This window comes from Hymenobacter sp. BRD128 (assembly GCF_013256625.1).
Taxonomy (GTDB): Bacteria; Bacteroidota; Bacteroidia; order Cytophagales; family Hymenobacteraceae; genus Hymenobacter.
The window spans coordinates 3,313,811-3,371,481 of sequence record NZ_CP053908.1 but is presented as its reverse complement, the minus strand read 5'-3'; the positions used below and the strand labels follow the sequence as shown (position 1 = coordinate 3,371,481).

Genomic DNA, 57,671 nt, shown 5'->3' with positions numbered 1-57,671 from the left:
AGTTCAAAGTGGTAGCAACGCGAGTCTATCAAAAGAACGGCCCTGCCCTGCTACTTGGTAGCACGACAGGGCCGCCACTGCAGGCTGTGCAGCCTACTGCTTCGTCCAGATGTCCCAGGCGGCTTCCGCCTGCAGTTCCAGCATCTCGAAACCGTTTTGGATGTGCGCCCCGGCGGCTAAGCCTTGTTGCAAAAACGAAGTTTCGCGCGGGTTATAAACCAGGTCAAATAAGTAGTGCCGGGGCGTAAGCGCCGCATAGGGCAGGGGCGGGCGCTCGGCTACTGCCGGAAAGGTGCCGAGTGGCGTAGTATTTACGATGAGCGAATGGCTAGCCAGCAAGCTCGGCGTTACTTCTTCATAGGTCAAACCAGCCCCGTGCGGGCCGCGCGAAACGAGCTGGTACGGAATGGCCAGCTCGTGCAGGGCTACGGCCACGGCTTTGGCCGCCCCGCCCGTGCCCAGCACCAGCGCCCGGCGGTTAGAAGCATCGGGCGGATAAAACCGGCGCAAAGACTCCCGAAAGCCTACGTAATCAGTATTATGGCCCGCCAGGCCGCCGTCGGGTAGAAACTCAATGACGTTGACGGCCCCCACCAGCGCGGCCGAGGGGGCAACCCGCATGAGATAGGGCCAGATTTTTTCCTTGTAGGGGATAGTCACGTTCAGCCCAGCCAAGCCGGGGTAGCGAGCGAGTAGCTGCGGCAGTTCGCTGGCTTCGGCCAGCTCAAACAGCTCATAGCGACAATCAGTAAGGCCCAGCTGGTTGAACTTCTGGCGGAAATACTGTTGCGAAAAAGAGTGGGCCAGCGAGCGGCCCAACAACCCGAAAGTGCGCATAATAAACGTAGGAATCAGTGCCCGTCTGCCTGCCGCTAGGCTGGGTCTCCCTGTAGCTTACCTTTCAGAAACTGCACGAGAGGCGGCACAATCGAAACCAGCACAATACCGTAAATAACTAAGTTATAGTGTGCTTTAACCCATTCGTTGGAGCCTAGCAGGTAGCCTAGCAGCGAAAGCGAAACTACCCACAGCACCGCGCCCACGATGCTGAACGAGGCAAAGTGGCGATACGTCATGGTGCCCACCCCGGCCACAAACGGCGCAAACGTGCGTACAATCGGCACGAAGCGCGCCATGATAATGGTTTTTCCACCGTGCTTGGCGTAGTACTCCTGGGTTTGCTCCAGATACTTGCGCTTCAGAAAGCGAAAATCTTCCCGGAAAACCCGGGGACCCAGGTAATCGCCGATTGCGTAGTTGACATTGTCGCCGATAAATGCTGCCGCTATCAGCATGGGCACCAGGTAAAAGATATTGAGCAGCGGGTGGCCGGTCTGGGGCTGGGCTGCGCCGCCAGGGTGCCAGCCACGAATAAGAGCGAGTCGCCGGGCAAAAAGGGGAATACAATAACCCCGGTTTCGGTGAAAATTATCAGAAACAGAATGAGATAGGTAAGGTTGCCATAATCGTGCACCACATTCACGAGGGTCTTGTCGAGGTGTAGGATGAGGTCGAGAAAATGTTTGAGCAGCTCCATGAGAAAGACAATAAGGCAGTAAAGTAAAGCAAGGCTGGTACGAAGATTGCCAGAGGCACCCCAACGCGAACCCTACTGCTCACGTTAAAAGAGTCGGAAAAAAATCTACTTGCCATGATTGTGTACAAAGGAGGTGACTGGTGGCAGGCGCTCCGGCACTTTCACACGTCCATCGTTATTCGCCAGCTTCTGGTGCGGGTCAGTCTGGTCGGTATTTATGGCGCGGCTATTGCAGTTTGGGGGCTCGAATACCACCATCATATGCTGAATATCAGCCGCGAATACTTTTCCTTTCTCGGTATTCTACTTAGCCTGCTGTTGGTGTTTCGTACCAATACCGCATACGACCGCTACTACGAAGGCCGGCGGGTGTGGGGCGAATTAGTATCGCAGTGCCGGGGCTTGGCTATCGAGTTCAATGCGGTGTTGCCCCGCGATGCGGTGGCTAGCCGCCGCTACTTCGCGGCACTCATCTCCAATTTCCCTTTTGCGCTCAAAGGCTCATTGCGCGGCGAGATGAAGTTCGAGCAAATGGAATCAACGCCTGACATCATGGAGCGCCTGCGCACGGCCGAAAACGTGGCTACCACGCTCATTGCGGTGCTGCAGGAAAGCGTGGAGCAATTGCGGCAGGTAGAGATAATCCGCGATACGCACCTACTCACCTTTAAGCCGCATTTTCTGAATATGATGTCGGTGAGTGGTACGTGCGAGCGCATCAAAGCTACACCAATCCCGTTTTCTTACACTTTTTTCATAAAAGCCTACATTTTGACTTTCATCGGGGTCATGCCCTTCGTACTTTTGTCTACCTCTGGATACTTTATGATTCCCATTACTATGTTTGGTGCCTATGCCCTGCTAGGATTGGAAATGATAGGGGAGGAGATAGAAAACCCTTTTGGTCTGGATTCCAATGACTTACCTATTACGCAGCTTTCTAATCGAATACGTGTAAGCGTGCACGACGTATTACGAGTTGAATTATCTGATAAAAAGAAGGCGCTGGCTACCCCACCCTATAGTGTGGTACATTAATAGCTAGCCTTCTATAACTGGATTGCCGGGCTTAGCCAGGGCGTTCCATCCCACCCACACAAGTTGCCTTTCGCAATCCCGGCTTGCTAGCAGCCGTTGGATTGTCATGGGTATGCCCAGGGGTTGAATATAGCCCCAGGGCTGAAAAGCAAGGCTCCATACCCTGCGAGCGCTGCTTCAGTTACTTGCCCAACCTTTTCTTTTGATGAGCTTGCAAATAGCCCAATAGGCTAATTTGAAAGGATAGCTACGACTGCTAAAAAATTGCATTTTAAATTTTTTTAAAAAAAATAGCACCTTTTTCCTAACCCCCGTATAAGGCGGCAATCGTCCTTAACACGACATTTCTCTTCGTCATCCCCACAACATTTTGACCACATGAAAACTACTACACTTAATCGAGAGCGGCCGCGTGGCAGGCAGTCGCTCTTTCTGCAAATTTTATTGCCATTCTTAGCCTTATTTGTAGGGCTAGTGAACTCGTATACAGTACGAGCTCAAACAGTATCATCTACATATTATGATGATGATATTACGCTCACTCAGAAAACCTCAAGTAGCACCACGGCTACTACTAACAGATATGCAGGTAGTGTTTATCCAGGAGATACTCCTTATAGTACTGAGGCTACACTTGGCAAAGGTACTCCTAGCCAAGACCTAGGTACTTATAATGCAGACGGCACAAGTCAACTGATATTAAACGGCGGTTCTATTGTAGCTAGCCCACCTCCTGCTTTAACAGGTAAAGTAAATGTTACTTATTCTATCACTGCAGCCCGATTGATATATCGGGTATATCAGCAAGGTACCACCCCGGGTACCTACAATTCCGTACCCCTACCCGCCAATGGCACTGCCAACGGTGCCTCGCTATATTCTAGCAACTCAGCCAACTTTAATTTGTTAGCTGGTTTAACTATTGGAGGTAAATATATTTTAGAAGTTGCCTTCCAAACTGATACAAAAGGTTCGAATGGTACTACCAATAGTGACCAAGACCCAGCCACTACTACCTATCAAGCTATTTTTACGCTTAATGCTCCGCCGGCTCCGACACTGGTGGGAACATACGTATATATCGCACCTAATGGTGGGGCCAACAGCGTTTACAATGTATCACCGCCTACCCCTAACCCCTATCAGGGAGCTAATCTAGGCACATCTTACGATATAAATTCAGGTATTCTTTTGTTGAATGGTGGCGCAGCAAACACAACTGAATCTGGGGCTAATACTATAACCAACGTTACCCTTTACTACCGCGTACGTCTAGTTGGTTCGGGTGGCGGGGCGTTTAGTTTTATCAATCTTCCTCTGACATCGAACAGCAACGGAGCAAAAACATTTTCTAAAAACTCGGCTAATATTAACCTGATTCAGGGCCTGCCAAATACTGGCAATTATTCGCTGGATATCTATTACCAGGCTAGTGGTACCAACTCATCAAACCCTAATAGCCCCGTCACTATTACTCAGACCGATAATAATAACGGTTCGTACTATTCAGCTACTTTTACGGTAACTGGCACGCCGATTCCATCTACCGTGTGGATGGGGGGTACGAATGATGACTGGTTTAATGCTGCTAACTGGACCAATGGTGTACCGACAGCAGGTACGAATGCTACCATTCGCAACTTAGGTACGGGTAACACAGGTCTCTACCCGAATATTTACTCAGGTGTTAGTTACACCGCTACCGACACGAAAGGTGTTAAAACCACTGTTGATAATACCAACAGCGGCCCCGCGATGACTCGCGATTTGACGATGGAAGGAAACACCCAGTCTGACCGTTCGATTCTACGTTTACAAGCAGGTAAACTAAATGTGAATGGTAATTTTAGTAATCCCCAACTTAGCTTTATTCAGCGGGAATATACTACTATTGACTTTAGTGGAACTAATCAAACCATCAGCAACGGCGACTTTGACCAGGTAGTTATTAGCGGCTCTGGGGTAAAATCTGTTATTGGTTTAATGACCGTTAAACAGTCGATTACATTTACTGGAGGCCTTTTGGTTACTGACATTACCAAAACGGCATCTTCTCAGGTAACGCTTGCTGACCGTGACCCCTCGAATAATAACGATGGGGCCCAGCTAATAGGCGAAACGGATGCCCACTATCTGCGTGGGTTTGTGCGCACCACTCGAGGGACAACCAACCTAGAAGAGGTTTATACCTACGGTAACATGGGTATGACTCTAAAATTCCACGCTACTTCCTACACAGACCCTAACGGCAATGCGTTGTCCGGCGGCAATCCTGGCAATGTGGACATAACGCGCAACACAGCTGAGGCTTATAATCCGGTAGCAAATACCAGTGGTATCCGCCGGATATTCGGAGTACGGCCTGGCAGCCCAGGGGCTACTACAGGTGGCTTGAATGCTGATATGACGTTCCACTACTTGGATAGTGAAACAATGGGCTTGGGTTCAGGCGGTAACGTCAATATCGATAAGAACAACTTGGTTCTATTCCTTTCGACTAACAGTGGTAACACCTTCACCAACCTAGGTCGCACTAGCAATGATATAGTAAACAATGTGGTGACCCGCAATGCGGTAACTACGTTCGCTACGTTCACGCTAGGTGACAAAAATAACCCGCTGCCGGTGAAGCTTGTGGCTTTCGACGCCAAGCGCCAGGGCAACAATACCCTGGTAACCTGGGCTACTGCTGACGAAACCAATAACGCCGGTTTTGAGGTGCAGGTGTCGAGCGATGCCAAGACCTTCCGCAAGCTGACGTTTGTGAGCAGCTACTCGAATAACAGTGTAGCTTATCAGACCTATAACTATACCGACATTGAAGCTGGTAAGTCGGGTGTCCGCTACTATCGCCTGCGTCAGGTAGACTTGGATGGTAAAGACTCGTACTCGCCGGTGCGTGCGGTAAGCTTTGCTACTGCCGCTGCGGGTGCAGTTGCCATAAACGTTTACCCCAACCCTTCAGCTACGACCGACCAAACTACGCTGGTAGTGCAGTCGCCGGTAGCTGGCCAGGGCCACTTGCAAGTAATGGACCTGGCTGGCCGTACTATCGTGAGCCGCGATATTACTACGTTAGCTGGGGTAACGGAACTGGCAGTGCTTAGTAGCAGCGAACTGAGCGCCGGTATCTACCTGGTAAAAGTGACGATGCCTTCGGGAGAGGTTAAAACAACCCGCCTGCAGAAGCGCTAAGACTACTTGCTTGGTCTATGCAAAAGGGCTGACTCGTAAGAGTCAGCCCTTTTTTTGTGGATTTACTATTTAATATCGTGCAAGGCTACCCGCGAGGCATCGACGTACCGGGTTTACCGGTCTTAGCTTCCGGATGAAACATGGGGTCCACTGCATCCATATCCAAAAAATGAGAAAACGTATCGCCACGCAACCCCAATCGGATGGTTTCGAGGCTTACAATCTCATTTGGAGCAATATTACCTAAGTTCACATTAGCTCCTAGTAGCTTGATAAACCAAACTTGCTGCGCTTTTTGCGGGGCTTCCCAAATAATGCGCTCCGATGGAATCTTGGTCAGGATTTCTTCGACCAGCCCCGAGCGAACTTCGCCTGTGCTGCGAAACAAGCCTACGTTGCCACCTTCGCGGGCTTCTCCAATTACCTTGATGGCACCGGCTTCTAATTCGGTTTGCATCTGCGAAATCCACTTATAGGGCGGAATAATCTTTTCCGCATCCTTAGAGCCAACCTCACTGAGCACTTTTACCGACTTGCTTAGCTCACGAATAAAGTCGCACTTGCGGTCGTGATTGAGGTCTATGCTGCCATCCGATACTTCGGCATACTCTAGGTCAAAGGTGTCGAGCAGGCGGCGGTAGTCGTCAAACTGATTGCGGATAATGAAAGCCTCAAACAAAGTACCGCCTAGGTAAACCGGAATGCCAGCTGCACGATAAATATCCAGCTTGCGCTTCAGATTAGGCACCACAAAGGAGGTAGCCCATCCCAACTTAACAATATCGGTGTAAGGCGCGCCTACTTCTATGAAGTCTTCGACTTCACGTAGGCTCAAACCTTTATCCATCATCATGGTAAAGCCTTGCTCACGAGGCTTTTGGGTGCGTTCGGGGAGCTGGGAAAGCGAATAATTCATGTGCAGTAAAGCAAGCGGCAGCCCGCTGAAAAAAAGGACAAAAAAACCTGCCCGCTCAGCGAGCAGGCAGGTACAAAATTAGCTCAGAAAGCACCTCAGCTGCCGAAGACTATCGGCAGTGGCTAAGGCTACTTGCGAAACTGCTCAATGAGCCGTTGCAAAGCCGGCTGCTTTTCCAACTCCGGAAAATAGTCAAACAGCAAGGAATGCTGCTCATAATTAAGCGTAAGCGCAGTTTCCAATTCCAGATAGGCCTCGCGCAGGCGGCCGGCAGCCAATAAGTAGGCACATAGCATATAGTGAAAATGCGCCTCGTGGGGATGGAGCTCCACGGCGTGCTGTAGCAGTTCCACAGCTTCTTCGTAATGCCCTTGCTCATAGAGAATAGCGCTCCAGCTTACCCAGCCAGTGGCATCATCAGGCGCCACCTCCGTCGCCTTTTCGTAGGCTTCAAGGGCGCTGACAACATTGCCTACCTGATTTTCGGCTGCGCCAAGAGCTGCCCAGTATTCGCCGCTTTCGCCATAAAGCTGCACGGCCTTGCGGAAGAAATGCAACGCCTCGAAAGGGCGCTCCTGCTCTTGCAATAGTACACCCTGCCCAAACCAGGCCTCATCCATGTCAGGATTGATTTCAAGGGCTTTGCGGTAGTATTGCCGGGCTTGCTCCCAGGCACGCAGCTTCTCGTAGCACTCCCCGATGTTGCATAGCGCCTCGTCGGTAGGCTCATTGAGCGGGTAGCTCAACTCAAACTCCGCGATAGCTTTTTGGTATTGCTGCTGGCACACATACGTATCGGCTAGCCAATGATGCGCATCGTAAAAATCAGCCTCAATCACGATGGCATAGTCAAATGCTGCCGCTGCCTGCTCGTATTTTTCCAAGCGGTAATAATACTGCCCTAAGTTATACCAGGCCACGACCGAGTAAGGGTCGTCATCAGTAAAACGCTGAAAAAAATCCTCGTGCTCGGGCAGTCGATTGCTAACTTCCAGGCAGTTGAGTAGTTCCTGCACCGTTGTCTCGTTATCAGGATGCAGGCGTAGGCTATGCTTATAATGCCGCGCCGCACTCTTGTACTTATGCCAGCTTTGGTAGGCCAAGCCCAGATTAAAGTGGATATCCTCACGGTCAGGATTGCGCTCCAATGCCGCTTGAAAAAAGCGTACGGCCTCTTCAAAATCACCGCGCTGCGTAGCAATGATGCCACGTGTTACGGCTACATCGGCATTGTCGGGGTCGAGGCTAGCCACATTGGCAATCTGGCGCTCGGCTTCGGCATAGTCGCCGCGCATGGCAGCTATTTGGGCACGGTCGATAAGTAATTCGGTAGAAAACGGATATTGGCTAAGCGCCGCTTCACAAGCCTGCTGGGCTTTGTCGAAAGCTGCATTGGTAACGTAATGGTCGATGATTACTTCAAACTCTTCTAAGTCAAAGAATACTGCCTCATCGTGAGCCAGCATTCGCTCGTAGCGACGCACAGTGTCCTGAGCGGCTTGTGGGTCATCAAATGGTTCGTTCATGCGCATAATAGTCACGAATTAGTACGGATAGGATAGTGCTTGACAAGCTATTAACTTGGTGCTAAAAGCCGGAGCAAACCGCTAACCAGCGGCTGGTCACTTTATCTGGTTCAGCCGGGCCAGCGCCGCCCTACGCTATCCGCTATTCGCTAAGATACAACCGTAGGGTGGGCTGCGAGGTTCGTTTTAGTGGTTTCGGCTAGCCACGCTATAGTTTCGGCGAGGGGACGAAAAGACAGACCGGTGGTATGCTCTGCCTTGCGGGCATCATAAAGCACGGGTTGCCGACCAGCCCGCGCCGTATCACGGGTGATGAGCGGGCGGGCGCCCGTGAGCATAGCGCGGACCTGTTCCAGCCGCCAGATAACCTCGGCGGCCCAGTCGGGCACGGCTACCGTGGGTGGGCGTCGCCCCAGGGCAGTTGCCATGTCGGTCAAAAATTCTCCCAACGGACAAAGGCTACCGTTGAGGATATAGCGAGCAGCTGGTAGTTCGGGCAGGTCTAAAGTTAGGCGCACTAATTGCACTGTTACATCGCGCACGTCTACAAAATTGAGTTGTCCTTGGGTGTAGAAGCGGTGCTCATCGTAAGCATAGCGCAGCAGGCGCGTGCTACTACGCCGCCAGTCGCCCGGCCCCAATACTATTGAAGGATTAACGATAACTGCACGTAATCCTTCGGCTATGCCCCGCCATACCTCTAGCTCAGCTAGGTACTTGCTGGTGGCGTAGGCCGGATGGCTAGCCCCGAGGTCCCAGGTTGCCGTCTCATCAAGCAATAGTGGCGTAGCGCTATTATTACCGGCTGGTTCAACGGCCGGCTGCCCCAGGGCCGCCACCGATGACACATATCCTAAGCGAATACCAGGGTGCAGTAAGCAGGCATCTACTATAGCAGCGGTGCCCTCTACATTTACTTGTAGGAGTGCGTCTTCATCCTGAGGCGCGTAAGATACGAGTCCGGCACAGTGAAATACGTGCGTAACCTCAGCGGAGAGCGCATGCACTAGCAAAGTGCTGTCGACTAAGTCGCCCTGCACCCACTCTATGCCAGTTGGGGCGAGGGTAGGTGGCGCCGACCCGCGATAAAGAGCCCGTACGGCTAGCCCCCGGGCCCGCAATTCTTGCAGAACAAAAGAGCCGATGAGCCCGGTACCGCCCGTTACAAAAATCATAGTTTCAAAAAAGGTGAAACAAGCTTTTCTGCTTGCCGCACCGCTCTACCATTAGAGCGTGTTATTGAGGAGGGGTAACGCCATTAGCTTGCGAAAGTAAGCGGACTTTACTGTCTTAGTAGCGAGGGCCGCCGTGTGGCGCAAATGATGCGTATCGGTGCCCACAAAATCGACCAAGCCCCCATCAATCAGCTTTTCTGCTACATGGCGTGCGGCCGGCGAGTAGTAGCCGGCCAGCGAGTTGAGGTTGAGTTGCAAGAGCACACCATGCTCCTGCCGCAGTTTCTCGATTTCAGCAAAGCGCGAATAGAAATATACGTAACGCTCAGGGTGAGCCAGCACTGGGCGGTAGCCAGCTGCCTGCAAATCGAAAATAGTACCGTTTAGATTGAGTGGCTCATTGAGGTAAGAAGTTTCAATGAGCAGATAACGCTGCTCACCTCCGAACGTCAATAGCTCAGTACCAGCGGCTAGCTTACGGCCAAACCACTCATCTAAGTAATACTCAGCGGCACATTCTAAGGCTACATCGGCTAAGCCAGCCTCGGCTGCTGCCACGCGCAGGGTAGCTAGGGCACTTCGCACGCCTGCGGGCGTATTCTTATAGAAATCGCCCATAATGTGGGGCGTCATTACCAATTTAGTGAAGCCTAGGTTGCGAAGCTCGCGCAAAAGGTCCAAACTATGGGGCAATGTTTCGGCACCATCATCTAGGCCTGGTAGTAAGTGCGAGTGCATATCAGCCTTCAGCGCTGCTAAAGGCCGATTCATATCCGACTGCTCCTCTGCAACATTATGGCCAATTAATCGCTGCCAGAAGCTTGCCATAATTTTAACTAAATAATCCCTTTAGGCGTTGGCCTAATGAAGGTTTTTGCACGGGGTCTTCATAGTAACCCATGCCGTGGCCATAGCCATAGCCATAGCCATAGCCATAGCCATAACCGTAGCCGTATGAACCCTCCGCTTTAGCATCATTAAGAATGGTGCACATACGCGTAAACTGATTGTTCCGCAGCAGCCGGTTCATGTTTTTTAGGAATGTCTTACGCGAATAATTGGCTCGCACAATGTAAATCGGCACATCGGCTTTGCGCATAATAAGAATGCCATCCGTTACCAGACCCACCGGCGGCGTGTCAATCAAAATAACATCGTATATTTTACGCAGTTCCTCCAGCATCTGGTCGAAGCGCGGATGTAGAATAAGCTCCGACGGGTTGGGTGGTGTAGGACCAGCCGAAATGAAATCCAGTGATTCGATGCCTGTATGTTGTATGCATTCAGCCACCGAATGCCGGTCAATAAGGATAGTGCTAATACCGCGCACATTTTCGGCATCAAAAGCCAGATTTACTTTCGGCTTCCGCATATCAAGGTCAAGGATAATAACACGCTGTCCCGATAAGGCAATAATGCCTCCTAGATTAACAGTTACGAATGTTTTTCCTTCTCCCGAAATAGTTGAAGTAACGGATATTAAACGTTTCTTACTAGAAGGGCTAATAAAATCAAGATTAGTTCGGATAGAGCGAATAGCCTCTGATACTGATGATTTAGGGTTCTTATCTACTACCATCCGTGAAATATGAAGCTTCTCCTTTTCGTAGGTTGGAATAACTCCTAATACTGATGCATTAGTGTTACGCTCTAATTCATTAACACTTGTTATTGTATTATGCATTAAGTAGCGGGTCGCAATTAATCCCAAGCTCAGTACCAGCCCGCCAGCTAGCCCGATAGCATATACAAATAGCCTTACGGGCGAGATTGGAGTATCAGGGGCATACGCCGGGGATAAAATCTGAAAATTGGCTGTAGTGCCAGCATTTTGGATGTTGTATTCTACTTTCTTCTCCAGTAGCATCTGGTAAGTATTGCCATAGAGTTGAAGGGGGCGCCTAAGTCGCTCTAATTCTGTTTCTTTTCCAGGCAGGGATTGCAATTCGCCGCTCAATAATCCTTGCTGACTACTAAGTACGTTCAGCTGGTTGCGTAATTGTATCTGTGCCTGTTTAATCTGATGTTTTAAGGTTGTTTGTGCAAACGCTACCATTGCTTTTGGTTGCTTAACTGCTTCGGTTGCGTCTTGATATGAACGGCGAATGCGCCGTAGATTCTGTTGAAGCGTATTTAATTCATCAAGTTGCCGTGAAATAATCGGGTCACCCAAAAGCACTAACCCTGGAATAGATTGCTCTACTGAAACATCATCATTCGGCGTAAGTTGTTCCTGCTCAGCTAAACGACCTACGTTATTGAGTAGCGTAAGCTTCTGTTCAAGTTCATCTCGTTGCTTTTCTATTTCGGTTAACTTTGTCGTTATTTCACTTAATTGCTCTTTCGCATCATAAGTGCCATTGCGTTGAACAAAACTCTTAAGATTATCCTCTGCCTTGGCTAAATTATTGCCATTAGCGCTTAATTGCTGGTCTAAATAGGCTAGGGCTTTTTCGTTCGACTCTTTTTTACGTGCCACTTTAGCGTCGCGATATACTGTATCAAGAGCATTAACTATTCGTTGGGCCTTCAGGCGATTATAATCCTGGAAAGAAATTTGAATAGTATTTGCACTGACATTTAATACGTCAGCCATTAAATTACGGTCTAGATAATTATTAATAGTATTGTCATCTAGTATAGTAAAATGATAATTTGCCTCGGAAAAAGCGGGAGCTAAAGGGGCATAGCTAGTAGCTAATAACCGTAATTTAATTCCTGGTAGTTGTACATACTGGTCGATTTTATAAGTCCCCTTTAATGTTTCCTCTCCTAATACTACTTCTAAATGATAGCTATCAGCGCTGACGTAGCTAACATTAAACTTACGATTATAAAAAGCTTGGTCACTAATAGTATATTCAACGCGAAAAGGGCAGGAGCCAAATAGTTCTGCCTCTAGTACAGTACCTTGTGTATAGTAATTGACATCAAGGGGAACAAGCTCTTTAAGGCGTTTATATGTAAGCCCAGACTTAATTAGCTCTACTTCGCCAGCTAGCTCCGAACCATGACTTCCTTCTCCACTTACTGATGCTAATCCTAAATCACGAGCATCACTGCGCTCATCTATTTTCAATACTGAAGATGCTTTGTAAACAGGTTTTGTATACCGCAAATACAGCCAAGAACTTAGCAGACCAAGTGAAACTAATAACACTGCCCACGGTAGACTTTTGCGGGCTGCTAGCACTAATGTGGTTAGGTCGAAACTACTTTCTCCTCCCGACTCATCTTCTCCTGTTCCGCCGCTTACTGGCAAGGTGGCTTCCGTTCCCGTAGTGGTGCGCCGGATAAGCTCTTCCAGTTCTGCATTTTCACTTAATGCCATAATAGTAACTAAATTTAATACTGGTCGATGAATGCTACTTTCTAACGAGGTTCACTAAAGAAAATACAATGCTGAACGTTCCTAAAATAGTAGAAACCAATCCAAGCGCGGGCGCTGCATCAGATAGGTTATCAAGCAAAGGTCGGCGCACCGGCTGAATATAAATGATATCATTAGGCTCGACTTGTAAATTGCCGCGTCGCATACCTTCCAATGTGTTAAGGTTGATAAACTGTACTTGCGGATTTTTTAAGTCGCCTCGAATAATACGAATATTATCGATACGCCCCCCATTGCGGGCGATACCAGTGCTATTCCCGCCACCCCCCCGCCACCCCCCCCGTCAGGGCCGCCAGCTAAAGCTAATACTTCGAGAAGGTTCATGTTATCATTAGCAAGCGTAATGACCTGTCCCCCGGGTGCTCCCAGAATAATAACCCGATTATTAGTAACTGCTGTCTTAATAAACGGCTCCTTATAAAACTCACTGTAGCGCAGCCGAAGCACGCTGTCCGCCTGAATCAAACTCAATCCTTGTACCGATACCCGGTCGACTAGTGGCAACCGGACAGTACCATCGGCCTGCACGACAAATTGAGTTCCGCCTGGTACGGTAGAGGCTCCTCCACCCCGGCTACTACCCCCACCCGCCGCCGGAGCGGCCGCTGGAGCGGCCGCCGGAGAACTACCACCAGTAAGCCCAAACTGGAGATAGCCATTAGGGTCGATAAGCTTCTCGCCTTTATTAGTATAAACCTGCACATTGAGCAGGTCATTAGGGTGAATCGTGTAGTTGCGGGCGGTGCGATTAACGGCCCGCCGCAGCTTGGCCGTATCGACTATACCATCGGCACCTTTCGTAAGCTGAAACATCGTGCGCTGGTTGTAGTAGCGGCTAGTAGCGCACGAAGAAAGCAAGCCGAGTAGCGGCAGGGCAAGTAACCAAAACCGCCGGAGCGAACTGGACGAAAGCAGTGATAGAAGAGCCAAAAGATAAATTGTTCAAACCGAGGCTCGTCCACCCGGAGGTGCCGACTAACAACCTCGAAAGGTAAAAAATGCCTCAAAAGTAACTCTTTTACGTTAGGCTTTCAAAAGCTAGCCTCTGTGGCCTAAACCAGCCGCCGGGTTTAACGGTCTCAAAATCGTATTTTTGCAGCCTCGGCTGGCCCGGCTCACATTCTCTCTTCCCCCACCCACCCCTTATTATTTCCATGGAAGCTACCGTTGCGACCGAAAACCAAACCATGATAGCGCAGATGGTGCGTGATTTTGGTCTTCAGCACATCAAGCCCCACCTGATGCGCTGGGATAATACCCAGGAGTTTCCGCGGGACCTCTTTCACCAACTCGGCGAGCTTGGGCTCATGGGCGTGCTCGTGCCGGCCCAGTATGGCGGCTCGGGCTTCGGCTACCAAGAGTACGTGACGGCTATTGCTGAACTGGCTAAAATTGACGGCAGCATCGGCCTGAGCATGGCGGCCCACAACTCGCTTTGCACCGGCCACATTCTGCAGCATGCTTCCGAAGAGCAGAAGCAGAAATATCTGCCTCGGCTGGCTTCGGGCGAGTGGCTAGGGGCCTGGGGCCTCACCGAGCCCAATACGGGCTCCGATGCGGGTAATATGCGCACCACGGCCGTACTTGACCCTAGCGGCGAGTATTACGTGCTGAATGGTGCCAAAAATTTTATTACCCACGGTAAGAGCGGCGACGTGGCAGTGGTTATTGCCCGTACTGGCGAAGTAGGCGATTCGCACGGCATGACAGCTTTCATTGTGGAGCGCGGCACGCCGGGCTTTGCGGGCGGGCGCAAGGAAGACAAGCTGGGTATGCGGGCCTCCGAAACCACCGAAATGATTTTTACCGATTGCCGTGTGCCGGTCGAAAACGTCATCGGTCAGGTAGGCGAGGGCTTCGTGCAGAGCCTGAAGGTGCTCGACGGCGGTCGTATCAGTATCGCGGCTTTGAGCCTAGGCATTGCGCAGGGCGCTTATGAGGCTGCTTTACAGTACAGCAAGGAGCGCCAGCAGTTCAACCAGCCCATCAGCCACTTCCAGGGTATTGCGTTCAAACTGGCCGACATGGCCACCGAGATTGAGGCGGCTAGCCTGCTTACCTATCGCGCTGCCACCATGAAGGACTGGGGCGAAAACGTAAATCTCGAATCGGCGATGGCCAAGCTCTACGCCTCCGAGGTGAGCGTGCGCGTAGCTAACGAAGGCGTACAAATTTTCGGCGGTTACGGATATACCAAAGATTATCCGGCCGAGAAATACTACCGCGACGCTAAGCTTTGCACTATCGGCGAGGGCACGAGCGAAATTCAAAAGCTGGTTATCGCCCGCGCTCTCCTCAAATAAAACTTGGATTTCAGCGGATTTCACGGATTTTGTAGCCGCCGCTTGCTGTGTTCGCTAGGGGGTATTAGTGAATCAACTATAAAATCCGTGAAATCCTTTTTGAATCCGCGTACTCCGTTAGTATCTTTGCTGCCCGATTTACTCGGCTTCCCGTCGCGAAAGCATTCTCAATCCCCGATATGATTATCGTTCAAATCAAAGACAACGAAACCGTTGACCGTGCGCTGAAGCGCTTCAAAAAGAAATTTGAGCGCACTGGCGTGCTTAAAGAGCTTCGCCGCCGCACGTTCTTCCAGAAGCCGAGCGTCACCCAGCGCAAGCTGAAGCAGAAGGCTGTTTACAAGCTGGCTACCTACGGTACCGAGAACGAATAGTCGTTCGGCCGTTCGGTTTTTCTAGTTTCGAGAAGCCCGCCCGATTGCCTACCGGCAGTTGGGCGGGCTTCTGGCGTTGCGGCTGAATAAAATAACCGTTACTAGCGCTACTTTGCAAGCTCGGCCGCGACTAATGTCGTGCCGGGCTTGCTTATGGAAGAGTTTCTGGATTTTTTGCGCTATGAAAAGCGCTTTAGCCCGCACACCGTCACCTCGTACCAGACTGACCTGACGCAGTTTGTGGCTTATCTGCTAGCCGAGTACGAGCTAGCCGACCCCGCGCAGGCCACGCACCCGCTTATTCGGAGCTGGGTGGTGAGCCTGATGAACCAGGACCTTGACCCGCGCACCGTGAATCGTAAAGTGGCCTGCTTGCGCTCCTTTTATAAATTTTTGCTGCGCGGGCATCGCATCGAGGCCAATCCCATGCTGCGTATCAAGGCGCCGAAGATGGCCAAGAAGCTGCCTGAGTTTGTGCCCGAAGAATCGCTGAACCGGCTACTCAATTCCTTTGAGTTTGAAGACAGTTTTGCGGGCGTGCGCGACCAGCTAGTGCTCGAAACCTTATACGGCACCGGCATTCGTCTTTCGGAGCTACTGGGTATTTCGGAAGATGATGTAGACGGTGGCGCGCGCACCGTGCGCGTGACTGGTAAGGGCAACAAGCAGCGCATTGTGCCCCTGAACCCCTCGCTGCTGCTGGTGCTGGAGAAATACCGGGCTAGCCGGCTGGCCGAGTTTGGGCCTGCCACTTCAGCTAGCCCCCTGCTGCGTACCGACAAAGGCGAGCCGCTCTACGAAAAGCTGGTGTACCGCACCGTCAAAAAATACCTGAGCCAGGTGTCAACTTCGGCGGCGCACCAGCACCCGCATGCCTTGCGCCACGCCTTTGCTACGCACTTACTCGGCAAGGGTGCCGACCTCAATGCTATTAAGGAGCTGCTGGGCCACGCCAGCCTGGCGGCCACCCAAGTGTACACGCACTTGTCCGTCGACCGCCTGAAATCCGTATTTGAACAAGCCCACCCGCGGGCTTAATCAGCGAGCGGCCAGCGCCTGCTGGGTTATGGATTGGCTGGTAAGGTGTTAGCTTCGGCGGCATTCTTTCGGCTAGCCCTGACGACTGGCAATGCCTGGCTGTTCGAGTGCAATTCCCAACCCACATTTCCCTTTTGCCCATGAAAGTGCAAATGCAATCGGTCCATTTCGATGCCGACAAAACCCTGCTCGACTTTATCCAGCAACGCCTGAACAAGCTGGAACATTTCTACGACCGTGTAACGGATGGGGAAGTGATTCTGCGCCTCAACAACAAGGACGGCGCCGCGAATAAAACAGTCGAAATCAAGCTCATGGTGCCCGGTAGTACCCTGTTTAGCCAGGAAGACGCGACCTCCTTCGAGGCCGCTACCGACGCCGCTGTCGAAGCGCTGAAGCGTCAGATTACCAAGTACAAAGAAAAATCGCTGAGCCACTAGGCCCGTTTATAAGTTAAAAAGCCCCGGCTGCTCTAGGCAGCCGGGGCTTTTTGGTTGCGAGGGGTGCCTAAAGCCTAAAAGCGGCCTTGATGCGGTCCACGTAGTCGAGTTTTTCCCAGGTGAAAGTTTCGAAAGTTTTTTCTTCGCCGTTTTCCATCTTCACGGTCACGGTGCCGGGCTGGCGGCCCATGTGGCCGTAGGCGGCCGTGGCGCCAAAAATAGGATTGCGCAGGCCTAGCCGCTCCACGATGGCGTAGGGCCGCAGGTCGAAAAGCTCATTCACTTTATCGGCAATCTCGCCGTCGGTGAGCGGCTGGCCGTTGGTACCCAGTGCCTTAGTGGTGCCCGAGGTAGTGACGTACAAGCCTACCGGCTTGGCTACACCGATGGCGTAAGCTACCTGCACCAGGGCCTGGTCGGCCACGCCGGCGGCCACCAGGTTTTTGGCAATGTGGCGGGTGGCGTAGGCCGCCGAGCGGTCAACTTTGCTCGAATCTTTGCCCGAGAAAGCCCCGCCGCCGTGGGCACCCTTACCGCCGTAGGTATCTACGATAATTTTGCGGCCGGTGAGGCCCGAGTCGCCGTGCGGCCCACCGATAACAAACTTGCCCGTGGGGTTGATATGGTGTTGAATGTCAGCAGTGAAGAGCGCCTGTACCTCGGGGCTAAGCTTGGCCTTCACGCGCGGAATCAAGATAGTGAGAATATCCTGCTTGATGCGCGCCAGCATAGCATCTTCCGACGCGTCGAACTCATCGTGCTGGGTGCTGATGACGATGGTTTCAATGGCCTCGGGGCGGTGGTCGTCGGAGTAGCGGATGGTTACCTGGCTTTTGGCGTCGGGGCGCAGGTAAGTCATCTCCTGGCCTGCCCGGCGAATGGTGGCCAGCTCTTCGAGCAGGCGATGCGACAGGTCGAGGGCCAGCGGCATGTAGCTGGCGCTTTCACTGGTGGCGTAGCCAAACATCATGCCCTGGTCGCCGGCGCCCTGCTCTTCGGGGGCCTGGCGCACCACGCCCTGGTTGATATCGGGCGACTGCTCGTGCAGGCGGTTCATCACCTCGCAAGTGTCGGCGTTGAACAGGTACTCGGGCTTGTTGTAGCCAATGCGCCGAATGGTTTCGCGCACGATAGGCTCGGCATCGACGTGGGCTGTTGACTTTATTTCGCCGGCCACCAGGGCAAAATCCGTCGTTACGAGGGTTTCGCAGGCTACTTTGGCCGAGGGGTCCTGGCGCAAATATTCGTCGAGGATGGCGTCGGAAATCTGGTCGGCAACTTTATCGGGGTGGCCTTCCGAAACCGATTCGGAAGTGAACAGATAGGGCATGGCGGGAAATTAACAAACAAAAATCCGCCCGCCGGGCCAGGTCAGCGGCGCGGGCGGGCGGGGCGCAAAACTACTCATTAAATCCTGAGCGGCCACGTTTTGGCCACGCAAGGCCTAGGCAGGCGCGGTGGCCGAAACCTTCTGGCACACCAGTACGACCAAGCGGCCCCGCAGGTCGGTGGTGGCAAACAAATAAATGTCGCCGCCCTCCCGAATACCCGTGCGCCGCCGAAAATCGGCCACCGACTCGGGAAAATTACGGGTCGTGACGTGCGCCCGGCCCTCGGGCCCAAGGTGCTTTTTCAGGCTGGGCCCATCGGCTTTCTCGGTGGCCAGGATGCGAAAAATACGCCCCGGAAACTCGGCGCGCAGCTCTTGGCTGGTGTATAGGTGGCTGTGCTGCTGCAGCTTGAGCAGCCCGAAAGCTGTGCCGATGCTCTTAAAAGCGCCTGCCTTAAGAATAGCTGCGTTGGGCTCGTAAAGAAACTGCTGAGCTTCGGCGTAGCGGGGCACAGCGCGGGCCTCGCGGGCGCGGTTGAGGCGAAAATCGGGCTGGCTGCCGTCGCGGCGCAGGTTCACGGCTAGCCGCTCGGGGTCAACGGCGGGCTCCGCGCCCAACTCATACAACACCTCTTTTACTTCATTATCCACCGCAATAACCCACAGCCGCCGCACATGCCTGAGTTCCTGAATGGCTAGCTCAATATCGAGCATGGGCGAGGTTTTGAGCAGGATGCGCGGCGCGTGGCGCAGCAGCAGCGGTAGCAGGCGCGGCACATCGGGCTCGCAGTCGGCTAGCCGGAAAGTTTTGCCGCCGCGCTGGTCGCGCCGGGCCGGGTCCAGAAACAGCCAGTCGAATTGCTGGCCGCTAGCCTTCAAAAAGGCTGCCGCATCGGCCGCGTGAGTCGTCACGTTGCTGATGCCGAGCTGCTCCAGGTTGTAGGCTACCACGGCCGCCAGTTTGGCGTCGCGCTCCACGTAATCAACGTGCTCGACCACGGCCGCAAAGTGCGCGGCATCGGCCCCGAAGCCACCCGTGAGGTCGGCCAGCCGGCTCGCCCCGGCCACCAGCGCGGCCTTGTAGATAGCGGTGCGCTCGGAAGAGGCTTGCTCGACGGAGAGTGCGGGCGGAAAAATCAGTTCCTGATTGTCGGCCCAGGTCGGCAGCTTGGTGCGAGCCTTCTGGCGGGCCTGAATCTGGCGCACCAACTCGGGCACGGGCAGGTGCGGGTGGCGGCGGGCCTGCAAAGCCAGGTGGGCGGGGTCGTCGTGCAGGTGGGCAGCCACGTAGCGTCGGGCCGCCTCGGGTAAAGGAAACTCCATTGTGCAGCTACTAACGAAAAAAACGGCTAACTGGTGCTGTCGGAATTCAGAATTGAGGCTGAGCTGGAAGAATTAGCCGGACGATAATTCTTCCGGCCTAGCCTCAATTCTTCTTTTTACCCTCATAGCTGCCAGCGCAGTGCCAGTACCGGATGCCCGGTGCTGGTGGCTAGCCCTACGCCAGCCGGCCGCAGCCGCGGCCACCGGGTGCCGTGCACGCCGGAGGTACCCGTGTTGTAGTTATCCACTGCTTGCTTGAAATGCTCGTTGGTATGACGATTAATGAAGATAGTGGCGAGCAGGCTAGCCACCGCTACTCCGGCCGCTACCTGCTGGGTAGAATTATGATACTGGGCATCGCCGTGTCCAAACACTTGCGAGCCGTAAAGCCCTGCCGCGCCTACCAGCACTATTTTATCAATTAAATAAGCCGTCTTATTCGCTTTGTAATGGTCCAACTCGGCTAAGGCTGAAGAGTTATTGCCGAGATATGGCCGCAGCTTACCGCCGAAGAAACCGGCATTCTGGTAATCCTCACCAGTTTTGCCGGGTGGCAAAAAGTAGAAGTTGTGTTGGTGACCGTATTGGCCACGCTCGGCGTCCTCGGGCAGCAGGCGGATGGTAGTAAGCGCGCTTTGCGCGGTGGCTGGCTGCGTGGCTAAACCCAGCCCGGCCACTAAGGAGGTTATTGCTGCCCAGCGTACTACCCGGCCAGAAGAAAGAAAAGAGAAGGTCATAGCCGACAAAGGTAGGGGCGCTTAAGATGCTTCCAACCCCTAACAAATTCGTATCTTTGCGGTTGGAATACCCGACATTCAATTGCTGACTATCATGGTAGAAACTAAGCCCACGACCTACGTTCCGTACAAAGTAAAAGACCTGAGCCTGGCCGAGTGGGGGCGCAAGGAAATTCGCCTGGCCGAAGCCGAAATGCCCGGCCTGATGAGCCTGCGCGCCGAGTTTGGCCCGAGCCAGCCGCTGAAAGGGGCCCGCATCGCCGGCTGCCTGCACATGACCATTCAGACGGCCGTGCTCATCGAGACGCTCATCGCGCTCGGGGCCGACGTGACTTGGTCGTCGTGCAACATCTTCTCGACTCAGGACCATGCCGCCGCCGCCATCGCCGCCGCTGGTATCCCGGTATACGCCTGGAAAGGTATGAACGAGGAAGAATTCAACTGGTGCATCGAGCAAACGCTGTTTTTTGGGGAGGAGCGCCAGCCGCTTAATATGATTCTCGACGATGGCGGCGACCTTACCAACATGGTGCTCGACCAGTTCCCGGAGTTGGCCAGCGGTATCAAAGGCGTGTCGGAAGAAACCACGACCGGCGTGCTGCGCCTCATTGAGCGCGTGAAAAATGGCTCGCTGCCCTTTCCCGCCTTCAACATCAATGACTCGGTAACGAAGTCGAAGTTTGACAACAAATACGGCTGCAAAGAGTCGGCCGTAGACGCCATTCGCCGGGCTACCGACGTGATGATGGCCGGCAAAGTAGCCGTAGTAGCCGGTTACGGCGACGTAGGAAAAGGCACTGCCGCTAGCCTGCGCGGCGCCGGCGCCCGCGTTATTGTCACCGAAATCGACCCCATCTGCGCCCTGCAGGCGGCTATGGACAGCTACGAGGTGAAGAAGATGGAGAACGCCATTCCGCGCGCCGACATCGTGATTACCACTACCGGCAACTGCGACATTATCCGCGAAGAGCATTTCCGGGCTCTTAAAGACAAGGCTATTGTCTGCAACATTGGCCACTTCGACGATGAAATTGATATGGCGTGGCTCAACAAGAACTACGGCCACACCAAAGACACGGTGAAGCCGCAAGTTGACCTCTACAACATTGATGGCAAAGAGGTTATTATTCTGGCCGAAGGCCGCCTGGTAAACCTGGGCTGCGCCACCGGCCACCCATCGTTCGTGATGTCGAACTCGTTTACCAACCAGACTCTAGCCCAGCTAGAGTTGTGGGCACACGCCGACCAGTACGAAAACCAGGTGTACACCCTGCCCAAGCACCTCGACGAGAAAGTAGCTCGCCTGCACCTCGCCAAAATTGGCGTGGAGCTCGACGAACTGACGCCCAAGCAAGCCGACTATATCAAAGTGCCCGTGCAAGGTCCGTTCAAGTCGGATTTGTACCGCTATTAACAACCGTCTGAACTATAGATTCTGCGGATTGTGTAAACGAGTGGCTCTGGTAAAAATAAAAAAGGCCGCTCATTTGAGCGGCCTTTTTTGCGTTCACAAAATCCGGAAAATCCGACGAACCGTGGTTCAGACAGTGATACCTAGCGCCGCTCGCATGGCCGGGGCCACCTGCTGACCAAACAACTCGGTCGAGCGCAGTACGGCCGCGTGCGGCATGCCCTCCAGCATGAGCTGACCCAGGAAGCGGGTATTGCCAAATAATTGACTGAGGTAAAGCAGCTTGTCGATAATCTGCGGCGGCGAGCCCACGAAGAGTGGCCCATCCGGCCCGCAGAGGTAATCGAACTGCGGGCGCGTCATGGGCCGCCAGCCGCGCTCGCGGCCGATGCGGTTCATGGTCAGCGCATAAGCCGGAAAAAACTCATCGGCGGCCTGCTTGGCGTTTTCGGCCAGGTGAAAGTGGCAGTTGATGCACAGCGGCAGGGCCGCGGCATCGTGGCCAGCCTGCTGCGCGGCGCGGCGGTAGATATCCGCAAACGTGACGTACTGCGCCGGTGCGCCACCCAAAATGGCAATGGTGAGCCCGAGCCCCAGCGACCCGGCCCGCGCGGCCGAGGCGGGCGTGCCGCCCACCCCAATCCAGATGGGCAGCTTGGGCTGCACCGGGCGCGGGTACACGCCCCGGCCCGCGATGGCCGGCCGGTGCTTGCCTTTCCAGGTCACCACCTCGTTATCATTAAGGGCAAGTAATAGCCCCAGCTTTTCGGCGTATAGCTCGTCGTAGTCGTTCAGGTTTTGCCCAAACAGCGGGAATGACTCCGTGAACGACCCGCGCCCGGCGATAATCTCAGCCCGGCCATTCGACAGCAAATCGAGCGTAGCAAAATTCTGAAACGTGCGCACCGGGTCGGTCGAGCTGAGCACCGTGACGGCGCTGGTGAGGCGCAGGCGTTTCGTGACTGAGGCCACGGCCGCCAGCACCATTTCGGGCGCCGACACTACGTAGTCGGCCCGGTGGTGCTCGCCAATGGCCAGCACATCCAGCCCGGCCTCATCGGCGCAGCGGCCCAGCGCTACGAGTTCCTGCATGCGTTGGGCGGCCGCGTGGTCGGCGCCCGCTACGTGGGCGGGAGCTACTTCGCCAAAAGAGCTGATTCCTACTTCCATTCTATAAAAGCTGCGTGAAACAGTAGCTAAAGCCCCCGGCTAGCCGAAAAGTTGGGCTAGCCGGCCCGGCTAGTCCAGAAACTTGGTGTCGGTCAGCGCCTCGCTGATTTCCCACAGCTTCTTATTGTTACCAGGCGTGTTGAACTTACTCTTGACCGGCTCTGGCTTTTTCTTGCTGAAAAAGCCGCCGCTGGTAGCCGCCACGCCAGGGTCGGTGGCCAGAAAAAGGCTGGTTTCGGCACCCTTCTCGGGCGAAAGCATAAGGGGCCGGCCTAGCGCCAGGAGCGCCGAAATGATGCCGCCCGTCTGCTGGCCGTAGCCGGTGGCCACCGCGCCGGGGTGCAGCGCATTGGTCGTCACATTAGTGATGCCGTGCTCGCGCAGGCGCTTGGCTAGCTCCTGCGTAAACATGATGTTCCAGAGCTTCGTGTTGCCATACTCCCACACCGGGCTGTACGAACGCTCCGATTGCAGGTCGTCGAGCGTGGGCTTGCTGAAGCGATAAGCCATCGAGGCCACGTTGACGATGCGCGCGGCCGGGCTTTTTTGCAGCAAGTCGAGCAGCAGGCTGGTGAGTAAAAAAGGCCCCAGGTGGTTGGTGGCTAGGGTCATCTCGTAGCCATCGGCCGAGAGCTCGCGCTCGGCCCCGAACATCAGACCGGCATTGTTCACCAGCACGTCGAGACGCGGGTACTTGTCGTGTAGTTGGGCGGCCACATCGCGCACTTGCTGCATCAGCGAAAGGTCGGCCAGCACCACATCCACCCGCTGGTTGCCGGTGGTGGCGATAATTTCCTGCCGGGTGCGCTCGGCCTTCTGCCGGTTGCGGGCCAAGATGATGACGTGCGCGCCCTGCCGCGCCAGCTCGCGCGCCGTGACTTCGCCAATGCCGGAGGTAGCGCCGGTCACGAGAATGATTTTATCTTGAAGGTCAGCCATAAAAGTTCGGAGTAGAAGAGCCGGCTATACGTAGCCGAACCTTGGAATGATAAATCAAGGGCTAGCGGCGGCGCCCCACCTTAGGCTTAGGTAAGGCGGCTAGGTAAGGCTGCACGTAGCGATTATTCGGAAAAAACTTCAGTGTGCGCTGCCCGAAGTAGCGGCACAACGCCGGGTTGTGCAGGTGAGCGAAGCATTCTGTTTGGTACTGCAAAACCTGCTCGCGTAAGGGCTCATTTGCGGCTCTCACGTCTTGTAAAGATTGCAGTGCGGTCGCCGCCCGCGACAAATTATAGGATGCGGCTGCCCACTGTGCCATATCAAGCTGTAAGGTTGCCAGCTTGAAATACGCTTCCCAGAACAGTAAATAAACGGCAACTGTATATTGATTTTCGCGGCCATATTTATCAAGTAAAATAATCAGGCATTTATAGACCGGGTAGCTGAGATGCCTTGTAGCAGGATTGCGGTATAAGGCCCGGGCGTAGTAATACAGGACCGTGGGGTCGGCGGGCTCTAGCTTAGCAACTCCAGCTACCGCTTTGGCTGCCCCGGCATACTTGCCGCTGGCATAGGCTCGCTCCGACGCCGCTACTTCAGTAGGGTGAGGGATAGCCGGCACAATGGGCACCTGCTTCAAGGCAGCTACATTGTCAATATCTTCATTTCTTACTGGGAGGTCGTCTCCTACCAGATTAAAAATATGTTTAGTGGATATAAAAGTGGCATCATCCTTCGCCCGGTAGGTTTGGGCACGGCCAAGCACCGGAAATAAAATAGCCAACCCTAGCCCGAGCAGTAGCGGTTTTTTCATTTCCAAAACTAGTAAGCTTGCGCCCTGCTTACTCAGGGCTGCGCCGCTAGCTTTGTACTGTCTATGCCCACCATTCCGCTCTCCGTCGTCATCATTACCCTCAATGAGGAGGCCAATATTGCGCGCTGCCTGCAAGCCCTGGGCACCGTGGCCGACGAAGTATTGGTGGTCGATTCCTTTTCGACTGACCGCACCGTTGAAATCTGCCGGGTGCACGGGGCGCGCCTCATTCAGAATGCGTTTGCCGGCTACGTCGAGCAAAAGAATTTTGCCACCGACCAGGCCCGCTACAACTACGTGTTGCAGCTCGATGCCGACGAAGTACTCACCGAAGAGCTACGCCAAAGCATCGTAGCGGTGAAAAAAAACTGGCAGCACGCCGCCTACGGCATGGCCCGCCTCACCAACTACTGCGGCACCTGGGTGCGCCACGGGGGCTGGTACCCCGACCGCAAGCTGCGCCTCTACGACCGCCGCCTGGGCCGCTGGCAGGGCCTGCTGCTGCACGAGCACTACGTGGTGCAGCCCGGCCACACCACCGGCCAGCTCGCCGGTGATGCCCTGCACTACTCCTATCGTTCTATTGCGCAGCACGTTAACCAGCTCAATAAGTTTACGAGCATCACCGCGCGCGAGCGGGTCTTGAAGGGCAATACCAACGTCACGCTCTTTCACCTGCTGCTCAAGCCGCTCTGGAAATTCGCGTACGGCTACGTGTTCCGGCTAGGGTTCCTCGATGGCTTCGCGGGGCTAAGCATCGCCAGCATCTCGGCCTGGGGCGTGTTTCTGAAATTTGCCAAGCTCAAAACCAACACCCAGAACGCGCCCACCGCATGAGCGCGCCCACCTTTCTCGTATCGCGCACCGATGCCATTGGCGACGTGGTGCTCACGCTGCCGGTGGCCGGCTGGCTCAAGCGGTACCATCCCGGCTGCCGGGTGGTGCTCATTGGCCGCGCCTATACGGCCGCCGTGGCCGCCGCCTGCCCGTGGGTCGATGACTTTCTGAATGTGGATGCGCTGTGGCAGCTACCCGAAAAAGACCAGCTAGCCCGCTTGCAAAGTCAGGCGGCCACGGCCATCATTCACGTTCTCCCCAATAAGCGGCTAGCCCGCCTGGCCAAGCTAGCGCGCATCCCTACGCGCATTGGCACGCGCAACCGACTGTTTCACTGGCTTACCTGTACCCAGCTGGTGGCCCTCAGCCGCCGCCACTCGCCGCTGCACGAGGCGCAGCTCAACTTGCAGCTACTGGCGCTGCTGGGCTACACCACGCCGCTGGGGCTAGCGACGATTGCCAGGCTGGTGCGCCTGCAAGCGGCCGCGCTGCTGCGGCCCGGGTTTCAGCAATTGCTCGCGGCCCGCCGGCCCGGCCAGCTCAACATCATCCTGCACCCGCGCAGCCGGGGCAGCGCCCGCGAGTGGGGGCTGGCGCACTTCGGCCAGCTGGTCCGGCTGCTGCACGCAGCCGGCCACCGCGTGTTCGTTAGCGGCACGCAGGCCGAAGGCGAAGAGCTAGCCGAATGGCTCCGCGAACATACCCCCTTCATTACTGCCGACCTCACCGGTCAGTTGGCCTTGCCTGAGTTCATTGCGTTCATTGCCGCCGCCGATGGGCTGGTGGCCGGCAGCACCGGCCCGCTGCACCTAGCCGCTGCGCTGGGCCGCCACGCGCTGGGCTTGTATCCGCCCATCAGGCCCATGCACCCTGGCCGCTGGGGGCCGCTGGGGCCGCACGCCGAGTACCTGGTTTTTGACCGGCCCGACTGCCAGGATTGCCGCGCCCAGCCCACCGCCTGCACCTGCATTAGGGCTATTGAGGCGGCTACCGTGGCCGCCCGAATAGCGCAGTGGCAACCTTTGCCGACAACCTAACGAGTGGCAGCTACCGTAGGTAGAGCCGGCAGTAAGTATACCGCCGCCTTTGCATGGGTGAGCCAAGTGGCTATTTCACGCGTTTTTAATGCACTGAGCCAACTAATTCGCTGCCGTCCGGTCTTACTTTTGCTCACTACTGCCTTTATTACCTGCCCTATCTACCCATTATGAGTGACTCTCCCGAACGGGTGAAGCTGAGCAAAGAGGAAAAAGACCGGCGCTTTCAGGCCGAGCTGATGCCGGTGCTCGACCCGCTCTACAACTTCGCCTACCGCCTCACGCTCGACGAAGACGATGCCAACGACCTGGTGCAGGAAACCTACCTCAAGGCGTACCGCTTTTTCGAGTACTTCGAGCCTGGCACCAACGCCAAGGCCTGGCTTTTCCGCATCCTGAAAAACTCGTTTATCAACGATTTTCGGAAGAAAAGCAAGCAGCCCGCTAAGGTTGATTACAGCGAAGTTGAGGGATATTATAATCCCGATGAAGTAGAGGGCGACGCCGATACCGGGGCTTCGTCGTCGGACCTGCGGCAGCAGTCCTCGCGCGACCTCATCGGCGACGAGGTGGCTAGTGCGCTGAACTCGCTACCCGTTGATTTTCGGACAGTTATCATTTTGTGCGACCTCGAAGGCTTTACTTATGAGGAAATGGCCAAGGTGCTCGATATTCCCATCGGAACGGTGCGCTCACGACTGCACCGGGCCCGCAATTTCCTCAAGGATAAGCTCGAAAAATATGCCTCCTCGATGGGCTACGGGAACGATGCGCTGAATGACGCCGTTAATGCCGCCGAACCCGACGACGAATAAGTTAATTTTTCCTTCACCATTTAATCCCAGGCTAAGACCCTGTTCCCGTTTCGCTCATGGAAGCTACCGCTACTACAACCAATCTGTCGGCCCCCCTTGCCTCGGCCTCGCCGTTGGCTAGCGCCCCCGACTGCGACCGCGTGAACATTGTACTTGACCAGCTTCTCGAAGGACGGGTCCTGACGGAAGAAGATGAGGATTACCTCATTCATCACGGCGATGACTGCTCGCCTTGCTTCGATGATATCAAGAAGCAGCAGGTGTTCATTGGGTTTCTGAACCAGAAAGTGAGCCGCCACCGGGCGCCTTCGGCCCTGCCGCACGCCATCATGGCGCGCTTGCACGCCGAAATGGCCTAGCTTTGCAGCCCTATGCAGGGCAAAATCATTGTATTCTCGGCTCCTTCGGGGCGGGCAAGACGACTATCGTGCACCGGCTCATGGAGTTAATTCCGGAGCTGAGCTTTTCCATTTCGGCCTGTACCCGCGACCGCCGGGGCCGCGCCGAGGTCAATGGCAAGGACTACTACTTCATTTCGGTAGCCGATTTTCAGGATAAAATCCGCCACGACGAGTTTGTGGAGTGGGAGGAAGTCTACGAAGGCGCCTTTTATGGCACCCTTAAGTCGGAAATCGAACGCATCTGGGCCAATGGCCAGCACGCTATCCTCGATGTAGACGTGAAGGGTGGCCTGAGCATCAAAGAATTCTATAAAGACCGGGCGCTGGCCATTTTCGTGCGCCCGCCATCCATCGAGGCCTTGGCCCAGCGCCTCACCGCGCGCGCTACCGATTCTACATCCAGCATTTCTTCGCGGGTGTACAAGGCTACGTTTGAGCTGGCTTTTGAGGATAAGTTCGACGTTACGGTCGTCAACGACAACCTCGAAGAAGCCGTGGCCCACGCCGAAAAGCTGGTGCGCGACTTTATCACGGCTGCGCCCGAGGCAGTATGATGCTGGCTAGCCCGAGCGGTGCCCGGCGCGTGGGGCTGCTATTTGGCTCATTTAACCCGGTCCACATCGGCCATCTCATTCTGGCCGAGCACTTTGCCACACGCACCGACTTGGCCGAAGTCTGGCTGGTAGTGTCGCCGCAAAACCCATTCAAGGTGGGCGCCGACCTGCTGCCCGAAGCGCAGCGCCTGCGCTGGGTAGAGCTAGCCGTGGCCGCCAACCCGCGCCTGCGCGCCGAGTCAATCGAATTTGAGCTGCCGCGTCCCAGCTACACCATTGCCACGCTCGATGCACTCGGCCAGCGCTACCCTGGCACCGAATTCGTGCTGCTGATGGGCAGCGATAACCTGCCCGGTCTGCCCCGCTGGCAACATGCCGACCGCCTACTGGCCGCGTTCGACATTTACGTATACCCACGCCCCGGCGCCCCGCTGCCCGATTTGGCGCCTTTCCCGCGTGTGCAAATGATGCAGGCACCGCTACTCGATATTTCGGCTACCTACATTCGCGAGAGCTTCCGCCGGGGGCAGTCCATCCACTATCTGGTGCCAGCAGTGGTGGAGGCCGAGCTAGCCGATGCGCGGCTAGGGTAATAGCCCAAGGCAAGACATAAAAAAGGCCTGGTGATAACTCGCCGGGCCTTTTTTGTACTTGAGCGGCTGACCTCAGATGGTCATAATCTCCGACTCTTTCTTTGTGAAAAGTTTGTCTACTTCGATGATGTGGGCGTCGGTGTATTTCTGCACCTTGGCTTCGGCATCCTTGATGGCATCTTCGGCGGCGCCATCCTTTTGCAGCTTGCGCAGGGCTTCGTTCGTGTCTTTGCGGATGGCGCGCACGCGCACTTTGCCGCTTTCTACTTCATTCTTGGCTTGCTTTACGAGGTCACGGCGGCGCTCCTCCGTCATCGCCGGGATGTTGAGGCGCACGCCGTCGGCGTCGGCTACGGGGTTCAGGCCCAGGTCGCTATTCTTAATGGCCTTAACTACTTCGCTCACCATGTTCTTCTCCCAGGGCTTGATGTGCAGCGAGCGCGGGTCGGGAGCCGAGATATTGGCAATCTGCGATACGGGCGTAGGCGTGCCGTAATAGTCCACCCGCAGGCCATCGAGCATAGCTGGCGAAGCCTTACCCGCCCGGATGCGGCTCATTTCTACGCCTACGTGGGCCACCGCCTTGCCCATCGATTCCTCAGCATCGCTGAGATAAAATTGAATTTCCTCGTCCACTTTTTGAAAGGTTGAAATTTAAAGGTTGAATGCTGCATAAGCGTTGAATCAATTCCGAAGAAGACTTCAAAATCTAAGATTCAACATTCAAGATTTTTTAAGCTTGCTCGGGCTGAGTGCCTACCAGGGGTTGCAGCTCGCTGTGCTTGGGGTCGACCGGGGCCGCCCCGGCGGCAGGCTGGCTAGGGGTGCTGGAACCCATCGTCACGAGCGTGCCCAGGTTTTCGCCGGCTATGAGACGTTCCAGGTTGCCCTCGGTGTTCATGTCGAACACGATGATGGGCAGGTTATTTTCCTTGCAGAGCGTAAAGGCCGTCATGTCCATCACGTTGAGTTTCTTGCTGATAACCTCGTCAAACGTGATTTCGGTGTAGCGCGTGGCGCTAGGGTCCTTCTCCGGGTCGGCGGTATAGATGCCGTTTACGCGGGTGCCTTTCAGCACCACGTCGGCCTCAATCTCGATGGCGCGTAGCGAGGCGGCCGAGTCGGTGGTGAAATACGGCGAGCCGATGCCCGCGCCGAAAATGACCACGCGCCCCTTCTCCAAGTGGCGCACCGCCCGGCGCCGGATATACGGCTCGCACACCCGCTGAATGGTGAGGCCCGAGAGCAGGCGCGTGCTCACGTCAATCTTTTCGAGGGCGCTTTGCAGGGCCATCGAATTGATAACGGTGGCTAGCATGCCCATGTAGTCGCCCTGCACGCGGTCGAGGCCAAAAGCCGCTGCCTGCACGCCCCGGAAAATGTTGCCGCCCCCAATCACCACGGCGACCTGCACGCCCGTGGCGGCCACGGCCTTGATTTCGGTGGCGTACTGCATGAGGCGGTCGGCGTCGATGCCATACTGTTGCTGGCCCATCAGCGCCTCGCCGCTGAGCTTAAGAAGAATTCGTTGGTAAGTCACAAGCAGGAAAAACTAGTAAGTCGGGTGGGAGAGGGGCAGGCTACGCAAATTGCACCAGCACCTGCCCCTTGGTAACGTTGGCGCGCAGCGCTACTTTAATGCTAGCCACGATGCCGTCGGCGGGAGCTTTCAAAATATTTTCCATCTTCATGGCTTCCAGCACCAGCAGCGGGTCGCCCTTTTGCACGGCCTGGCCGGGCTGCACGCGCACGTCGATAATCAGGCCGGGCATGGGTGCTTTCAGCTCATTTATTTTCTGGGCGGTGGCGTCGCTCAGCCCTAGCCGGTCGAGCAGCTGGTCGAAGCGGTCCTTGGCCTGCAACTCCACGCGCTGCCCGTTGATTTTTAAGACGAAAGCCTTCGTTGCATAGTCGGCGCTCACCAGCTCGGCATTGTACGATTTGCCCTGGTGCAGCACGTGGTAGCGGCCATTGCCGAGCGGCGCTAGGTCCCAGTTGAAGGGCTGCCCATTGAGTATAATAGAGTCGGGGGCGCGAAAGTCTACCTCCCAGCTATGCGCCGGGCCAGTGCTGATGTGGAGCATATGGAAAGCGAGCCCTGCTGGGCGAAATGGGGTTAAAGGTAAGCCGAATCTTAATTTCATGCGGAACTTGCTGGCCGTATCCTGGGTCTGCCTCTCGCAATGAACTATTCGCTTTCTGCTACTTCTATTCTGGTTTTTCTGACTGGTTTTTCGGCCTTTGGGCAGTCGGGCGGCAGCCGCGATAAAGGTGTTCATAAGAAATCGCCCGAAGCAACTGCCACGGCGCCAGCTGTTTCGAGTGGCATCACGGTTCCCTCGTGGCTGCCGCCGGTTACGCCGTACCAGCCGAGCGCCACGCAGCTTACCGACGTTACCGATACCAAGCTCGACGTGCGCTTCGACTACGCGCACCAGTATTTGCTAGGTACGGCCGTGCTCACGCTGCACTCGCACTTCTACCCGCAGTCGGTGGCGGTGCTCGATGCCAAGGGCTTTACCATTAAGTCGGTGCAGTTGCTGGGAGGCAAGACGCTCACCTATAAGTACGACGGCCGCCAGCTAGCCATCAACCTCGACCACGCCTACGCCCGCGAGCAGCCCTATCAGCTGCGCATCACCTACGTGGCCAAGCCCAACGAGCTGCCGGCCGGCGGCAGCGAGGCCATCACTTCGGCTAAGGGATTATATTTCATCAATCCGCTGGGCAAAGAGCCTAACAAGCCCCGCCAAATCTGGACGCAGGGCGAAACGCAAAGCAGCTCGTGCTGGTTTCCGACTATCGACCAGCCTAATCAGCGGATGACCCAGGAAATCACGCTGACGGTAGAAGACCAGTTTAAAACGCTGTCGAACGGTCTGCTCATCGGCTCGAAGAAAAACGCCGACGGCAGCCGCACCGATACTTGGCGCCAGAGCCTGCCCGCCGCGCCCTACCTCACGATGCTAGCCGTGGGCGACTTTGCCGTAGTAGCGGATACCTGGCACGGCAAGGCCGTTGAGTATTACGTCGAGCCCAAGTATAAGAGCACGGCGAAAGCCGTATTCGGCCACACGCCCGAGATGCTGGAGTTTTATTCCAAGAAGCTAGGGGTGGAGTTTCCGTGGGAGAAGTACGCGCAGATTGCCGTGCGCGACTACGTGAGCGGGGCTATGGAAAACACCACGGCTACGGTGCACGGCGCCGCCATTCAGGCTACCCGCCGCGAGTTGCTCGACAATACCTACGAAACCTCCGAGTCCGTCATCGCCCACGAGCTGTTTCACCACTGGTTTGGCGACTACGTAACGTGCGAATCGTGGAGCAACCTGCCGCTCAACGAGAGTTTCGCCAACTACTCGCAGTACCTCTGGGCCGAGCACAAGTATGGTGCTGACGCCGCCGCCCTGGTGCAGCAGCAGGACCTGGCGCACTACCTCGAAGAAGCGGAGTCGAAGCGCGAGCCGCTCATCCGCTACCACTATGCCAACCGCGAGGATATGTTCGACCGCCACTCGTATGAGAAGGGCGGGCGGGTGCTGCACATGCTGCGCAAGTACGTCGGCGACGACGCCTTCTTTGCGGCGCTAACCCACTACCTCACGCATAATAAATACAGCGCGGTTGAAATCAGCAAGCTGCGCACGGCCTTTGAGGAAACGACCGGCGAAGACCTACAATGGTTTTTCGACCAGTGGTTTATGCAGCGCGGCCACCCCGAGCTGAAAATCTCGCACACTTACACCAACGGTCAGGTGCTGCTGCACGTGCAGCAAACCCAGGATACGCTGTTTCAGCCGGTATTTCGTTTGCCCGTTATGGTCACGGTGTGGCAAAAGGAAAAGCCTACCGAGCACCGCATCACCATTACCAAGGCTGACCAGACCTTTTCTTTTCTGGCCGCCGACAAACCAACGATGGTGAAATTTGACAGCGAAAGCCAGCTGCTAGCCCAGCTCGATGAAGAGCGCAGCATGGAAGAAATCGTCTTCCAGTTTTACCATGCGCAGAACTACTTGCAGAAGCACGAGGCCCTGGAGCTGTTGCAAAACAAGACCGCTGACTTTGCCGTGAGCGGCCTGATGCGCAACGCTTTATTAGATAATTTTTTTGCCGTGCGCCGCACTGCCCTCGACCACCTGCGCGGCTACCGCGGCCCCAGCGCCAATGCCGTGCGAAGCGAAATACAGCACCTGGCCACCGCCGACCCTAGCAGCGCAGTGCGCGCGCAGGCCTTGGTTACGCTGGCTAGCTTCCCCACTGAAAACTACGCGGCTACTTACCAGGCCGCCCTGCGCGACAGCTCTTATGTGGTGGAAGGGGCCGCTATTGACGCGCTGGCTAAACTGCCAGCCGTTAATGCGCGCCCGCAAATTGCGGCGCTGGAAAGCACGCCGAATTCCGGCCTAATTGTAGCCATTGCCAATTATTATGCGCAGCGTGGCAGCATGGAGCAGTACGGCTGGTTTTTGCGGCGCCTGCCCGACCTCACCGATGTCGACCTTTACACTTACCTGCAAGCATTTGGAGCCTTTATGGTCCAGATGCCGGTTATCGAGCGGGAAAAAGGTATTCATACGCTCGAAGCCCTGGCCCGCACTCATCCGCAGTATATTGTGCGCCTGGGCGCTTATCGCGGATTGATGACCCTGGCGCCCAGCCAACCTGATTTAAAAAGCGTGCTGCTTGATATAAAAACCAAGGAAACGGATGAGCGGCTTAAAGCTTACTATAACCTTATGTAAATCAAATCAAAAGGCCTGGGGTGAGGCTTAGCGGTGAACGTGCTACGTTTCAACATGGCAAAAAGAAGCCCTGGCTGCACAACTTTTTTCTGCGCTACCGCTTGCATCTTCCCAAAAAACCTGTACTTTTGCGTCTCAATTCCAGCAAACGGCCGGAACTGACCACAAATGGGGGTATCGCATAGCGGCAATTGCGGGTGACTGTAACTCACCTCCTTCGGGTTCATAGGTTCGAGTCCTGTTACCCCCACATTTGATTTTTGATGCTATCTGCGGGAGTAGCTCAGTTGGTAGAGCGGCAGCCTTCCAAGCTGCAGGTCGCGGGTTCGAACCTCGTCTCCCGCTCAAAGATTTTAGAATAAGCCGTTTTAGCTCAGTGGTAGAGCACTTCCTTGGTAAGGAAGAGGTCATGGGTTCAAATCCCATAAATGGCTCAGCAAATGCGGAACTACCTATCTTTGCGATGGGTTAGCGCCGGGTCAGCAAAGCAAAAGCGATACGCAGCATTCAAGCCTGAATTGGCCCACGCTGGGTTTCGCTTTTCTTGCGATAGGGCCACCCTACTTGCTTTTCAGTTTTTAATTCCCTCTTTTTTCTCAACTCTTTACAATGGCTAAAGAAAATTTCGACCGGTCGAAGCCGCACGTAAACATCGGCACCATCGGTCACGTTGACCACGGCAAGACGACCCTGACCGCAGCTATCACCACGGTGCTGGCTAACCAGGGTCTGGCTGAAAAGCGCGACTTCTCCTCGATTGACAACGCCCCCGAGGAAAAAGAGCGTGGTATCACCATCAACACCGCCCACGTAGAATACTCGACTGCCAACCGTCACTACGCTCACGTTGACTGCCCCGGTCACGCTGACTACGTGAAGAACATGGTAACGGGTGCTGCCCAAATGGACGGCGCTATCCTCGTGGTAGCTGCTACCGACGGCCCGATGCCCCAGACCCGTGAGCACATCCTGCTCGCCCGTCAGGTAGGTGTTCCTCAACTGGTGGTGTTCATGAACAAAGTGGACATGGTGGATGACCCCGAGCTGCTTGAGCTCGTGGAAATGGAAATTCGCGAACTGCTGTCGTTCTACAACTTCGACGGCGACAACATTCCGGTTATCCAGGGCTCGGCTCTGGGCGGCCTGAACGGCGATGCCAACTGGGTGCCCAAAATCAACGAGTTGATGGCTGCCGTTGACTCGTTCATTCCGATTCCCGCTCGTCTGACCGACCTGCCCTTCCTGATGCCGGTAGAAGACGTGTTCTCGATTACGGGCCGTGGCACTGTGGCTACCGGTCGTATCGAGCGCGGTATCATCAACTCGGGTGAGCAAGTTGACATCCTCGGCATGGGTGCTGAAGGCCTGAAGTCGACGGTAACGGGTGTGGAAATGTTCCGCAAAATCCTGGACCGCGGCGAAGCTGGTGACAACGTAGGTCTGCTGCTCCGTGGCATTGAAAAAGAAGCCATCCGTCGCGGCATGGTTATCTGCAAGCCCGGCTCGGTAAAGCCCCACCAGAAGTTCAAGGCTGAGGTGTACGTGCTCTCGAAAGAGGAAGGCGGCCGCCACACTCCATTCTTCAACAACTACCGTCCGCAGTTCTACCTGCGTACCACCGACGTTACCGGCATCATCACCCTCCCCGAGGGCGTTGAAATGGTAATGCCCGGCGACAACATCACCATCACGGTTGAGCTCATCAACAAGGTGGCAATGGAGAAAGGCCTCCGCTTCGCTATCCGTGAGGGTGGCCGTACGGTAGGTGCCGGTCAGGTAACTGAAATCCTCGACTAGTTTTAGCCTAGCCGCTTAAAAATTAAGACAATCCGCCTCCGATTTTTCGGAGGCGGATTTGTTTTGTTTAAAATGTTTTGTACCTTTGCACTCCCATTAGCAAATAGTGCTGGCGGGATTGTTATCTACGAGTGTAGTTCAAGGGTAGAATAGAGGTCTCCAAAACCTTTGATGGGAGTTCGAATCTCTCCACTCGTGCCACCTGGGGCCGCTAGCGGCTCTTTTTTACGCCCTCACCGGCTTTTTGCAACCATGGCTAAGCTGAACAACTATTTCCGCGATACTATCGAGGAAATGCGTTACAACGTAACGTGGCCCTCGACCACCGAGCTGCAAAAAAGCGCTGGGCTGGTGCTAATCGGTTCTCTGGTATTTGCCGCTGTAGTCGGCCTGATGGACGTGAGCTTTAACTCCGCCCTCAATGCCTTCTACCAGTCTTTTGCCCGCTAGGTCTTCTATACAATGGGTGAACTGAAATGGTACGTGGTACGCTCCGTAAGCGGCCAGGAGAAGAAAGCCAAGACGTATATGGAAACCGAGATTGGTCGGCATAACCTACAGGAGCTTCTTCCGCAGGTGCTGATTCCAATTGAAAAGGTTTTCGAGATGCGTAACGGCAAGAAGCGCGTGCGCGAACGCAATTTGTACCCCGGCTACATCATTATCCATTCGGATTTGACGCACGGTGAGGTACAGAACATCATCACGTCGACGCCGGGCGTAATTGGTTTCTTGGGCGATAAAGAAACTAAAACGACCAATGCAAAGCCGGTTCCGCTTTCACTCACCGAAGTGAACCGCCTGCTAGGGGTAGTAGATGAGGCCGAGGAGAAATCGGCCGAAATCGAAACGCCCTTCACGGTTGGCGAACTGGTTAAGGTTATCGATGGGCCATTCAACGGGTTCAGCGGCAACGTCAACGAAGTATTTGAAGAGCGCAAGAAGCTCAACGTTATTGTTAAGATATTCGGGCGCGCTCAGCCAGTAGAGTTGAGCTACACCCAGGTAGAAAAAGAATAGTTACTATTTACGTCGTCTGATATCCACTCCGGTCAGGCGGGGCTTCCACTAGGAGTTTACTTTAAACTGAGGCTAGCGCGAGTTACGTCGAGCCAGTCACAGCTTTACAAACCAAATGGCCAAAGAAATTAGAGGTTACCTGAAGCTTCAGGTAAAGGGAGGTGCCGCAAACCCCGCGCCGCCGATTGGACCTGCGCTTGGTAGTAAAGGCTTGAATATCATGGAGTTTTGCAAGCAATTCAATGCGCGCACCCAGGATAAAGCCGGCCAAATCTGCCCCGTCCTGATTACGATGTACACGGATAAGTCGTTTGACTTTGTCATCAAGACTCCTCCGGTACCGGTTCTCCTGATGGATGCCGCCAAGTTGCAGAGCGGCTCGAAAGAGCCTAACCGTAACAAAGTAGGCTCGGTAACGTGGGACCAAGTTCGTACCATCGCCGAAACCAAAATGCCCGACTTGAACGCTTTCAAAGTGGAGTCGGCCATGAAGCAAGTAGCCGGTACGGCTCGCAGCATGGGTATCACCGTGAAAGGCGATGCGCCTTTTGCTGAATAACTAACCGGAGGACATACACAATGGCAGCAATCAGCAAAAAGCGCAAGGAAGCCCTTGCCAAACACGACCTGACGCAGGTACGCAGCCTGCTCGAAGCCGCGCAAGTGGTGAAAGACATTACCTACACTAAGTTCGATGCCTCGGTTGATATCGACGTTCGCCTTGGTGTAGACCCCCGTAAAGCCGACCAGATGGTACGCGGCGTAGCCACCCTGCCCCACGGCACTGGCAAAACCGTTCGGGTACTAGCCTTGGTGCCCGCCGACAAGGAGGCCGAAGCTACCGCCGCCGGCGCTGACTTCGTAGGTCTAGACGACTACATCGCCAAAATCGAAAAAGGCTGGACTGACATCGACGTAATTATCACCATGCCTTCGGTAATGGCGAAAGTTGGTCGCCTCGGTCGCGTACTTGGCCCGCGTGGTTTAATGCCGAACCCCAAGTCGGGTACGGTAACGACCGACGTAGCCAAGGCGGTGCAGGAAGTGAAAGCTGGTAAAATCGACTTCAAAGTTGACAAAACCGGTATCATTCACTGCTCGGTAGGTAAAGTATCGTTCGACCCCAGTAAGCTGGCGGAGAACGCGCTGGAAGTGATTCAGACGCTGGGTCGTTTGAAACCGTCTTCATCGAAAGGTACCTACATCCGTAGCATCACGCTCAGCAGCACCATGTCGCCGGCCGTACCGGTTGACAGCACGGTTTCTTCCGCTAACTAATTAATAGCAACCAACCATGAATCGGGAAGAAAAACAAGCCCTCGTGGATGAGTTGAGCGAGAAGTTTCAGTCGCACAACGCATTCTATATTGCCGATGCCTCGGGCATGTCGGTAGCGAAAATCAACGAATTCCGTCGCCTCTGCTTTAACCGCGGCATGGAATTCAAGGTGTATAAAAACTCGTTCATCCGTAAAGCCCTCGACACCCTTGGTGGCGATACGGCTGAGATGGATGCGGCGCTAAAAGGCCAGTCGGGCGTACTGTTCTCGAAAGAGAGCGGCAACGCCCCGGCCAAACTGCTGAAGGATTTCTACAAGTCGCAGGCGTATGGCCGCGGCGTAGAGCCTAAACCTGCGCTGAAGGGTGCTTTCATCGATGCTAGCATCTTCATCGGTGCTAACCAGCTTGAAGGCCTCACCACCATCAAAGGCAAGCAGGAACTACTCGGTGAACTCATCGGCCTGCTGCAATCGCCCGCCAAAAACGTTATCTCTGCTCTATCGAGCGGCGGTAGCAAGCTGGCTGGCATCCTCAAAACGCTTTCCGAAAAAGAAGAAGCTGCTGGCTAACCGCTGCTCACCTTTTTCAACTTTCAATTTTCAATTTACAACCCCCTAATACCTACCGAAATGGCCGATTTGAAAGCCTTCGCTGAGCAGCTTGTTAGCCTCACCGTTAAAGAAGTAAACGAACTTGCTGGTATCCTGAAAGATGAGTACGGCATTGAGCCGGCTGCTGCTGCTCCCGTAATGGTAGCTGGTGGTGGTGGCGCTGCCGCTGCTGAAGCTCCTGAGGAGAAGACCTCGTTCGACGTAATCCTGAAGTCGGCCGGTGGCGCTAAGCTGCAGGTAGTGAAGCTGGTAAAAGACCTGACCGGTCTGGGCCTGAAAGAGGCTAAGGAGCTGGTTGACGGCGCTCCTAAGCCCCTGAAAGAAGGCGTTACCAAAGATGAGGCCGAAGGCCTGAAGAAGCAACTCGAAGAAGCTGGCGCTGAAGTAGAAGTTAAGTAGGTTCGCCTACGGGCTTGCTCCCGCAACGGATTAGGCCTGGCACTTAGCCAGGTCTTTTCCTGTTTGTAGAGAATAAGTTATCTTTTGCAACCGAAAGCGGCTGTTTTTGGTTGTCTTACGCTAGCAGTTTTCTTCTTCTATCATTCCGCATGGAGCGAAGCAAAATACGAGGACCTTATCACGTTAACCGTCGCAAGAGTTTCGGGCTCATTTGACAAGCAGCGTGGTAAGGTCCTTTGCTGCGCTCAACGCGCCTGAATTTGTCTGAAGGCTTTTACCGTAGGTGCAGGTGTAAAAGCAACCTTCCAAATTTAGGTTGATAGCTGAGCTAACTCGCCTACCTACAATAGCTTACGTGTACATTTTTAAAATCTTTCCAATTGGCTACACCGCAAGCAACTGAGGCCGCCGAAGTCAAACACCTGACTGGGGCCAGTGAGCGAATCAACTTCGCCAAGATTAAGAAAGTTATCGAGTACCCGGACTTCCTGGACGTGCAGGTGCAGTCGTTCCAGGAATTCTTTCAGCTCGAAACAGCCGCCGCTAGCCGTACCAATGAGGGTCTGTTCAAGGTGTTTGCCGAGAACTTCCCGATTTCGGACTCGCGCGAAAACTTCGTGCTGAACTTTATCGACTACCACGTTGACCCACCTAAGTATACGGTGGATGAGTGTATCGACCGCGGCCTGACTTACGCCGTGCCGCTGAAGGCGAAGCTCCAGCTCATTTGCAACGACAAGGATAACGAGGACTTCCAGACGATTGAGCAGGAAGTTTTCTTGGGCAACATTCCGTACATGACGGAAAAGGGCTCGTTCGTTATCAACGGCGCCGAGCGCGTTATCGTATCGCAACTGCACCGCTCGCCGGGCGTTTTCTTCGCCCAGAGCAAGCACACCAACGGTACGAAGCTGTATTCGGCCCGCATTATCCCGTTCAAAGGCTCGTGGATTGAGTTTGCCACGGACGTGAACAACGTGATGTACGCCTACATCGACCGCAAGAAGAAATTTCCGGTCACGACGCTGCTGCGCGCCATTGGCTACGGCACGGACAAAGACATTCTGGACTTGTTTGGCCTAAGCGAAGAAGTAAAGGCTGACAAGAAAAGCCTCAAAAAGGCCGTTGGTCGGAAGCTAGCCGCCCGGGTGCTGCGCACTTGGACGGAAGACTTCGTGGATGAGGACACCGGTGAGGTAGTTTCCATCGACCGGAATGAGGTGCTCTTGGAGCGCGACTCGACTATCAACGAGGAAGATATTGATACTATCGTGGAGGCCGGCGCCAAGTCGGTAATCCTGCACAAGGAGAATGTGAATATTGCAGATTTTGCAATCATTTACAATACTTTGCAGAAGGACAACTCCAACTCGGAGAAAGAAGCCGTTGAGCAGATTTACCGTCAGCTCCGTAACACAGAAGCCCCGGACGAAGAGACTGCCCGCGACATCATCCAGAAGCTGTTCTTTTCGGACAAGCGCTACGACCTTGGGGAAGTAGGCCGCTACCGGATTAACAAGAAGCTCCAGATTGGGATGGAGCAGCAGTCGCGCGTACTGACCAATGAGGACATCGTGCTCATCGTGAAGTACCTGATTGGCTTGATTAACTCGAAGGCTATTGTCGATGACATTGACCACTTGAGCAACCGCCGCGTGCGCACGGTAGGGGAGCAGCTCTACGCCCAGTTCGGCGTGGGCCTGGCCCGGATGGCGCGTACCATCAAGGAGCGCATGAACGTGCGCGACAACGAGGACTTCAAGCCGGTTGACCTGATTAACGCCCGCACGCTGTCAAGCGTGATTAATTCGTTCTTCGGCACCAACCAGCTGTCGCAGTTCATGGACCAGACTAACCCCCTAGCCGAGGTGACGCACAAGCGTCGCGTATCGGCGCTCGGGCCGGGAGGTCTGTCGCGCGAGCGCGCTGGCTTCGAGGTCCGTGACGTCCACTACACGCACTACGGTCGCCTGTGCACCATCGAAACACCGGAAGGCCCGAATATCGGCCTGATTTCGTCGCTCTGCGTGCACGCTCGGGTAAACTCGATGGGCTTCATCGAGACGCCTTACCGTACCGTAGCTAGCGGTACGGTGGATATGACAGAGAATGTAAAGTTCTTGACGGCTGAAGAAGAAGACACGCACCACATCGCCCAGGCTAACTCGTTACTCAGCAATGAAGGCAAGCTGACGCAGGAACTGGTGAAAGGTCGCTTCGAAGGTGACTTCCCGGTTGTCGGTCCGGAAGAGTACTCTTACATGGACGTAGCGCCGAACCAGATTGTATCGGTAGCCGCTTCGCTCATTCCATTCCTGGAGCACGATGACGCTAACCGTGCGCTCATGGGCTCAAACATGCAACGCCAGGCAGTGCCGCTGCTCCGCCCGCAGGCTCCGATTGTGGGCACGGGTCTGGAAGGCCGCACGGCGATTGACTCGCGTGCGCTCATCATCGCCGAAGGCGAAGGCTACGTGGACTCGGTTGATGCTAACCGCATCATCATCAAGTACGACTTGTCGGAAGACGACCTGTCGGTAAGCTTTGATGCGGAGCGTAAGACATACAGCCTCATCAAGTTCCGTCGTACCAACCAGGATACCTGCCTCAACCTCACGCCGCTGGTGAAAAACGGTGAGCGCGTGACCAAAGGCCAGGTGCTTTGCGAAGGCTACGGCACCAACCGCGGTGAGTTAGCCCTCGGTCGTAACATGCAGGTGGCCTTCATGCCCTGGCAGGGTTACAACTTCGAGGATGCTATCGTTATCTCGGAGCGCGTGGTGCGCGACGACATCTTTACCTCGATTCACATTGAGGAGTTTGAGCTGGAAGTGCGTGAGACGAAGCGTGGCGAAGAAGAGCTGACCTCGGAAATTCCGAACGTGAGCGAAGAAGCCGTGCGTAACCTCGACGATAACGGCATCATCCGGCTAGGGGCGGAGGTTCGCGAAGGCGACATCCTCATCGGTAAGATTACGCCCAAGGGCGAAACCGACCCGACTCCGGAGGAGAAGTTGCTCCGCGCCATCTTTGGCGATAAAGCCGGCGATGTGAAAGATGCCTCGCTTAAGGCGCCGCCCTCACTCAACGGGGTAGTTATTGGCACTAAGCTGTTCTCGCGCCCAAAGAAGGATAAGAACCTGCGCGCCAAGTCGAAGAAGGAAGTTGAGGACCTGAAGGAAGGCTACGCTCGCGAACTCCGGGGCGTAAAGGCTATCATGATTGATAAGCTGGTAGCCCTACTGGAAGGCAAGACTTCACAAGGCATCAAGCACCGCTTTGGTGATGAGGTGCTAGCGAAAGGCGTAAAATTCAACCGGAAGAACATCAGCGAAGCGCTATTTCCCGATAAGAATGCCTACCGTGACGAGAGCAACTACGCTGTGCCGGAAGAGGTAAACCTCTTCAAGGACCTGCAGCTCGACCACTGGACGGCCGACAACCGCGTAAACGAGATGTTGCAACAGCTCATCAAGAACTACGCGAAGCGTCGCAACACCATCACCGCCCGCTTCAAGCGCGACCGCTTTACGCTGGAAGTTGGTGATGAATTGCCCGCCGGCATTGTGCAGCTAGCTAAGGTGTACATCGCCAAGAAGCGTAAGCTGAAGGTGGGTGATAAAATGGCCGGTCGCCACGGTAACAAAGGGGTAGTAGCCCGCATCGTGCGCGATGAGGACATGCCCTTCTTGCCCGATGGCACGCCGATGGACATCGTGCTTAACCCGCTCGGTGTACCTAGCCGCATGAACATCGGCCAGATTTACGAGACTGTACTTGGCTGGGCTGGTCTGAAAATGGGTCGCACCTATGCTACCCCCATTTTCGACGGTGCTACTGAGGATGAAGTAGCTCGTGAGCTAACCGAGGCTGGCCTGCCCGACTGGGGCCGTGCTTATCTGCACGACGGCCTAACTGGCGACCGCTTCGACCAGCCGGTGACCGTGGGCGTGATTTACATGCTCAAACTTGGTCACTTGGTTGACGACAAGATGCACGCTCGCTCTATCGGGCCATACTCGCTCATTACGCAACAGCCGCTGGGTGGTAAGGCGCAGTTTGGTGGCCAGCGCTTCGGCGAGATGGAAGTGTGGGCGCTGGAGGCCTTTGGTGCTTCCAACGTGCTGCAGGAAATCCTGACCGTGAAGTCGGACGACGTGGTAGGCCGTGCCAAAGCGTACGAAGCCATTGTAAAAGGCGATGTATTGCCCAAGCCGAATATTCCCGAGTCGTTCAACGTGCTTATCCACGAACTGCGTGGCTTGGCGCTGGAGATTTCGCTCGATTAAGTAAACTATCGGGGCTAGCTGCGCACGTGGCTAGCCCTGGTAAATGCTTACTAGATATAAAAGGTAAAAAGCAGCCGATACGAAACAGCTATCCCGAGACAGGTCAGGATAGTAAAAGGAATCGGAGGCTTTGCGGATAGAGTGAGAATTTAAGGCCTGACGGAAATCTACTACGCGGCGTACCTGTCTGACCCGTAGAGCACTTTTCGTAGCGTCGAACTGTTAGAAGAGACTCTAACAGCTAAAAGCCAAACAGCTAACAGCTACTAAATCAATCTAATGGCTTTCGCAAAAAACAAGAAGTTAGTACAGGACTTCTCGAAGGTTACTATCTCGCTAGCCTCGCCCGAAGCAATTCTGGAGCGTAGCACCGGCGAAGTGGTAAAGCCCGAAACGATTAACTACCGCACCTACAAGCCCGAGATGGGTGGCTTGTTCTGCGAGCGGATTTTCGGGCCGGTGAAGGACTGGGAATGCCACTGCGGCAAATACAAGCGCATCCGCTACAAGGGCATTATCTGCGACCGTTGCGGCGTGGAAGTGACCGAGAAGAAGGTGCGCCGCGAGCGCATGGGCCACATCGAACTGGTGGTGCCCGTAGCCCACATCTGGTACTTTAAGAGCCTGCCGAACAAAATCGGCTACCTGCTGGGCCTGCCCACCAAGAAGCTCGACCAGATTATCTACTACGAGCGCTACGTAGTGGTGCAGCCCGGCGTGCAAGCCGAAGAAGGTGTGCAGCAACTCGACTTCCTCACGGAGGATGAGTATCTGGATATCATTGACAAGCTGCCCCGCGAGAACCAACTGCTGCCCAACGAAGACCCGCAGAAGTTCATCGCCAAGATGGGTGCCGACGCGCTGCAAATGCTGCTTGAGCGCATCAACCTCGACGAACTGAGCTACTCGCTCCGCGACTCGGCTGCGCACGAAACCTCGCAACAGCGTAAGGCTGAGGCTCTGAAGCGTCTGCGCGTAGTGGAGGCTTTCCGCGACGCCGCTACCCGCGTGGAGAACAAGCCCGAGTGGATGGTTATCCGCATGGTGCCCGTTATTCCGCCCGAACTGCGTCCGCTCGTGCCGTTGGATGGTGGCCGTTTTGCTACTTCCGACCTGAACGACCTGTATCGTCGCGTTATCATCCGCAACAACCGCCTCAAGCGCCTGATTGAAATCAAGGCGCCGGAAGTGATTCTGCGGAACGAGAAGCGCATGCTGCAAGAGGCCGTAGACTCGCTCTTCGACAACTCGCGCAAGGTGAATGCCGTGCGCGCCGAAGGCAACCGCGCCCTGAAGTCGCTGTCCGATATGCTGAAAGGCAAGCAGGGCCGCTTCCGTCAGAACCTGCTCGGTAAGCGCGTGGACTACTCGGGCCGTTCGGTAATTGTGGTAGGTCCCGAACTTAAGCTGCACGAGTGCGGCCTGCCCAAGAACATGGCAGCCGAGCTGTTTAAGCCGTTCATCATCCGCAAGCTCATCGAGCGCGGTATCGTGAAGACGGTGAAGTCGGCCAAGAAAATTGTGGACCGCAAGGACGCCGTGGTATGGGATATCCTGGAGAATGTGCTGAAAGGCCACCCGGTACTCCTTAACCGGGCTCCTACGCTGCACCGTCTGGGCATCCAGGCGTTCCAGCCGCGCCTCATCGAGGGCAAGGCTATCCAGCTGCACCCGCTCGTTTGTACGGCTTTCAACGCTGACTTTGACGGTGACCAGATGGCTGTACACGTGCCGCTAGGCCCGGCTGCTATCTTGGAAGCTTCGATGCTTATGCTGGCGTCGCACAACATCCTAAACCCCGCCAACGGCGCGCCCATCGCGGTACCGTCGCAGGATATGGTTCTGGGTCTGTACTACGTAACGAAGGGCAAGCGCTCGACGCCCGAAGAGAAAATTCAAGGCGAAGGCCGTATTTTCTACTCGGATGAGGAGGTAGTTATTGCCTTAAATGAAGGCCAGTTGTCGAAGCACGCGTACATCAAGGTGAAAACTATGGTGCGCGACGCTAACGATGATTTGGTACCGAAAATCATCGAAACGGTAGCCGGCCGCGTGCTCTTCAACCAGCTCGTGCCCACGGCCGTAGGTTTTGTGGATGAGTTGCTGACCAAGAAGAAGCTACAGCAAATCATTTCGATGGTGTTTAAGCGCACGGGTATGGCCCGCACCGCGCAGTTCTTGGACGACATCAAGACGCTAGGCTTCCAGTCGGCTTACAAAGGCGGCTTGAGCATGGGTCTGGGTGATATCCAGATTCCGAAGGAGAAAGACATTCTCATCAAGCAGGCACAAGCCGACGTAGCTGCCGTAACGCAGAACTACCAAATGGGTCTGATTACGAACAACGAGCGTTACAACCAAGTAATTGACGTCTGGACGCGCATCAACTCGCAGATTACGGAGACGCTGATGGGTCGCCTCGAAAAGGAGAACCAAGGCTTTAACTCCATCTACATGATGATGCACTCGGGCGCTCGTGGCTCGCGTGAGCAGATTCGCCAGCTTGGCGGGATGCGTGGTCTGATGGCTAAGCCTCAGAAGTCGCTGCAGGGCTCGGTAGGTGAGATTATTGAGAACCCGATTCTGTCGAACTTCAAAGAAGGCCTCGACGTAATTGAGTACTTTATCTCGACCCACGGTGCCCGTAAGGGCCTAGCCGATACGGCCATGAAGACGGCTGACGCCGGCTACCTGACCCGTCGTCTGGTTGACGTATCGCAGGACGTTATCGTGAACGAGCCGGACTGCGGCACGCTGCGCGGTACCGAAACCTTCGCGCTGAAGGACAACGAGGATATCGTGGAGCCGCTGTCCGAGCGTATCCTCGGCCGCACGGCCGTGCACGACATCATCGACCCGCTGACCGACGAGCTGATTCTGGCTGCTGGTGAGCAAATCACGGAGGAAACCACCCGCCGCATCGATGCTACCAGCATCGAATCGGTCGAGATTCGCTCGGTACTGACTTGCGAAAGCAAGCGCGGTATCTGCGCCAAGTGCTATGGCCGTAACCTGGCCACGGGCCGTATGGTGCAGAAGGGTGAAGCTGTGGGGGTTATCGCCGCGCAGTCGATTGGTGAGCCGGGCACGCAGCTGACGCTCCGTACCTTCCACGTAGGTGGTACGGCTTCTAACATCGCGGTAGAAGCTAACATCCGCGCCAAATTCAACGGCGTGATTGAGTTCGAGGATATCCGTACCGTAGCTGGCGTAAACTCCGAAGGAGCCGAAACTAACGTGGTAATGGGTCGCTCGGGCGAAATCCGCATTGTGGAGAAAGGCACCGGTAAGGTGTTCATTTCGAATCACGTTCCCTACGGCTCGTTTATCCTCGTGAAAGAAGGTGACACCGTAGAGAAAGGTCAGGAGCTCGTTAATTGGGACCCGTATAACGCCGTTATCTTGGCCGAGTTCGATGGTACCGTGCAGTACGACGCCCTGACCGAAGGCATTACTTATCGTGAGGAAACCGACGAACAGACGGGCTTCCGCGAGAAGGTAATTGTTGAATCGAAGGACAAGGCGCAAAACCCGTCGGTAATTCTGATTCCGGCTAAGGGTGCTGATGCTGACGCCAATAAGTCGTACAGCATGCCGGTAGGCGCTCACCTGAACGTCGAAAACGGCACGAAGGTGAAAGCTGGCTATATCCTGGCGAAGATTCCGCGTGCCGTAGGCAAAACCCGCGACATCACGGGTGGTCTGCCCCGCGTAGTGGAGCTGTTCGAGGCCCGCAACCCGTCGAACCCGGCCGTAGTGTCGGAGATTGATGGTGTGGTGACCTACGGCTCGGTGAAGCGTGGCAACCGCGAAATCTTCGTGGAGTCGAAAGATGGTGTGAAGCGGAAGTACATGGTACCGCTGTCGAAGTTTATCCTCGTGCAGGACAACGACTTCGTGCGGGCCGGTGCGCCGCTCTCCGACGGTGCCATCACCCCTAGCGACATCCTGAACATTCAGGGCCCCGGCTCGGTGCAGGAATACCTCGTGAACGAGATTCAGGAAGTATACCGCTTGCAGGGGGTAAAAATCAACGACAAGCACATTGAAGTTATCGTCCGCCAGATGATGCAGAAAGTGCTCGTGATGGATGCCGGCGACACGAGCTTCTTGGAAAACCAGCTCGTAGACAAGGTGCTGCTGATGGAAGAAAACGACATCGTAATCGACATGAAAGTCGTGACCGATTCTGGTGACTCAACCGAACTGCGCCCCGGCCAGATTGTGACCAGCCGCAAGCTGCGCGACGAAAACTCGTCGCTCCGCCGCCGTGACCTCAAGCTCGTGGAAGTGCGCGACGCCCAGCCGGCCGTATCGCGGCCCACGCTGCAAGGCATCACGCAGGCTTCGCTCGGTACGGCTTCGTTCATCTCGGCCGCTTCGTTCCAGGAGACGACCAAAGTGCTCAGCGAGGCGGCCATTCGTGGCAAAGCCGACGAGCTGCTGGGCCTGAAGGAGAACGTGATTGTGGGCCACCTTATCCCGGCCGGTACTGGCTTGCGCGAATACCAGGGCATCGAGGTGTCCTCGAAAGAGGACCTGGCTGCCCGTCAGAGCGCCCAGGCCGCCGAGCAGGTGGCTACGCCCGCCAAGCGCCCTTCGCGCGCCAAGCGCGAAACCAGCGTGTCGGAATAACGATTGACGCAGGTTTGTAAATGAAACCCCCGGTTAGCGCAGGCTAGCCGGGGGTTTTTGTATGACTGGCGGCGGCCTTTTCACCAGCAAGCCTACTTAATAGTAATTATTAGCAGCAACGGGGCTAATATTGACCCCTGTATCGGCAAGGAATTGCCAACGTTGGCTGCTATGACCTTGGCTGCCAGGCCGATTCTTTGGGCGGACCTCGGCCGCGTAGTGGCGCTGGCTAGCCTAGGTAGCGCGGCCCGCCAGATAATAGCCTACTCTATTTGCACAGCTACCTTGAAAAAGCGCACTCTTATTCATGACATTGCCAAGCACTTGGAGGTATCTATTGCTACCGTTTCGCTGGTATTGAATGGCAAAGCCAAGGAGCACCGCATCAGCGATGCCCTGGCCGTGCGCGTGCTTAAATACGTGGAAGAAGTAGGCTATAAGCCCAACCAGCTGGCTAAAAGCCTGCGCACCGGTAAAACGCACGTTATCGGCCTGCTGGTCGAGGATATTGCCAACCCGTTCTTTGCTACCGTGGCCGGGCTCATCGAGCGGCACGCGCTGGCGCGCGGCTATCATATTCTGTATTGCAGCACCGAAAACGATACGACCAAAGCCAAAGACTTGATTGCCATGTTGCAAGACCGGCATATTGATGGCTACATCATTGCGCCGCCCGCCGGGGTGGAAAAAGAGATAGAGGCGCTATTAAAAAACGATATTCCGACCGTTCTTTTCGACCGTTACCTACCCAACCTGCCTACCGACTACATCGTGGTAGACAACGAGGGCGGTGCCTACGAGGCCGCCTGCCACCTGCTCGCCCAGGGAATGGCCCGCGTGGCGTTTCTCACTACCGAGTCGGAGCAAACGCAGATGGCCGCCCGTCTCCAGGGCTACACCCGGGCCATGCAGGTGCACGGCCAACCCCTTATCGTGCAGCGCATTCCGCTAGCCTTCGAGGGTGATAAGGAGGTGAGCATCGCGGCCATCGGCCGTTTTCTCGAAGCCAACCCGACGTGTGAAGCCATCGTTTTTGCCAATAACTCGCTAACTGTCTACGGGCTAGAGGCGATAGGGCGGCTAGGGCGGCGCATTCCGCAAGACCTAGCCGTTATTTCCTTTGACGATAATGACTTGTTCCGACTGCACTCGCCGCCTATTACGGCCGTTGCGCAGCCGGTAGAAGCGCTGGCCGAAACCTTAATAAATGTGCTGCTGAATGGGCTGGCTACCGCGCAAGCCGCCCCGCCCGACAGGCAACAGATTGTGCTGCCGCTGTCCTTGCTGGTGCGGGGCTCATCGGTGCGCTAGCCTACGGATGGGTTAAGGATGGCTAGGGGTAGCCATTTTATAAATAGGCGGCGGGGGCGGCAACTGCCGGGATTTTTTGCGCAAGCCCTGAAATTCAGGTTGGCTTTTCGAATAGTTCAGTACCTTTGGCCGGTTTCGCTGTGGTAATTAAGGGCGGCTTCCGGGGCACACAAGCCCTGTGCTGTCAGCTAGTTATGTGCCCTGGCTGCTGCTTGCCTTAGGCTAGGCGTGCCAGTGATATTCGGCTATTAGCGATGGGTTGTTGCGCTGCCTAAGGCCGGCCGTTGCTCCTCGCAAGCTGGTTAAGTGAAGCCAAGTACGTTATCGTATCCAGTTAACGCTCCGTTATTTAATGGAAAAACATGCAGCAAATTGGTTGGGTAGGGTGAAGCGGCTGGGGCTAGCCGGGCGGCTGGCGGCCGGAATGAGCGTGCTGCCGCTGGCCGGCTTTGCGCAGCTTTATACTGCTAAAAACTACGTGGCCCTTGCGCCGGGCAGCTCGCCGGCGGCGGTGGTGCAAGCGGCGGCCGGAGTAGTGCCCTCGCCGCGGCAGCTACGCTGGCAGCAGCTGGAGCTGACGGGATTTATCCACTTCGGGATGAACACGTTTACGAACAAGGAGTGGGGCGATGGCACCGAAAGCCCGGCGCTGTTTAACCCCACTGCCCTCGATGCCCGGCAATGGGTACGGGCCTGCCAGGAGGGCGGTATCAGACAAGTCATTATCACGGCCAAGCACCACGACGGCTTCTGCCTGTGGCCGTCGAAGTTTACCAAGCACTCGGTGCAAAGCAGCCCCTGGAAAGGGGGAAAAGGCGACGTGGTAAAAGAGGTAGCCGAAGCCTGCCGCGCGTATGGCCTGGGCTTTGGCGTGTATCTCTCGCCGTGGGACCGGAACTCGCCGTATTTTGGCGACTCGGCCAAGTATAATAATTACTTTGTCAACCAATTAACCGAGCTGCTTTCTAATTACGGGCGGGTCGATGAAGTGTGGTTTGACGGCGCCAACGGCGAAGGACCCACTGGCAAAAAGCAGGTTTATGACTTCAACCGCTGGTACGCGCTCATTCGCCGGCTCCAGCCCACGGCCACTATCGCCGTGATGGGCCCCGACGTGCGCTGGGTGGGTACCGAGTCGGGCTACGGCCGCGCAACCGAGTGGAGCGTGGTGCCCACCGAGGCGCAGCAGCAGGCTGGCATCGCCGCTAGCTCGCAGCAAGAACCCACGTTTGCCCCCCATAACCGGATGGAAGACGACCTGGGCAGCCGGGCTAAAATCAGGAATGCGGCGGCGCTCACTTGGTATCCGGCCGAGATTGACGTCTCCATCCGGCCGGGCTGGTTTTATCACCCGGCCGAAGATGCGCAGGTAAAAACGCCGGCGCAGCTGCTCGATATCTACAACAGCTCGGTGGGGCGCAACGGCGTATTGCTGCTAAATATTCCGCCCGATAAGCGGGGATTGCTGGCGCAGCCTGATATTGCGCACCTAAAAGCTTTTAGCAGGCTGCTGGACGCTACCTATGCCACCAATTTTTTGGCAAACGCTCGGGTGGCTGGGCTGACCGCCAGCCAAGCGAAGGCCCTGCTCGACGCCAGGTATGATACCTACTGGACCACCACCGGCCGCGACACCACGGCTACGCTCAGCTTTGCGCTACCCGCCCCCCAAACGTTTGATATGCTACAGCTACAGGAAAATATTGCGGTAGGCCAGCGCATAGAAAGCTTCGTACTGGAGTATAAAAATGGGGCCACGTGGCAGCTGGTGGCGGCCGGCACCACGGTCGGCTACAAGCGCATTCTCACGTTTGGGCCTGTGCGGGCGCAGTACGTGCGGCTACGCATCACCTCTTCGCGGCTCAACCCTACGCTCGCGGCCATCGGCTTGTACAAGCAGGCGGCGGGGAGTAAGTGATAGCATCTTGTTTTTCAAAAGTATAAGCTACTGGTATGAAAAAATCGATTCTTGCCTTCGCCCTGCTCGGCGCGGCTAGCCCCCTGCCGGCCCTGGCCCAACAGCAAGGTATTCACCAGCAATCGACGGAATACGAAGCGCCCACCGACCCGCTGGTGAAGCAGAAGCTGGAGAAGTGGCGCGACCAGAAGTTTGGCCTCATTCTGCACTGGGGGCTATATGCCGTGCCGGGCATTATCGAGTCGTGGACCATCTGCTCGGAAGACTGGATTGAGCGCGACAGCACCGTGGCCTACGAAGACTATAAAAAGCGGTACTGGGACTACAGCAAGCAGTTTAATCCGGTGAATTTTAGCCCCGAGCAATGGGCTAGCGTGGCCAAAAAGGCGGGGATGCGCTACCTGGTTTTCACGACCAAGCACCACGACGGCTTCAATATGTTCGACACCAAGCAGTCGGATTTTAAGATTAACAACGGCCCGTTTAAGGATAATCCGCGCGCCGACGTGGCCAAGTACGTCTTCAACGCCTTTCGGCAGCAGGGCTTCATGATTGGCGCCTACTTCTCGAAGCCCGACTGGCATTCGCAGGATTTCTGGTGGTCGAAGTACGCCACGCCCAACCGCAATGTGAACTACGATATCAAGAAGTATCCGTGGCGCTGGAAAAAGTATCAGGACTTCACATATAATCAGATAAGCGAGCTGATGCACAACTATGGGGCCATGGACATCCTGTGGCTCGACGGTGGATGGGTGCGCCCCAAGGAAACCGTGAACGCGGAAGTGCGCGCCTGGGGGGCGCCGATTCCGGAGTTCAGCCAGGATGTGAATATGCCGCGCATCGCGGCCATGGCCCGCCAGGCGCAGCCCGGCCTGCTAATGGTGGACCGCACCGTGCACGGCCCCTACGAAAACTACCAGACGCCCGAGCAGAAAGTGCCCGACCACCAGCTGCCTAACCCCTGGGAAAGCTGCCTGACCCTAGCCAACAACTGGGGCTACGTGCCAAACGATACCTATAAGTCGCCCACCAAAATCATTCATTCGCTGGTCGAGGTGGTGGCCAAGGGCGGCAGCCTGCTGCTGGGCGTGGGCCCCAAGCCCGACGGCACGCTCGACCCCGAGGCCGTGACGCGCCTCACCGCCATTGGCAAGTGGCTGGATGTGAATGGGGTCGCTATTTACAATACCCGCTCGACACCCCGCTACCAGGACGGCAGCACGTACTTCACGCAGGGCAAGCAAGGCGTGCGCTACGCCATCACCTGCCTGCCCGAAAGCCAGGCCGCCCCTACCACGCTCACGTGGACGGGCAACGTGCCCCGCAAAGGCAGCAAGCTGACCCTGCTGCAAACCGGCCAGGCGGTGAAGTGGACTGCCGCCGGCGACAAAGTGACCTTGGCCCTACCCGCTACCCTAGCCAAGCAGGCCGGGGCGTACCCGGCGCTAGCCTTTGCCTTTGTAGCTGACTAGGGCAGGGGTGCCGAGCTTATTTCGATGACTATACCAGCCAGCTTTCCATGACGAAGTACCTCGCGCTCGGGCTAGGCCTGCTCAGTGCTACCGCCACCTGCGCCCAGCAGGCCCGGCCGCTTTACCAGAATAGCCAGGCGCCGACTGAGGCGCGGGTGCAAGACCTGCTGAGCCGCATGACCACGGCGGAGAAAGTGGGCCAGCTCTCGACGCTGCTCGGGTGGGAAATGTACGAGAAGCAGGGCCGGCGCCTCACAACCAGCGCGGCCTACCGCCAGGCCGTGGACGAGCGCCACATTGGCGCGCTGTGGGCCACCTTGCGCGCCGACCCCTGGACCAGGAAAACCCTCCTAACCGGCCTCAACCCCACGCAGGCGGCCGAGGCTACGAATGCCTTGCAGAAATACGCCGTAGAACACACGCGGCTGCACATTCCCCTGCTGCTGGCCGAGGAGTGCCCGCACGGCCACATGGCCATTGGCACTACGGTATTCCCCACGTCTATTGGCCAGAGCAGCACCTGGGACCCGGCCCTGATTCGGCGCATGGCGGCTGCCATTGCCACCGAGGCGCGGGTGCAGGGCGCCCACATCGGCTACGGCCCGGTGCTGGACCTGGCCCGCGAGCCGCGCTGGTCGCGGGTGGAGGAAACCTACGGCGAAGACCCCGTGCTCAACGGCCAGATGGGCGTGGCGATGGTGCAGGGCTTTCAGGGGGCTAGCCTCAAAAGCGGCGCTAACGTCGTATCTACTCTCAAGCACTTTACGGCCTATGGCGTGCCCGAGGGTGGGCACAACGGCGGTAGCATCAGCACTGGCACCCGCGAGCTGTTTCAGAGCTTTTTGCCACCGTTTCGGGCGGCCGTGAAGGCGGGGGCGCAGTCCATCATGACGGCCTACAATTCCATCGACGGAGTGCCGTGCTCAGCCAATCCATTTTTGCTTACCGATGTGCTGCGCCAGCAGTGGGGTTTTCAGGGCTTCACGGTGTCGGATTTGGGCAGTATTTCGGGCCTGGTTAACAATCACCACGTGGCTGCCACGGCACCCGAAGCCGCTGCGCTAGCCCTCAATGCCGGCCTCGACGACGACCTAAGCGGCTATGGCTTTGACAAGGAATTGCTGCAAGCCATTGAGCAAAAGCTGGTAACGCCGGTTGCCCTCGACCGGGCCGTAGGTCGGGTGCTGCGGGTAAAGTTTGAGATGGGCTTGTTTGAAAACCCTTACGTGGACCCGCGCCAGCCGCGCCAGCTGGTGCGCACCCCCGCCAACGTGCGGCTAGCCCGGCAGGTGGCCCAAGAATCGGTGGTGCTGCTGAAGAACGACAAAGACCTGCTGCCGCTGACTAAAGCGTTGGAGCGCATCGCCGTTATCGGCCCCAATGCGGATAATATGTACAACCAGCTGGGCGACTACACCGCCCCGCAGCCCGCAAGCAATGTGGTGACGGTGCTCGAAGGCATCCGGGCGAAGGTGCCGGCCACCACGCAGGTAACCTACGTAAAGGGCTGCGCTATCCGCGATACGGCTAGCGCCAACATTGCCGAGGCCGTAGCCGCTGCCCGCCAGGCGCAGGTGGCTGTTGTGGTGCTGGGCGGCTCCAGCGCGCGCGACTTCAAAACCGAGTACCAGAGCACCGGCGCCGCCACCGTAACGGCGGGCGGGCAGCAGGTGAGCGACATGGAAAGCGGCGAAGGCTACGACCGCGCCAGCCTAGACCTGCTCGGCAAGCAGCAGCAGCTGCTGCAAGCCGTAGTAGCCACCGGCACGCCGGTGGTGGTAGTGCTCATCAAGGGCCGCCCGCTGAACCTCAACTGGATGGCGGCCTACGTGCCCGCCCTGCTCGATGCCTGGTATCCTGGCCAGGAGGGCGGCAATGCCGTGGCCGACGTGCTGTTTGGCGATTACAACCCCGCCGGCCGCCTGCCCATCTCGGTGCCCAAAAGTGTGGGCCAGCTGCCAGTGTACTACAACGCCAAGCGCCCCCCCACGCACGACTACGTCGAAACTGACTCGAAGCCGCTCTACAGCTTCGGCCACGGGCTGAGTTACAGTAAGTTCACGTATTCTGATTTGCAGGTGAGCCCTGTCGAAGCCCAAGGGGCGGTGCGCGTAGCAGTGCAGTTCAAAGTGAAAAATACCAGTGCGCGGGACGGCGACGAAGTAGCCCAGCTCTACCTGCGCGACGAGGTTAGCTCGGTAGTTACGCCCGTAAAGCAGCTGAAGAAATTTCAGCGCTTGACCCTCAAGGCCGGTGAGCAGCAAGTAGTGGCCTTCGAGCTGACCGCCGAAGACCTGATGCTGCTGAACGGCCGCCTGCAATGGGCCGTGGAGCCGGGTGCCTTCACGGTGCAGGTCGGGGCTTCGGCGGAAGATGTGCGGCTGCAGGGACAGTTCAAAGTTGCTCGGGCAATCGAAAATATTGCGTGGTAGGGGTAGCGCGCCTGGGTAAAATTTCGCACATGAAAAAGCTATTTCTCCTCACCGCGCTGGCCTTGCCCGCCCCGTCGCTAGCCCAGCAAACCTGGATTATCGCGAAGCAGGAGCTACTTTTTACGGCCCCGCCGTTCAGGCAGTGCCACGCCGCTACGCTGGTCGAAGTAGCCAGGGGCAAGTTTCTGGTAGCCTGCTTTGGCGGGTCGCAGGAGAGCCGGCCCGACGTGGCCATCTGGCTCACCACCCTTGATAAAAAAGGCATCTCGGCCCCGCAGAAAGTAGCCGATGGCGTGGTGAGCGATTCGCTGCGCTACCCGGCCTGGAACCCGGTGCTATTCAAGCCGCGCGGCGGCGAACTGCTGCTGTTTTATAAAGTGGGGCCCAACCCGCGCGAGTGGTGGGGCATGGTCAAAGCCTCGCCCGACGGCGGCCGCACGTGGTCGGTGGCGCGGCGGCTGCCGCCGGGCGTGCTGGGGCCCATCAAAAATAAGCCCGTGCAGCTGGCCGACGGCACCATCCTGGCCCCGTCGAGCGTGGAGGAGGCTAGCGGGCACTGGACCGTGCACCTCGAAAAATCGACTGACCTGGGGCGGACGTGGCAGCTCATCCCGGTCGATAATGCGTCGGCCCTGGATGTGATTCAGCCCAGCATCCTTACGTATCCGGGCCGCCGCTTGCAGCTGCTGTGCCGCAGCAAGCAGGGGCGGCTGGTGCAAGCTTGGTCTACCGATAACGGCGCGAGCTGGGGGCCGCTCTCGCAAACATCGCTGCTTAATCCCAATTCCGGCACCGACGCCGTGACGCTGCATGATGGCTCACAACTACTGGTATATAACCCCGATGTGCCAGGCAAAGACTGGTTTAATGGCCGCAGCCGGCTACGCGTGGCTCAGTCGGCCGATGGCCTGAGCTGGCACGATGTGGCCGAGCTGGAAAAGGGCTCGACGGAAGAATACAGCTACCCGGCCATTATTCAGGCCCAGGATGGCGGGGTGCATATCACCTATACCTACAACAGGCAGAATATCAAACATGTAGTATTGGTAAAGCGCTAGTCTATTCACAGAATAATGAAAAAATGGTGCGACCAGTATTAATTGGTTTCATCATTTTTTTTGTTTTTAAAATGTACTTTCATAAAAAAATAACACAAGTATTTTGACTTGTGGTAAAAGTTAACTTTATTTACGCAAAACTTAACGATTACCTCAGGATGAGTTCATTATTAGCACTTGAGGAAACCCATTTGGCCCGGCTCAATAATGTGGAGCGGCGCAAGCACATTCAGAAGCTCAAAATAGTGAAGCACTTGTATGTGAAAGGCGCCAAAACCAACGCGGATATCTGTTCGCGGTTTGCCATTAGCTCGCCCACTTCGATTGCCATTCTCAACGAGCTGGTGGCCGAGGGGCTGGTTGAAAAGCAGGGCCGGGGCAAGTCGCTGGGCGGGCGCAAGCCGGAGCTCTACGGCCTGCGCGACGGGTCACTGTTTGTGCTGAGTATTCACATCGAGCAATTTAAGACGCGGATAGCTATTTTTGACAATAACAATCATATTGTCAGTGGCTTGCATAGTTTTAGTATTGAGCTGACGAGAGACCTGGGCGCGCTGGCGCAAATACACGCTCATGCCCAGGCACTGCTGCTGGCCTCGGGCATCGAGCTCAATAAGCTCGTGGGCGTGGGCGTGAGCATGCCGGGGCTGGTGGCCTCCAAGGAAGGCAACAACCACACGTATCTGCTCACGGGCGGCACCTCCGAATCGCTGCAGCAGCTGCTGGAAGAGCAGTTTGGCAAGCCGGTTTTTATTCAGAACGATGCCAAGAGCGCGGCACTGGCCGAGTACCGCTTTGGCCTGGCGCACGGGCTGCGCGATGCGCTGGTGCTGTCGATGGACTGGGGTATCGGCCTGGGCATCATCCTGGATGGCAAGCTTCGCAGCGGCGCGCTGGGATTTGCCGGCGAGTTTGGCCATATTCCGCTGGTTGATGGTGGGGCGCTGTGCCACTGCGGCAAGCGTGGCTGCCTCGAAACGATGGCCTCGGGCAGCGCTATTGTGCGGCTGGCCAAGGCCGGTATTCGGGCCGGGCAGCGCACGCTGCTCAGCCAGCTTACGGCTCCGGAGCTCGACCAGCTGGAGTCCGAGCAGGTGTATGCGGCGGCCCACGAAGGCGACCAGTTTGCCATCAACACGCTGGCCGAGGTGGGCACCAACCTGGGCAAGGGCATTGCGATTCTGATTCAGCTTTTCAACCCCGAGCTCATCATCCTGGGCGGCAAGATTGCCCAGGCCAAGCAATTTATTTTTCCCGCTATTCAGCAGGCTATCAATACGTACTGCATGGCCCAGCTGCGCGAAAAAACCACCGTTGTGGTGTCGGAGCTGGGTGATAATGCCGTGGTACTGGGCTCGGTAGCCACGGTGATGGAAAATATTTTCGAAAGCTACCTGGAGCTGGCTTAAGCTGCCCCCAGGCAGTGTGTAAGTAGTTGATTCGTCCTGCCTTGTTTGTCCTGGCCCTTTTCTGAAATTCTGGCTTTGTTCCTATGCAAAACGTTACGCTGCCCATCATGACCCGCCTCAACCTCCTGGAGGAAACGCGTTTTGAAAAACTGCCGGTGACCGTGTACCGCGATAAGGAAACGGCTGCCATTGAAGTAGCTGCGCGCATCGCGGCCCTTATCAAGCGCAAGCAGCAGCGCGGCGAGCGGGCCGTGCTGGGGCTAGCCACCGGCGCCACGCCGGTGGGCGTGTACGAAGAGCTGGTGCGCCTGTACCGCGAAGAAGGCCTGAGCTTCCGCAACGTGGTAACCTTTAACCTCGACGAGTACTACCCCATGCAGCCCACGTCGGCGCAGAGC

At 55.9% G+C, this 57,671-nt stretch carries 47 protein-coding genes, 4 tRNA genes and 1 pseudogene (1 of these 52 cut by a window edge); 34 read left to right on the top strand and 18 right to left on the bottom strand.

Annotated features, from left to right (window positions below):
* Positions 1–93: 93 nt before the first annotated feature.
* The 3 genes from GKZ68_RS14920 to GKZ68_RS22730 are packed head-to-tail and all read right to left on the bottom strand — an operon-like array spanning position 94 to position 1,537.
* On the bottom strand, positions 94–837 hold the full coding sequence (locus tag GKZ68_RS14920) for a shikimate dehydrogenase (protein ID WP_173116146.1): 744 nt from the start codon (positions 835–837) through the stop codon (positions 94–96).
* A 35-nt stretch (positions 838–872) separates the two neighbouring features.
* Positions 873–1,295 (bottom strand): VTT domain-containing protein, encoded by a 423-nt coding sequence (locus GKZ68_RS22735; RefSeq protein WP_367949167.1) that lies wholly within the window; start codon positions 1,293–1,295, stop codon positions 873–875.
* Positions 1,289–1,537 carry a hypothetical protein gene (locus tag GKZ68_RS22730; protein WP_367949166.1) on the bottom strand — a complete coding sequence of 83 codons (249 nt, stop codon included), beginning with the start codon at positions 1,535–1,537 and terminating at the stop codon, positions 1,289–1,291. The genes GKZ68_RS22735 and GKZ68_RS22730 overlap by 7 nt, the downstream gene beginning before the upstream one ends.
* Positions 1,538–1,651: 114 nt before the next feature.
* Here GKZ68_RS22730 and GKZ68_RS14910 point away from each other — a divergent pair, with 114 nt between their 5' ends.
* Entirely contained in the window at positions 1,652–2,575 is a 924-nt protein-coding gene (locus GKZ68_RS14910; RefSeq protein ID WP_173116144.1) for a bestrophin family protein, read from the top strand.
* Between the two features lie 378 nt (positions 2,576–2,953).
* Positions 2,954–5,770, top strand: coding sequence for a T9SS type A sorting domain-containing protein (locus tag GKZ68_RS14905; protein WP_173116141.1), 2,817 nt, complete (start codon positions 2,954–2,956; stop codon positions 5,768–5,770).
* Positions 5,771–5,855: 85 nt separating this feature from the next.
* On the opposite strand, the gene GKZ68_RS14900 is transcribed toward GKZ68_RS14905, so the two are convergent.
* The 6 genes from GKZ68_RS14900 to GKZ68_RS14875 form a co-directional block, all read right to left on the bottom strand.
* The gene (locus GKZ68_RS14900) at positions 5,856–6,686 is read right to left on the bottom strand and encodes a phosphosulfolactate synthase (protein WP_173116139.1); all 831 of its coding nucleotides are present in this window, start codon (positions 6,684–6,686) and stop codon (positions 5,856–5,858) included.
* A gap of 128 nt (positions 6,687–6,814) precedes the next feature.
* Positions 6,815–8,212 carry a tetratricopeptide repeat protein gene (locus GKZ68_RS14895; protein WP_173116137.1) on the bottom strand — a complete coding sequence of 466 codons (1,398 nt, stop codon included), beginning with the start codon at positions 8,210–8,212 and terminating at the stop codon, positions 6,815–6,817.
* Positions 8,213–8,361: 149 nt separating this feature from the next.
* Positions 8,362–9,387, bottom strand: a complete 1,026-nt coding sequence (locus GKZ68_RS14890; RefSeq protein ID WP_173116134.1) for an NAD-dependent epimerase/dehydratase family protein — start codon at positions 9,385–9,387, stop codon at positions 8,362–8,364.
* A gap of 51 nt (positions 9,388–9,438) precedes the next feature.
* The gene (locus tag GKZ68_RS14885) at positions 9,439–10,215 is read right to left on the bottom strand and encodes a tyrosine-protein phosphatase (RefSeq protein ID WP_254244019.1); all 777 of its coding nucleotides are present in this window, start codon (positions 10,213–10,215) and stop codon (positions 9,439–9,441) included.
* A 4-nt stretch (positions 10,216–10,219) separates the two neighbouring features.
* Positions 10,220–12,718, bottom strand: a complete 2,499-nt coding sequence (locus GKZ68_RS14880; RefSeq protein WP_173116132.1) for a tyrosine-protein kinase — start codon at positions 12,716–12,718, stop codon at positions 10,220–10,222.
* A 249-nt stretch (positions 12,719–12,967) separates the two neighbouring features.
* Positions 12,968–13,708 carry a polysaccharide biosynthesis/export family protein gene (locus tag GKZ68_RS14875; RefSeq protein WP_173116130.1) on the bottom strand — a complete coding sequence of 247 codons (741 nt, stop codon included), beginning with the start codon at positions 13,706–13,708 and terminating at the stop codon, positions 12,968–12,970.
* 224 nt (positions 13,709–13,932) lie between these two features.
* On the opposite strand from GKZ68_RS14875, the gene GKZ68_RS14870 reads away from it, so the two are divergent.
* From GKZ68_RS14870 to raiA, 4 genes are all read left to right on the top strand, one after another.
* Entirely contained in the window at positions 13,933–15,081 is a 1,149-nt protein-coding gene (locus GKZ68_RS14870; protein ID WP_173116128.1) for an acyl-CoA dehydrogenase family protein, read from the top strand.
* Positions 15,082–15,260: 179 nt separating this feature from the next.
* Positions 15,261–15,455 (top strand): 30S ribosomal protein S21, encoded by a 195-nt coding sequence (rpsU, locus tag GKZ68_RS14865; RefSeq protein WP_173116126.1) that lies wholly within the window; start codon positions 15,261–15,263, stop codon positions 15,453–15,455.
* Between the two features lie 153 nt (positions 15,456–15,608).
* Positions 15,609–16,493, top strand: a complete 885-nt coding sequence (locus tag GKZ68_RS14860; RefSeq protein WP_173116124.1) for a tyrosine-type recombinase/integrase — start codon at positions 15,609–15,611, stop codon at positions 16,491–16,493.
* Positions 16,494–16,633: 140 nt separating this feature from the next.
* Positions 16,634–16,933, top strand: a complete 300-nt coding sequence (raiA, locus tag GKZ68_RS14855) for a ribosome-associated translation inhibitor RaiA (protein WP_173116122.1) — start codon at positions 16,634–16,636, stop codon at positions 16,931–16,933.
* A 67-nt stretch (positions 16,934–17,000) separates the two neighbouring features.
* Here the strand turns inward: raiA and metK are convergent, their stop codons facing one another.
* The 3 genes from metK to GKZ68_RS14840 all read right to left on the bottom strand — a co-directional run bounded on the left by metK (position 17,001) and on the right by GKZ68_RS14840 (position 20,323).
* Entirely contained in the window at positions 17,001–18,263 is a 1,263-nt protein-coding gene (metK, locus tag GKZ68_RS14850; protein WP_173116120.1) for a methionine adenosyltransferase, read from the bottom strand.
* A gap of 114 nt (positions 18,264–18,377) precedes the next feature.
* Positions 18,378–19,586, bottom strand: coding sequence for a class I SAM-dependent methyltransferase (locus GKZ68_RS14845; protein WP_173116118.1), 1,209 nt, complete (start codon positions 19,584–19,586; stop codon positions 18,378–18,380).
* Positions 19,587–19,708: 122 nt separating this feature from the next.
* A complete protein-coding gene (locus GKZ68_RS14840; protein ID WP_173116116.1) occupies positions 19,709–20,323 on the bottom strand; it encodes a hypothetical protein in 615 nt (204 codons plus the stop codon).
* Between the two features lie 94 nt (positions 20,324–20,417).
* Here GKZ68_RS14840 and ahcY point away from each other — a divergent pair, with 94 nt between their 5' ends.
* Positions 20,418–21,737 (top strand): adenosylhomocysteinase, encoded by a 1,320-nt coding sequence (gene ahcY / locus GKZ68_RS14835; RefSeq protein ID WP_173116114.1) that lies wholly within the window; start codon positions 20,418–20,420, stop codon positions 21,735–21,737.
* A 126-nt stretch (positions 21,738–21,863) separates the two neighbouring features.
* Here the strand turns inward: ahcY and GKZ68_RS14830 are convergent, their stop codons facing one another.
* The 3 genes from GKZ68_RS14830 to GKZ68_RS14820 all read right to left on the bottom strand — a co-directional run bounded on the left by GKZ68_RS14830 (position 21,864) and on the right by GKZ68_RS14820 (position 24,657).
* Positions 21,864–22,904, bottom strand: a complete 1,041-nt coding sequence (locus GKZ68_RS14830; protein ID WP_173116112.1) for an LLM class flavin-dependent oxidoreductase — start codon at positions 22,902–22,904, stop codon at positions 21,864–21,866.
* A gap of 69 nt (positions 22,905–22,973) precedes the next feature.
* The gene (locus tag GKZ68_RS14825; protein ID WP_173116110.1) at positions 22,974–23,843 is read right to left on the bottom strand and encodes an SDR family oxidoreductase; all 870 of its coding nucleotides are present in this window, start codon (positions 23,841–23,843) and stop codon (positions 22,974–22,976) included.
* 61 nt (positions 23,844–23,904) lie between these two features.
* Positions 23,905–24,657 (bottom strand): hypothetical protein, encoded by a 753-nt coding sequence (locus GKZ68_RS14820; protein WP_173116108.1) that lies wholly within the window; start codon positions 24,655–24,657, stop codon positions 23,905–23,907.
* A gap of 63 nt (positions 24,658–24,720) precedes the next feature.
* On the opposite strand from GKZ68_RS14820, the gene GKZ68_RS14815 reads away from it, so the two are divergent.
* The 6 genes and pseudogenes from GKZ68_RS14815 to nadD all read left to right on the top strand — a co-directional run bounded on the left by GKZ68_RS14815 (position 24,721) and on the right by nadD (position 28,894).
* Complete coding sequence (locus GKZ68_RS14815; RefSeq protein WP_173116106.1) at positions 24,721–25,494, top strand: glycosyltransferase family 2 protein; 774 nt, start codon at positions 24,721–24,723, stop codon at positions 25,492–25,494.
* Entirely contained in the window at positions 25,491–26,531 is a 1,041-nt protein-coding gene (locus GKZ68_RS14810) for a glycosyltransferase family 9 protein (protein ID WP_173116104.1), read from the top strand. Before GKZ68_RS14815 ends, GKZ68_RS14810 begins: the two co-directional genes overlap by 4 nt.
* A gap of 170 nt (positions 26,532–26,701) precedes the next feature.
* Positions 26,702–27,346 (top strand): sigma-70 family RNA polymerase sigma factor, encoded by a 645-nt coding sequence (locus GKZ68_RS14805; RefSeq protein WP_173116102.1) that lies wholly within the window; start codon positions 26,702–26,704, stop codon positions 27,344–27,346.
* Between the two features lie 56 nt (positions 27,347–27,402).
* A complete protein-coding gene (locus tag GKZ68_RS14800; RefSeq protein ID WP_173116100.1) occupies positions 27,403–27,705 on the top strand; it encodes a hypothetical protein in 303 nt (100 codons plus the stop codon).
* Positions 27,706–27,717: 12 nt separating this feature from the next.
* Positions 27,718–28,301 (top strand): annotated as a pseudogene (gmk, locus tag GKZ68_RS14795) (guanylate kinase).
* A complete protein-coding gene (gene nadD / locus GKZ68_RS14790) occupies positions 28,298–28,894 on the top strand; it encodes a nicotinate (nicotinamide) nucleotide adenylyltransferase (RefSeq protein ID WP_254244018.1) in 597 nt (198 codons plus the stop codon). Before gmk ends, nadD begins: the two are co-directional and overlap by 4 nt.
* A gap of 72 nt (positions 28,895–28,966) precedes the next feature.
* Here nadD and frr read toward each other — a convergent pair whose 3' ends face one another.
* The 3 genes from frr to GKZ68_RS14775 form a co-directional block, all read right to left on the bottom strand.
* Positions 28,967–29,530: a ribosome recycling factor gene (gene frr / locus GKZ68_RS14785; RefSeq protein WP_173116098.1), complete on the bottom strand. Its 564-nt coding sequence runs from the start codon at positions 29,528–29,530 to the stop codon at positions 28,967–28,969.
* A gap of 97 nt (positions 29,531–29,627) precedes the next feature.
* On the bottom strand, positions 29,628–30,434 hold the full coding sequence (gene pyrH, locus GKZ68_RS14780) for a UMP kinase (RefSeq protein ID WP_173116096.1): 807 nt from the start codon (positions 30,432–30,434) through the stop codon (positions 29,628–29,630).
* Positions 30,435–30,474: 40 nt separating this feature from the next.
* Positions 30,475–30,978 (bottom strand): biotin/lipoyl-containing protein, encoded by a 504-nt coding sequence (locus GKZ68_RS14775; protein ID WP_173116094.1) that lies wholly within the window; start codon positions 30,976–30,978, stop codon positions 30,475–30,477.
* 99 nt (positions 30,979–31,077) lie between these two features.
* Between GKZ68_RS14775 and GKZ68_RS14770 the strand changes: the two genes are divergently transcribed.
* The 21 genes from GKZ68_RS14770 to nagB all read left to right on the top strand — a co-directional run.
* The gene (locus GKZ68_RS14770) at positions 31,078–33,639 is read left to right on the top strand and encodes a M1 family metallopeptidase (RefSeq protein WP_173116092.1); all 2,562 of its coding nucleotides are present in this window, start codon (positions 31,078–31,080) and stop codon (positions 33,637–33,639) included.
* A gap of 170 nt (positions 33,640–33,809) precedes the next feature.
* Positions 33,810–33,889 (top strand) — tRNA-Tyr (locus GKZ68_RS14765).
* 22 nt (positions 33,890–33,911) lie between these two features.
* A tRNA-Gly gene (locus tag GKZ68_RS14760) sits at positions 33,912–33,984 on the top strand.
* A 17-nt stretch (positions 33,985–34,001) separates the two neighbouring features.
* Positions 34,002–34,073: transfer RNA gene (locus GKZ68_RS14755), tRNA-Thr, on the top strand.
* 175 nt (positions 34,074–34,248) lie between these two features.
* Entirely contained in the window at positions 34,249–35,436 is a 1,188-nt protein-coding gene (tuf, locus tag GKZ68_RS14750) for an elongation factor Tu (RefSeq protein WP_173116090.1), read from the top strand.
* Positions 35,437–35,563: 127 nt separating this feature from the next.
* Positions 35,564–35,637, top strand: a tRNA-Trp gene (locus GKZ68_RS14745).
* Positions 35,638–35,688: 51 nt separating this feature from the next.
* Positions 35,689–35,886, top strand: coding sequence for a preprotein translocase subunit SecE (gene secE, locus GKZ68_RS14740; RefSeq protein WP_144846811.1), 198 nt, complete (start codon positions 35,689–35,691; stop codon positions 35,884–35,886).
* 12 nt (positions 35,887–35,898) lie between these two features.
* The gene (gene nusG, locus GKZ68_RS14735; RefSeq protein WP_173116087.1) at positions 35,899–36,456 is read left to right on the top strand and encodes a transcription termination/antitermination protein NusG; all 558 of its coding nucleotides are present in this window, start codon (positions 35,899–35,901) and stop codon (positions 36,454–36,456) included.
* Between the two features lie 115 nt (positions 36,457–36,571).
* Positions 36,572–37,015, top strand: a complete 444-nt coding sequence (gene rplK, locus GKZ68_RS14730) for a 50S ribosomal protein L11 (RefSeq protein WP_173116085.1) — start codon at positions 36,572–36,574, stop codon at positions 37,013–37,015.
* Positions 37,016–37,035: 20 nt separating this feature from the next.
* Entirely contained in the window at positions 37,036–37,734 is a 699-nt protein-coding gene (gene rplA / locus GKZ68_RS14725; RefSeq protein WP_151086067.1) for a 50S ribosomal protein L1, read from the top strand.
* A 16-nt stretch (positions 37,735–37,750) separates the two neighbouring features.
* Complete coding sequence (rplJ, locus tag GKZ68_RS14720; RefSeq protein ID WP_173116083.1) at positions 37,751–38,305, top strand: 50S ribosomal protein L10; 555 nt, start codon at positions 37,751–37,753, stop codon at positions 38,303–38,305.
* Between the two features lie 60 nt (positions 38,306–38,365).
* Positions 38,366–38,746 (top strand): 50S ribosomal protein L7/L12, encoded by a 381-nt coding sequence (gene rplL / locus GKZ68_RS14715; protein WP_169532978.1) that lies wholly within the window; start codon positions 38,366–38,368, stop codon positions 38,744–38,746.
* Between the two features lie 422 nt (positions 38,747–39,168).
* Complete coding sequence (gene rpoB / locus GKZ68_RS14710) at positions 39,169–43,035, top strand: DNA-directed RNA polymerase subunit beta (RefSeq protein ID WP_173118457.1); 3,867 nt, start codon at positions 39,169–39,171, stop codon at positions 43,033–43,035.
* Between the two features lie 279 nt (positions 43,036–43,314).
* Positions 43,315–47,670, top strand: a complete 4,356-nt coding sequence (gene rpoC, locus GKZ68_RS14705) for a DNA-directed RNA polymerase subunit beta' (RefSeq protein WP_173116081.1) — start codon at positions 43,315–43,317, stop codon at positions 47,668–47,670.
* Between the two features lie 285 nt (positions 47,671–47,955).
* Positions 47,956–48,981, top strand: a complete 1,026-nt coding sequence (locus tag GKZ68_RS14700; protein ID WP_217275261.1) for a LacI family DNA-binding transcriptional regulator — start codon at positions 47,956–47,958, stop codon at positions 48,979–48,981.
* A gap of 352 nt (positions 48,982–49,333) precedes the next feature.
* The gene (locus GKZ68_RS14695; RefSeq protein WP_254244017.1) at positions 49,334–50,899 is read left to right on the top strand and encodes an alpha-L-fucosidase; all 1,566 of its coding nucleotides are present in this window, start codon (positions 49,334–49,336) and stop codon (positions 50,897–50,899) included.
* Positions 50,900–50,934: 35 nt separating this feature from the next.
* Positions 50,935–52,374 (top strand): alpha-L-fucosidase, encoded by a 1,440-nt coding sequence (locus GKZ68_RS14690; protein WP_173116077.1) that lies wholly within the window; start codon positions 50,935–50,937, stop codon positions 52,372–52,374.
* 47 nt (positions 52,375–52,421) lie between these two features.
* Positions 52,422–54,806 carry a glycoside hydrolase family 3 N-terminal domain-containing protein gene (locus GKZ68_RS14685; protein WP_173116075.1) on the top strand — a complete coding sequence of 795 codons (2,385 nt, stop codon included), beginning with the start codon at positions 52,422–52,424 and terminating at the stop codon, positions 54,804–54,806.
* A 29-nt stretch (positions 54,807–54,835) separates the two neighbouring features.
* Positions 54,836–55,864, top strand: a complete 1,029-nt coding sequence (locus GKZ68_RS14680) for an exo-alpha-sialidase (RefSeq protein WP_173116073.1) — start codon at positions 54,836–54,838, stop codon at positions 55,862–55,864.
* Between the two features lie 158 nt (positions 55,865–56,022).
* Complete coding sequence (locus GKZ68_RS14675) at positions 56,023–57,273, top strand: ROK family protein (RefSeq protein ID WP_173116071.1); 1,251 nt, start codon at positions 56,023–56,025, stop codon at positions 57,271–57,273.
* Between the two features lie 83 nt (positions 57,274–57,356).
* Positions 57,357–57,671, top strand: the 5' end (the start) of a protein-coding gene (nagB, locus tag GKZ68_RS14670; protein ID WP_217275260.1) for a glucosamine-6-phosphate deaminase. The gene runs 1,629 nt beyond the window's last position; the window shows 315 of its 1,944 coding nt (coding positions 1–315); its start codon is at positions 57,357–57,359; the stop codon falls past the right edge of the window.

Bases quoted from the DNA above. Each gene is read 5' to 3' on its own strand.
- rplL (WP_169532978.1), top strand. From the start codon at position 38,366: ATGGCCGATTTGAAAGCCTTCGCTGAGCAGCTTGTTAGCCTCACCGTT.
- GKZ68_RS14830 (WP_173116112.1), bottom strand. From the start codon at position 22,904: ATGGAAGTAGGAATCAGCTCTTTTGGCGAAGTAGCTCCCGCCCACGTA.
- GKZ68_RS14920 (WP_173116146.1), bottom strand. From the start codon at position 837: ATGCGCACTTTCGGGTTGTTGGGCCGCTCGCTGGCCCACTCTTTTTCG.
- GKZ68_RS14770 (WP_173116092.1), top strand. From the start codon at position 31,078: ATGAACTATTCGCTTTCTGCTACTTCTATTCTGGTTTTTCTGACTGGT.
- nusG (WP_173116087.1), top strand. From the start codon at position 35,899: ATGGGTGAACTGAAATGGTACGTGGTACGCTCCGTAAGCGGCCAGGAG.
- GKZ68_RS22735 (WP_367949167.1), bottom strand. From the start codon at position 1,295: ATGCTGATAGCGGCAGCATTTATCGGCGACAATGTCAACTACGCAATC.
- GKZ68_RS14900 (WP_173116139.1), bottom strand. From the start codon at position 6,686: ATGAATTATTCGCTTTCCCAGCTCCCCGAACGCACCCAAAAGCCTCGT.
- GKZ68_RS14680 (WP_173116073.1), top strand. From the start codon at position 54,836: ATGAAAAAGCTATTTCTCCTCACCGCGCTGGCCTTGCCCGCCCCGTCG.
- GKZ68_RS14825 (WP_173116110.1), bottom strand. From the start codon at position 23,843: ATGGCTGACCTTCAAGATAAAATCATTCTCGTGACCGGCGCTACCTCC.
- GKZ68_RS14815 (WP_173116106.1), top strand. From the start codon at position 24,721: ATGCCCACCATTCCGCTCTCCGTCGTCATCATTACCCTCAATGAGGAG.
- GKZ68_RS14910 (WP_173116144.1), top strand. From the start codon at position 1,652: ATGATTGTGTACAAAGGAGGTGACTGGTGGCAGGCGCTCCGGCACTTT.
- GKZ68_RS14695 (WP_254244017.1), top strand. From the start codon at position 49,334: ATGGAAAAACATGCAGCAAATTGGTTGGGTAGGGTGAAGCGGCTGGGG.
- rpoC (WP_173116081.1), top strand. From the start codon at position 43,315: ATGGCTTTCGCAAAAAACAAGAAGTTAGTACAGGACTTCTCGAAGGTT.
- GKZ68_RS14905 (WP_173116141.1), top strand. From the start codon at position 2,954: ATGAAAACTACTACACTTAATCGAGAGCGGCCGCGTGGCAGGCAGTCG.
- GKZ68_RS14880 (WP_173116132.1), bottom strand. From the start codon at position 12,718: ATGGCATTAAGTGAAAATGCAGAACTGGAAGAGCTTATCCGGCGCACC.
- metK (WP_173116120.1), bottom strand. From the start codon at position 18,263: ATGCCCTATCTGTTCACTTCCGAATCGGTTTCGGAAGGCCACCCCGAT.
- GKZ68_RS14775 (WP_173116094.1), bottom strand. From the start codon at position 30,978: ATGCTCCACATCAGCACTGGCCCGGCGCATAGCTGGGAGGTAGACTTT.
- raiA (WP_173116122.1), top strand. From the start codon at position 16,634: ATGAAAGTGCAAATGCAATCGGTCCATTTCGATGCCGACAAAACCCTG.
- GKZ68_RS14895 (WP_173116137.1), bottom strand. From the start codon at position 8,212: ATGAACGAACCATTTGATGACCCACAAGCCGCTCAGGACACTGTGCGT.
- rplJ (WP_173116083.1), top strand. From the start codon at position 37,751: ATGAATCGGGAAGAAAAACAAGCCCTCGTGGATGAGTTGAGCGAGAAG.
- secE (WP_144846811.1), top strand. From the start codon at position 35,689: ATGGCTAAGCTGAACAACTATTTCCGCGATACTATCGAGGAAATGCGT.
- rplK (WP_173116085.1), top strand. From the start codon at position 36,572: ATGGCCAAAGAAATTAGAGGTTACCTGAAGCTTCAGGTAAAGGGAGGT.
- GKZ68_RS14675 (WP_173116071.1), top strand. From the start codon at position 56,023: ATGAGTTCATTATTAGCACTTGAGGAAACCCATTTGGCCCGGCTCAAT.
- GKZ68_RS14885 (WP_254244019.1), bottom strand. From the start codon at position 10,215: ATGGCAAGCTTCTGGCAGCGATTAATTGGCCATAATGTTGCAGAGGAG.
- GKZ68_RS14690 (WP_173116077.1), top strand. From the start codon at position 50,935: ATGAAAAAATCGATTCTTGCCTTCGCCCTGCTCGGCGCGGCTAGCCCC.
- GKZ68_RS14870 (WP_173116128.1), top strand. From the start codon at position 13,933: ATGGAAGCTACCGTTGCGACCGAAAACCAAACCATGATAGCGCAGATG.
- GKZ68_RS14840 (WP_173116116.1), bottom strand. From the start codon at position 20,323: ATGACCTTCTCTTTTCTTTCTTCTGGCCGGGTAGTACGCTGGGCAGCA.
- GKZ68_RS14890 (WP_173116134.1), bottom strand. From the start codon at position 9,387: ATGATTTTTGTAACGGGCGGTACCGGGCTCATCGGCTCTTTTGTTCTG.
- GKZ68_RS14800 (WP_173116100.1), top strand. From the start codon at position 27,403: ATGGAAGCTACCGCTACTACAACCAATCTGTCGGCCCCCCTTGCCTCG.
- tuf (WP_173116090.1), top strand. From the start codon at position 34,249: ATGGCTAAAGAAAATTTCGACCGGTCGAAGCCGCACGTAAACATCGGC.
- rplA (WP_151086067.1), top strand. From the start codon at position 37,036: ATGGCAGCAATCAGCAAAAAGCGCAAGGAAGCCCTTGCCAAACACGAC.
- GKZ68_RS14810 (WP_173116104.1), top strand. From the start codon at position 25,491: ATGAGCGCGCCCACCTTTCTCGTATCGCGCACCGATGCCATTGGCGAC.
- GKZ68_RS14845 (WP_173116118.1), bottom strand. From the start codon at position 19,586: ATGGAGTTTCCTTTACCCGAGGCGGCCCGACGCTACGTGGCTGCCCAC.
- GKZ68_RS22730 (WP_367949166.1), bottom strand. From the start codon at position 1,537: ATGGAGCTGCTCAAACATTTTCTCGACCTCATCCTACACCTCGACAAG.
- ahcY (WP_173116114.1), top strand. From the start codon at position 20,418: ATGGTAGAAACTAAGCCCACGACCTACGTTCCGTACAAAGTAAAAGAC.
- nadD (WP_254244018.1), top strand. From the start codon at position 28,298: ATGATGCTGGCTAGCCCGAGCGGTGCCCGGCGCGTGGGGCTGCTATTT.
- GKZ68_RS14685 (WP_173116075.1), top strand. From the start codon at position 52,422: ATGACGAAGTACCTCGCGCTCGGGCTAGGCCTGCTCAGTGCTACCGCC.
- GKZ68_RS14820 (WP_173116108.1), bottom strand. From the start codon at position 24,657: ATGAAAAAACCGCTACTGCTCGGGCTAGGGTTGGCTATTTTATTTCCG.
- GKZ68_RS14860 (WP_173116124.1), top strand. From the start codon at position 15,609: ATGGAAGAGTTTCTGGATTTTTTGCGCTATGAAAAGCGCTTTAGCCCG.
- rpsU (WP_173116126.1), top strand. From the start codon at position 15,261: ATGATTATCGTTCAAATCAAAGACAACGAAACCGTTGACCGTGCGCTG.
- GKZ68_RS14805 (WP_173116102.1), top strand. From the start codon at position 26,702: ATGAGTGACTCTCCCGAACGGGTGAAGCTGAGCAAAGAGGAAAAAGAC.